At 46.6% G+C, this 57,671-nt stretch carries 50 protein-coding genes, 3 tRNA genes and 1 riboswitch (2 of these 54 running past the window's edge); of the genes, 31 read left to right on the top strand and 22 right to left on the bottom strand.

Annotated features, from left to right (window positions below):
• The 3 genes from BM367_RS12020 to BM367_RS12005 all read right to left on the bottom strand — a co-directional run.
• Positions 1 to 302, bottom strand: the beginning of a protein-coding gene (locus tag BM367_RS12020) for an N-6 DNA methylase (protein WP_143104025.1). Its footprint begins 2,140 nt before the window's first position; only the first 302 of its 2,442 coding nucleotides appear in the window; its start codon is at positions 300 to 302; its stop codon lies off the left edge, out of view.
• Positions 303 to 920: 618 nt separating this feature from the next.
• Entirely contained in the window at positions 921 to 3,278 is a 2,358-nt protein-coding gene (locus BM367_RS12010; protein WP_222842639.1) for a glycoside hydrolase family 3 N-terminal domain-containing protein, read from the bottom strand.
• A 12-nt stretch (positions 3,279 to 3,290) separates the two neighbouring features.
• Positions 3,291 to 4,484, bottom strand: coding sequence for a glycoside hydrolase family protein (locus tag BM367_RS12005; protein WP_092460801.1), 1,194 nt, complete (start codon positions 4,482 to 4,484; stop codon positions 3,291 to 3,293).
• 113 nt (positions 4,485 to 4,597) lie between these two features.
• Here BM367_RS12005 and BM367_RS12000 point away from each other — a divergent pair, with 113 nt between their 5' ends.
• The 3 genes from BM367_RS12000 (at position 4,598) to BM367_RS11990 (ending at position 10,096) form a co-directional block, all read left to right on the top strand.
• The gene (locus BM367_RS12000) at positions 4,598 to 5,662 is read left to right on the top strand and encodes a LacI family DNA-binding transcriptional regulator (protein ID WP_092460799.1); all 1,065 of its coding nucleotides are present in this window, start codon (positions 4,598 to 4,600) and stop codon (positions 5,660 to 5,662) included.
• A gap of 315 nt (positions 5,663 to 5,977) precedes the next feature.
• Complete coding sequence (gene mgtA, locus BM367_RS11995) at positions 5,978 to 8,698, top strand: magnesium-translocating P-type ATPase (RefSeq protein ID WP_092460796.1); 2,721 nt, start codon at positions 5,978 to 5,980, stop codon at positions 8,696 to 8,698.
• 75 nt (positions 8,699 to 8,773) lie between these two features.
• Positions 8,774 to 10,096 carry a carbohydrate porin gene (locus tag BM367_RS11990; protein ID WP_177224227.1) on the top strand — a complete coding sequence of 441 codons (1,323 nt, stop codon included), beginning with the start codon at positions 8,774 to 8,776 and terminating at the stop codon, positions 10,094 to 10,096.
• Between the two features lie 51 nt (positions 10,097 to 10,147).
• Here BM367_RS11990 and BM367_RS11985 read toward each other — a convergent pair whose 3' ends face one another.
• Both BM367_RS11985 and BM367_RS11980 read right to left on the bottom strand, forming a co-directional pair.
• Positions 10,148 to 11,656 (bottom strand): Gfo/Idh/MocA family protein, encoded by a 1,509-nt coding sequence (locus BM367_RS11985; RefSeq protein ID WP_092460792.1) that lies wholly within the window; start codon positions 11,654 to 11,656, stop codon positions 10,148 to 10,150.
• A gap of 24 nt (positions 11,657 to 11,680) precedes the next feature.
• On the bottom strand, positions 11,681 to 12,412 hold the full coding sequence (locus BM367_RS11980) for a 3-keto-disaccharide hydrolase (protein WP_092460790.1): 732 nt from the start codon (positions 12,410 to 12,412) through the stop codon (positions 11,681 to 11,683).
• Positions 12,413 to 12,515: 103 nt separating this feature from the next.
• On the opposite strand from BM367_RS11980, the gene BM367_RS11975 reads away from it, so the two are divergent.
• The 15 genes from BM367_RS11975 (at position 12,516) to BM367_RS11905 (ending at position 26,374) form a co-directional block, all read left to right on the top strand.
• Positions 12,516 to 12,590: transfer RNA gene (locus BM367_RS11975), tRNA-Val, on the top strand.
• 14 nt (positions 12,591 to 12,604) lie between these two features.
• Positions 12,605 to 12,678: transfer RNA gene (locus BM367_RS11970), tRNA-Val, on the top strand.
• A 28-nt stretch (positions 12,679 to 12,706) separates the two neighbouring features.
• Positions 12,707 to 12,773, top strand: a riboswitch (Fluoride riboswitch).
• A gap of 22 nt (positions 12,774 to 12,795) precedes the next feature.
• Positions 12,796 to 13,173 (top strand): fluoride efflux transporter CrcB, encoded by a 378-nt coding sequence (crcB, locus tag BM367_RS11965; protein ID WP_092460788.1) that lies wholly within the window; start codon positions 12,796 to 12,798, stop codon positions 13,171 to 13,173.
• 12 nt (positions 13,174 to 13,185) lie between these two features.
• A complete protein-coding gene (locus tag BM367_RS11960; RefSeq protein WP_092460785.1) occupies positions 13,186 to 13,530 on the top strand; it encodes a DUF190 domain-containing protein in 345 nt (114 codons plus the stop codon).
• A gap of 7 nt (positions 13,531 to 13,537) precedes the next feature.
• Entirely contained in the window at positions 13,538 to 14,038 is a 501-nt protein-coding gene (locus BM367_RS11955) for a CYTH domain-containing protein (RefSeq protein ID WP_092460783.1), read from the top strand.
• Positions 14,022 to 14,477: a hypothetical protein gene (locus BM367_RS11950; protein ID WP_092460781.1), complete on the top strand. Its 456-nt coding sequence runs from the start codon at positions 14,022 to 14,024 to the stop codon at positions 14,475 to 14,477. Before BM367_RS11955 ends, BM367_RS11950 begins: the two co-directional genes overlap by 17 nt.
• Before the next feature lie 3 nt (positions 14,478 to 14,480).
• Positions 14,481 to 15,761 (top strand): phosphopyruvate hydratase, encoded by a 1,281-nt coding sequence (eno, locus tag BM367_RS11945; protein ID WP_092460779.1) that lies wholly within the window; start codon positions 14,481 to 14,483, stop codon positions 15,759 to 15,761.
• Between the two features lie 12 nt (positions 15,762 to 15,773).
• Positions 15,774 to 16,319 carry an inorganic diphosphatase gene (locus tag BM367_RS11940; RefSeq protein ID WP_092460777.1) on the top strand — a complete coding sequence of 182 codons (546 nt, stop codon included), beginning with the start codon at positions 15,774 to 15,776 and terminating at the stop codon, positions 16,317 to 16,319.
• A gap of 75 nt (positions 16,320 to 16,394) precedes the next feature.
• Complete coding sequence (locus BM367_RS11935) at positions 16,395 to 17,159, top strand: metallophosphoesterase family protein (RefSeq protein ID WP_092460775.1); 765 nt, start codon at positions 16,395 to 16,397, stop codon at positions 17,157 to 17,159.
• A gap of 14 nt (positions 17,160 to 17,173) precedes the next feature.
• The gene (locus BM367_RS11930; RefSeq protein ID WP_222842638.1) at positions 17,174 to 18,418 is read left to right on the top strand and encodes an MFS transporter; all 1,245 of its coding nucleotides are present in this window, start codon (positions 17,174 to 17,176) and stop codon (positions 18,416 to 18,418) included.
• Positions 18,397 to 20,133, top strand: coding sequence for a dynamin family protein (locus BM367_RS11925; protein WP_092460770.1), 1,737 nt, complete (start codon positions 18,397 to 18,399; stop codon positions 20,131 to 20,133). The genes BM367_RS11930 and BM367_RS11925 overlap by 22 nt, the downstream gene beginning before the upstream one ends.
• A 2-nt stretch (positions 20,134 to 20,135) precedes the next feature.
• Positions 20,136 to 21,461, top strand: a complete 1,326-nt coding sequence (locus BM367_RS11920) for a MutS-related protein (protein WP_177224226.1) — start codon at positions 20,136 to 20,138, stop codon at positions 21,459 to 21,461.
• A 113-nt stretch (positions 21,462 to 21,574) separates the two neighbouring features.
• A complete protein-coding gene (locus tag BM367_RS11915; protein WP_222842637.1) occupies positions 21,575 to 23,707 on the top strand; it encodes a bifunctional rhamnulose-1-phosphate aldolase/short-chain dehydrogenase in 2,133 nt (710 codons plus the stop codon).
• Between the two features lie 17 nt (positions 23,708 to 23,724).
• On the top strand, positions 23,725 to 25,008 hold the full coding sequence (locus tag BM367_RS11910; RefSeq protein ID WP_092460766.1) for a sugar isomerase: 1,284 nt from the start codon (positions 23,725 to 23,727) through the stop codon (positions 25,006 to 25,008).
• A 22-nt stretch (positions 25,009 to 25,030) separates the two neighbouring features.
• Positions 25,031 to 26,374: an FGGY-family carbohydrate kinase gene (locus tag BM367_RS11905; RefSeq protein WP_177224225.1), complete on the top strand. Its 1,344-nt coding sequence runs from the start codon at positions 25,031 to 25,033 to the stop codon at positions 26,372 to 26,374.
• Here BM367_RS11905 and BM367_RS11900 read toward each other — a convergent pair.
• Positions 26,351 to 27,370 carry a GntR family transcriptional regulator gene (locus tag BM367_RS11900; protein ID WP_092461055.1) on the bottom strand — a complete coding sequence of 340 codons (1,020 nt, stop codon included), beginning with the start codon at positions 27,368 to 27,370 and terminating at the stop codon, positions 26,351 to 26,353. The genes BM367_RS11905 and BM367_RS11900 overlap by 24 nt on opposite strands.
• 238 nt (positions 27,371 to 27,608) lie before the next feature.
• On the opposite strand from BM367_RS11900, the gene BM367_RS11895 reads away from it, so the two are divergent.
• Positions 27,609 to 30,272: a glycoside hydrolase family 2 protein gene (locus BM367_RS11895; RefSeq protein ID WP_177224224.1), complete on the top strand. Its 2,664-nt coding sequence runs from the start codon at positions 27,609 to 27,611 to the stop codon at positions 30,270 to 30,272.
• Positions 30,273 to 30,365: 93 nt separating this feature from the next.
• On the top strand, positions 30,366 to 31,613 hold the full coding sequence (locus tag BM367_RS11890; RefSeq protein WP_092460761.1) for an MFS transporter: 1,248 nt from the start codon (positions 30,366 to 30,368) through the stop codon (positions 31,611 to 31,613).
• A gap of 3 nt (positions 31,614 to 31,616) precedes the next feature.
• On the opposite strand, the gene ispE is transcribed toward BM367_RS11890, so the two are convergent.
• The 5 genes from ispE to BM367_RS11865 all read right to left on the bottom strand — a co-directional run bounded on the left by ispE (position 31,617) and on the right by BM367_RS11865 (position 35,424).
• Entirely contained in the window at positions 31,617 to 32,444 is an 828-nt protein-coding gene (gene ispE, locus BM367_RS11885) for a 4-(cytidine 5'-diphospho)-2-C-methyl-D-erythritol kinase (RefSeq protein ID WP_092460760.1), read from the bottom strand.
• Complete coding sequence (locus BM367_RS11880) at positions 32,441 to 33,055, bottom strand: bifunctional nuclease family protein (protein WP_092460758.1); 615 nt, start codon at positions 33,053 to 33,055, stop codon at positions 32,441 to 32,443. Before BM367_RS11880 ends, ispE begins: the two co-directional genes overlap by 4 nt.
• Before the next feature lie 164 nt (positions 33,056 to 33,219).
• Positions 33,220 to 34,194, bottom strand: coding sequence for an electron transfer flavoprotein subunit alpha/FixB family protein (locus BM367_RS11875; protein ID WP_092460756.1), 975 nt, complete (start codon positions 34,192 to 34,194; stop codon positions 33,220 to 33,222).
• A gap of 43 nt (positions 34,195 to 34,237) precedes the next feature.
• Positions 34,238 to 34,987 carry an electron transfer flavoprotein subunit beta/FixA family protein gene (locus tag BM367_RS11870; RefSeq protein ID WP_092460755.1) on the bottom strand — a complete coding sequence of 250 codons (750 nt, stop codon included), beginning with the start codon at positions 34,985 to 34,987 and terminating at the stop codon, positions 34,238 to 34,240.
• A gap of 68 nt (positions 34,988 to 35,055) precedes the next feature.
• Positions 35,056 to 35,424 carry a DUF488 domain-containing protein gene (locus tag BM367_RS11865; RefSeq protein ID WP_222842636.1) on the bottom strand — a complete coding sequence of 123 codons (369 nt, stop codon included), beginning with the start codon at positions 35,422 to 35,424 and terminating at the stop codon, positions 35,056 to 35,058.
• Between the two features lie 158 nt (positions 35,425 to 35,582).
• Between BM367_RS11865 and BM367_RS11860 the strand changes: the two genes are divergently transcribed.
• The gene (locus tag BM367_RS11860; protein ID WP_092460751.1) at positions 35,583 to 35,903 is read left to right on the top strand and encodes a tetratricopeptide repeat protein; all 321 of its coding nucleotides are present in this window, start codon (positions 35,583 to 35,585) and stop codon (positions 35,901 to 35,903) included.
• A gap of 19 nt (positions 35,904 to 35,922) precedes the next feature.
• Complete coding sequence (tilS, locus tag BM367_RS11855) at positions 35,923 to 37,275, top strand: tRNA lysidine(34) synthetase TilS (RefSeq protein ID WP_177224223.1); 1,353 nt, start codon at positions 35,923 to 35,925, stop codon at positions 37,273 to 37,275.
• Here tilS and BM367_RS11850 read toward each other — a convergent pair.
• Positions 37,237 to 37,839: a rhomboid family intramembrane serine protease gene (locus tag BM367_RS11850; RefSeq protein WP_092460747.1), complete on the bottom strand. Its 603-nt coding sequence runs from the start codon at positions 37,837 to 37,839 to the stop codon at positions 37,237 to 37,239. The two genes, tilS and BM367_RS11850, sit on opposite strands and share 39 nt — an antisense overlap.
• 5 nt (positions 37,840 to 37,844) lie before the next feature.
• The gene (locus BM367_RS11845; protein ID WP_092460745.1) at positions 37,845 to 38,315 is read right to left on the bottom strand and encodes a 23S rRNA (pseudouridine(1915)-N(3))-methyltransferase RlmH; all 471 of its coding nucleotides are present in this window, start codon (positions 38,313 to 38,315) and stop codon (positions 37,845 to 37,847) included.
• Between the two features lie 79 nt (positions 38,316 to 38,394).
• On the opposite strand from BM367_RS11845, the gene BM367_RS11840 reads away from it, so the two are divergent.
• Positions 38,395 to 38,468 (top strand) — tRNA-Arg (locus BM367_RS11840).
• A 135-nt stretch (positions 38,469 to 38,603) separates the two neighbouring features.
• Positions 38,604 to 39,335 carry a ThuA domain-containing protein gene (locus tag BM367_RS11835; RefSeq protein ID WP_092460744.1) on the top strand — a complete coding sequence of 244 codons (732 nt, stop codon included), beginning with the start codon at positions 38,604 to 38,606 and terminating at the stop codon, positions 39,333 to 39,335.
• 3 nt (positions 39,336 to 39,338) lie between these two features.
• Here the strand turns inward: BM367_RS11835 and BM367_RS11830 are convergent, their stop codons facing one another.
• From BM367_RS11830 to BM367_RS11820, 3 genes are all read right to left on the bottom strand, one after another.
• A complete protein-coding gene (locus tag BM367_RS11830) occupies positions 39,339 to 39,851 on the bottom strand; it encodes a hypothetical protein (protein WP_092460742.1) in 513 nt (170 codons plus the stop codon).
• A 94-nt stretch (positions 39,852 to 39,945) separates the two neighbouring features.
• The gene (locus BM367_RS11825; protein WP_092460740.1) at positions 39,946 to 40,746 is read right to left on the bottom strand and encodes a (Fe-S)-binding protein; all 801 of its coding nucleotides are present in this window, start codon (positions 40,744 to 40,746) and stop codon (positions 39,946 to 39,948) included.
• Between the two features lie 12 nt (positions 40,747 to 40,758).
• Positions 40,759 to 42,075 carry a 4Fe-4S dicluster domain-containing protein gene (locus BM367_RS11820; protein WP_092460738.1) on the bottom strand — a complete coding sequence of 439 codons (1,317 nt, stop codon included), beginning with the start codon at positions 42,073 to 42,075 and terminating at the stop codon, positions 40,759 to 40,761.
• 178 nt (positions 42,076 to 42,253) lie between these two features.
• Between BM367_RS11820 and BM367_RS11815 the strand changes: the two genes are divergently transcribed.
• Together BM367_RS11815 and BM367_RS11810 are read left to right on the top strand one after the other, a co-directional pair.
• Entirely contained in the window at positions 42,254 to 42,754 is a 501-nt protein-coding gene (locus BM367_RS11815) for a phosphoribosyltransferase family protein (RefSeq protein WP_245759979.1), read from the top strand.
• Positions 42,755 to 42,766: 12 nt separating this feature from the next.
• The gene (locus tag BM367_RS11810) at positions 42,767 to 43,381 is read left to right on the top strand and encodes a class I SAM-dependent methyltransferase (RefSeq protein ID WP_222842635.1); all 615 of its coding nucleotides are present in this window, start codon (positions 42,767 to 42,769) and stop codon (positions 43,379 to 43,381) included.
• Here the strand turns inward: BM367_RS11810 and lon are convergent.
• On the bottom strand, positions 43,376 to 45,835 hold the full coding sequence (gene lon, locus BM367_RS11805; RefSeq protein WP_092460734.1) for an endopeptidase La: 2,460 nt from the start codon (positions 45,833 to 45,835) through the stop codon (positions 43,376 to 43,378). The genes BM367_RS11810 and lon overlap by 6 nt on opposite strands.
• A gap of 154 nt (positions 45,836 to 45,989) precedes the next feature.
• Positions 45,990 to 46,595 (bottom strand): porin family protein, encoded by a 606-nt coding sequence (locus BM367_RS11800; protein ID WP_092460732.1) that lies wholly within the window; start codon positions 46,593 to 46,595, stop codon positions 45,990 to 45,992.
• A 367-nt stretch (positions 46,596 to 46,962) separates the two neighbouring features.
• Between BM367_RS11800 and BM367_RS11795 the strand changes: the two genes are divergently transcribed.
• The 3 genes from BM367_RS11795 to BM367_RS11785 are packed head-to-tail and all read left to right on the top strand — an operon-like array spanning position 46,963 to position 52,407.
• On the top strand, positions 46,963 to 48,126 hold the full coding sequence (locus BM367_RS11795) for a TolC family protein (protein WP_177224222.1): 1,164 nt from the start codon (positions 46,963 to 46,965) through the stop codon (positions 48,124 to 48,126).
• 11 nt (positions 48,127 to 48,137) lie between these two features.
• Complete coding sequence (locus BM367_RS11790; protein WP_177224221.1) at positions 48,138 to 49,244, top strand: efflux RND transporter periplasmic adaptor subunit; 1,107 nt, start codon at positions 48,138 to 48,140, stop codon at positions 49,242 to 49,244.
• Between the two features lie 7 nt (positions 49,245 to 49,251).
• Positions 49,252 to 52,407 carry an efflux RND transporter permease subunit gene (locus BM367_RS11785; RefSeq protein ID WP_092460728.1) on the top strand — a complete coding sequence of 1,052 codons (3,156 nt, stop codon included), beginning with the start codon at positions 49,252 to 49,254 and terminating at the stop codon, positions 52,405 to 52,407.
• Between the two features lie 3 nt (positions 52,408 to 52,410).
• On the opposite strand, the gene BM367_RS11780 is transcribed toward BM367_RS11785, so the two are convergent.
• Both BM367_RS11780 and BM367_RS11775 read right to left on the bottom strand, forming a co-directional pair.
• A complete protein-coding gene (locus BM367_RS11780) occupies positions 52,411 to 52,929 on the bottom strand; it encodes a DinB family protein (RefSeq protein ID WP_177224220.1) in 519 nt (172 codons plus the stop codon).
• 49 nt (positions 52,930 to 52,978) lie between these two features.
• Positions 52,979 to 53,620, bottom strand: coding sequence for an NUDIX hydrolase (locus BM367_RS11775; protein WP_092460725.1), 642 nt, complete (start codon positions 53,618 to 53,620; stop codon positions 52,979 to 52,981).
• A gap of 101 nt (positions 53,621 to 53,721) precedes the next feature.
• Here BM367_RS11775 and pyrE point away from each other — a divergent pair, with 101 nt between their 5' ends.
• Positions 53,722 to 54,354 carry an orotate phosphoribosyltransferase gene (gene pyrE, locus BM367_RS11770; protein ID WP_092460723.1) on the top strand — a complete coding sequence of 211 codons (633 nt, stop codon included), beginning with the start codon at positions 53,722 to 53,724 and terminating at the stop codon, positions 54,352 to 54,354.
• 7 nt (positions 54,355 to 54,361) lie between these two features.
• Here the strand turns inward: pyrE and BM367_RS11765 are convergent, their stop codons facing one another.
• Positions 54,362 to 55,399 carry a LacI family DNA-binding transcriptional regulator gene (locus BM367_RS11765; RefSeq protein WP_092460721.1) on the bottom strand — a complete coding sequence of 346 codons (1,038 nt, stop codon included), beginning with the start codon at positions 55,397 to 55,399 and terminating at the stop codon, positions 54,362 to 54,364.
• 346 nt (positions 55,400 to 55,745) lie between these two features.
• Here BM367_RS11765 and BM367_RS11760 point away from each other — a divergent pair, with 346 nt between their 5' ends.
• Positions 55,746 to 55,982: a hypothetical protein gene (locus BM367_RS11760; RefSeq protein WP_143104023.1), complete on the top strand. Its 237-nt coding sequence runs from the start codon at positions 55,746 to 55,748 to the stop codon at positions 55,980 to 55,982.
• Between the two features lie 11 nt (positions 55,983 to 55,993).
• Here BM367_RS11760 and BM367_RS11755 read toward each other — a convergent pair whose 3' ends face one another.
• Positions 55,994 to 57,671 carry the 3' portion of an alpha-L-rhamnosidase-related protein gene (locus BM367_RS11755; protein ID WP_092460718.1) on the bottom strand. The gene runs 719 nt beyond the window's last position, so the window shows 1,678 of its 2,397 coding nt (coding positions 720-2,397); the start codon falls outside the window, past its right edge; its stop codon occupies positions 55,994 to 55,996.

Here is a 57,671-nt window from a genome sequence, read left to right as displayed (position 1 = left end):
GAATCTCTTGAGCCAAAATAAACCACTCTTTCAACATCTATTCTTTCTTTTGGATAGTTATATTCATTCAATAATCTATAAACCCAAAGTTGCCTCACGATTTCTTCAGGTTTGGCGACTTTGTATTTATCTTTGATCTGGCATTTGATATAAAATTTTCCATCCCGTTCTATAATCAAGCCTTCCACTGTTCTAATCTCTCTATCCATGAAAAGAGAAAGACCGTGTTTCACATCTGAAGCCGAAAAAATCTGTGTTGTTTTGGGACGACTATTATTTGTCATATCAATTACCTCTTTCAATTGGTATGCTTAATTCTTTATTAAGTTTATTTTTTTTAAAAGCCTCCGTAAAAGCCCTTGCTCTCAAAAATAAGATAAAATTTTGTTTAAGTTTCGTTAGATGAAAGTTGCGTAACAATCTCATTATCGCTTTTCTCCTTATGAAGTTAAATGATGGCAACAACATAGTCATGATTTACGATCTCCTTTCCGTGAAAGGCAGGTTTTCGAATTACACCTAACGCTCAAATATACGTAACATATTTCTTTTTTGTATATTTATGGCGGGAAATATTCTAAAATTATTGGATACTACAAAGTTAGGTTTGAAACAGAAAACTTTGGATGATTTTACGAAATTTCTGGAAAGTAAAAGGTATGCTCCCTCTTCTATCTGTTCCTACAAAAATGCATTGATTTAAAAATAGCATAAGATACCATATACTGATGCTGAGTGGGGTGGCTCCCGTGCTCCACAGGTAGCTGGTATAACCCTCCTGAGCACGCAGCGTGGTTGAACTCCCGCACAAATAGTGGTATCGCCGGGGTGAACCTGCGGTGAACGCAGCACCAGCAAAGGCACCATATTGGAGGGTGAATTGCAGGTGGAATATCCAATCAGTCCTTGTCTGGCAGCCGTTATTTCAGCCAGATCCTCCCCCTGAGCCGGATATCGGCCGACGATGCCCCTATCCAGATATCAAACCAGCCCGGTTCCAGTTCCCATTTCCCGGAAGCATTCAAGAGCTTTAAATCCTCCCGGTGCAGGGTAAAGGTGATGGTTCGACTTTCGCCCGGCTGCAGGGAAACCCGGGCGAAGCTCCTCAGTTTTTCTACATAGGTTGTCACCGAGCTCAGCTCGTCATGGATGTACAATTGTGCGATTTCCGTGCCTGCGCGTGTACCGGTATTGGTGAGGGTACAGCTCACCAGCAATTGTCCCTTCGACTGCCAGAGGCTGGAGTCGATTTTCAGGTTGCTGTATGCAAAGGTGGTATAGCTCAGGCCATAGCCAAACGGATAAAGCCAGCCGGTAACGCTGGCATTGCCGCCCGCATCGGCAGCGGGTTTCAAGGGGAAGGAAAGCGGGATCTGCCCCACGAATTTGGGAAAAGGTATGCACAGCTTTCCGCTGGGGTTGTATTTTCCAAAAAGCACATCGGCTACAGCTGTGCCCATTTTCTCGCCCAGATACCAGCATTCCACGATAGCGGGAATATGTTGTTGGGCAAAGTTGATCGTGAAAGGTTTCCCTCCCACCAGCAAAAGAATCGTGGGTTTGTGCAAAGCGGCGATCCGGCGCACGAGCTCATCTTGCAGGCCGGGCAGCTTCAGGTTTACCCTCGAGCGCGATTCACCTACGGTCTGGTTGTTATCGCCCATAGCCATGATTACTACGTCGGCCTGGCGGGCTATGGCTACAGCCGAGTCCATCATGGCTTCCTCTGCGGGTGTGGGCGGGAAATATTCGATATCGCTTTCAGGGAAATGGGCATCCACATGGTGGCATCCTTCTGTGTAGAGGACCTGAACCGCAGGGGGCAATGCCGCGGTGATGCCTTCATACAGGGTGGTGACATGGGTGTGAACGGGGCCGTAGCGCGATAACAAGCTCCGTTCTTCCTTCATGTTGGGACCAATCAAGGCCACTGTATGAATCGAATGGGCGTCGAGAGGCAATAGATTTCCTTCATTTTTCAGCAGCACAATGCCTTCATGGGCTGCCTTTAAAGCCAATTCCTGGCTGGAGGCACTGTGTACGATGGTATCGGCGGCAGCGGGATTGGCAACATAAGGATGATCGAACAAACCCAACCAGAACTTCACATACAGCACCTCTCGCACTCGTGCATCAATCACCGACATGGGAATTTTACCTTCCCGAACTCCTTTCCTGACGGCCAAAATAAAATCGGATGGAGAGCTGAAATCGGTACGCACATTCAGTCCGGCTCCCAGCGCCTGCCGGGCTGCATCTATTTCATCGGAAGCCACATGGTATTTCGTAACCAGGTCTTCCACCGCCCGGCTGTCGCTCACCACATAACCTTTAAAACCAAATTGCTTGCGCAGGATATCGGTGAGGAAATGTTTGTTGGCCACGATAGGCACGCCATCGTAGTCGTTATAGGAAGCCATGGTGCCCAGTGCACCTGCTTTTTGAAAAGCTTCGCGGAAGGCATGCAGGTAAATTTCTTCCATTTCGTGGGGCGGCACTTGTGGGTCGGTACGCACGCGGCCATCCCGTCCGCCGATGGGGATGCTGTACACCGCAAAGTGCTTGCAGGTGGAAACCACCCGTTCATCCTGCAATCCCCTGACGGCCTGCTTGCCTAATTCTCCGATCAGAAAAGGATCGCAGCCATAGGTTTCTTCCGTACGTCCCCAGCGTGGATCAGAAGCCACGTCCAAGATGGGAGAATACACATTGGTGTAGCCCAAGGCCCGGGCTTCCCGGCCCGTAACCCGGCCAATCTGGTACACCAGTGCAGTATCGAACGCACAGGCCTGGGCAATCTGGGCCGGGAAATAGGTGGCTTTCATGTGATTGAGTCCGCGTATGCCTTCGGTGGTAAAATCCACCGGAATCCCCAGCCGGGTTTGCTCCACAAAAAAACGCTGGATTTCGTTCAAGGCTTTTGCATGAGCGGAGTAAGGATAAGCATATACGGTATCTTTTCGCAGGCCGGTCAGTTGTTCGTCGATATTGGCTATTCCATCTTTCCAGATGCTGTCTTTCCAGGCTGGCGTAGGCAGGCGGTCCTGCAGCACGGCACCATAGCCGTAGAGCGTGGCCAGCTGACAGGTTTTTTCGTTCAGATTCATCTGGCGAAGCAAATCATCCACTCGTTTTTCAATGGGCTGACGGGGATCTTCATACACATCTTTTTTCCCGTTTTTATTGAAATCAATCCAGCCCTGGTGATAAATGGACTGGGCCATGGAAGAAAGCTGGCCTATGAGCAGGAAGATGAATACTGAACTGGTTGTTTTCATGATGACAAACATTTAAAACAAAAAATCGGCTGTATGCATGTGGCTATATCTCCACAATGCCTGCAACAAATAATAGTCTGCGTAAATCAATGGCACATCCATTTCCCGGTGGTGATGCGCATCGCCGGTAGCATGTTTGACCAAGAGAAAGCCTGACGAATCCGTGTTCAGATAGGTCGGCATACACAGGCTTTGCAGCATTTGCACGGCCCAGTGTTCGTAAGCATGCGTCTTTCCCGGAACATAGTTGCTCAGCTCCAGCAGGGCCGAAGCCGCGATGGTTGCGGCAGAAGCATCTTTCAGCTGTTGCAGGCTATCGGGCGCGTTGAAATCCCAGGGCGGGATATGATCTGAAATTGTTTTGATGTGGTTGATGAAATAATCGGCAGCCTGACGGGCATAGAACAGATATTCCGGATTCCGGGTATAGCGATAAGCCACGGTAAGTCCATATATAGCCCAGGCCTGTCCGCGCGACCAGCAGCTGCTGTCCGCATATCCCTGCCAGGTTTTCCGGGCCAACAGTTTGCCCGTTTCCGGATCGTAGTCCAGCACATGGTAGGTACTGAAGTCGTTTCGGAAGCGATATCGCAAATCGTGGTTGATGTGGGAGACGGCGATCCGGTAAAAGCTGCTGTCGTCCGTAAGCTTCGTTGCAAGGAAGAGCAGCTCTAAGTTCATCAGGTTATCTACAATCACCGGGTAATGCCAGGGGCCGCCGTCCCAGGATTTGATTTCGCCCACCTGCGGGTGAAAACGTTGGGTGAGGGAGCGGGCTGCGCGGATCAATACCTCGCGGAACGGGGTGTGGTGAGTAGCTTTATAAGCTTTTTCAAACGGAATACCCACCATAAAACCCAGATCGTGGGTCGTGGTAAGGGTATCGTCGGCTTCCAAAGGTTGGGTATAGGCCAGGGCTTCCTGCTTCCAGAACGGATTTTGGGTGAAAGCATACAGATACCAGAGCTTGCCCGGGAAAAAACCGGCTGTCCAGCCATGGAGATTGGCTTCCACGGGTTCGCCATTTGCATGTTCGCTGTGTAGAAACTGCAGGGTATCGCGATGTGCGGATAGGTAATGCTTGGTTTGTTGTGCAGCCAGTTGCACAACTCGATGGATGGGCAAGGTATCCGATGCGAATGGGTGATGGGTAAATCTGGCTTGTGTGTGGCTGAAGATCCAACAAAATATAATAAGCAACCGCATGTTGTTGTGTTTGGACAAAGATGTTTGAAATGGGTAAAAACTGCAAGTGTTTTTTGTGCAATCGTTTCCGTAAATAGCGTTAAACTGAATGATATTTTTTGTATTTTTCGCTTATGGCAGAGAAAATAGATCTGAAACGCATTGCCCGTGAATTAAATCTGGCTGTATCTACCGTATCCCGTGCATTGCGCGACAGTTATGAGATCAGCGAGGAAACCAAACAGAAAGTTTTTGCACTGGCGCGTCAACTGAATTATGAACCCAATCCCTATGCCAGCAGCCTCAGGCGGCAGAGAAGCAAAACCATTGGAGTGGTATTACCTGAACTGCCTAATAATTTTTTCACGCATGTAGTAAATGGCATTGAATGGGTAGCCCGGCAAAAAGGGTATCATGTATTGATTTACATCACGCATGAGCAAATGGAGCAGGAGATTTCGCTGATTCGCCATTTGCAGAGTGGGCGAGTGGATGGGGTGTTGGCTTCTGTATGTGCCGGTACACAGGATATTGCGCATTTTCGCAGTTTGCACCAGCATGGGATTCCGCTGGTATTCTTTGACAGGGTATGTGAGGATAGCGGTTTCCCAACGGTTACGACCAACGACTATGAAGCCAGTTACCATGCCACCGTGCATTTGATTCAGCAAGGCTGCAGGCATTTGTATCATTTAACCCTGCCACTGCATTTATCCATCACCCGAAAAAGATTGCAGGGCTTTCTGGATGCCTTGCAGCAATATCAGTTGCCCGTAAATGAATCTACAGTATTGATTGCCAAGGATATGGATCTGTTTTACGACCAGCTTGATCAGTTGCTTTGCAGTACCCAGCCACCTGATGGCATCTTTGCGGCTGTGGAAAAGCTGGTATTGCTGGTCTATCATATTTGCCAGAAACGGCACATCCGCATTCCGAGTCAGCTAAAAGTGCTTGCTTTTTCAAACTTAGAAACCGCTCCCTTATTGGCTCCACCGCTCACCACCATTACGCAGCCCGCATTTGAAATCGGGAAAAAAGCCGCCGAACTGTTGTTCAGAAAAATTGAAAAGAAACGAGACATATTGGAACAAATGCATTATGTGATTCCTTCCGCTCTTGTGATCCGGGATTCGACACGGAGTTTGGGGCAGGCTTTATCCAATCAGTCTGCTGCTGAATGGATTCATTCGGCATAAGAATTTTTTTTATTTACACGGGTGTACTTACCTTTGCGCCGCCAAATCCATTTCACATGGAAGCTGACAGTCGATTACGTTTGTTTATCCGAATGGTTTAACCTGCCCGCTGCATAGCCGCTTTATTGCCTGCAGCGGGTAATAAAGCGTGAGCTATGCGTTTCTTCTTCATTCGTTCGTTTATTCCGGCACGCTTGCAATTGTTTTATCAGTTTTATTTTCCTTCGCCGTACAGGAGTTAAGGATCTGCATGCATGGCCATTTGCTGGTTCATGCAAAAAGAAACTCAGTTGTTTCATCCTTAAATCCTGAATTATGATATCCATCGCACAGGTATTTCATCGCAAAGTTGCTGTTACAGGAAATAAGAACCATAACGGGAATCAGGTCAACCCTGAATTTCCCGGAGCACACAGATTGCAGCAGATAGCAGCACTATCTGGTGAGGAAGTGTATTCGGCCCTGCAAAGTGATGAAACAGGCTTGTGGCAGGAAGAAGCCGAAGAAAGGCTTGAACAATATGGGTTGAATGAAATCACCCATGACCGGGCACCTGCCTGGTATATGCAGCTGATGGAAGCATTTATGAATCCTTTTGTAGGCGTGCTGGCCATTATTGCCATCATTTCTTTTTTTACAGATGTGTGGTTTTCTCCGCCCGGACAGCGCGATTACAGCACGCTGGCCGTGATCCTGGTGATGATTCTGGTGAGTTCATTTCTCCGTTTCTGGCAGGAATATCGGAGCAACCGGGCGGCGGAAGCATTAAAAAGCATGGTGAAAACCACGGCCACCGTCTTACGGAAAGGGCTCGGCAGAAAGGAAATTCCCATTCAGCAATTGGTACCCGGCGACATCATCTGGCTGGCTGCGGGCGACATGTTACCGGCCGACTGTCGGATTCTCACCAGCAAAGATCTGTTTATCACGCAAGCCATGCTGACCGGCGAATCGGTGCCAGTGGAAAAGCATGCAGCCCCTGTGGCCGATCCACAAGCTGTTTCCGTTTTTGAGCTGAGCAATATTGCCTTTATGGGTACCAATGTGGTGAGCGGCTCGGCACTGGCTATCGTGGTAGTAACCGGCAATCAGACCTATCTGGGTTCATTGAGTCGCACACTAAGCCGCAAAAGAGCAGAAACCAGCTTTGATCGGGGCGTAAACAACGTAAGCTGGCTGTTGATCCGGGCCATGATGATCATGGTGCCGCTGGTGTTTTTGATCAATGGTTTCACAAAAGGCGACTGGGTCAATGCATTTTTGTTTGCCCTGGCCATGGCGGTAGGATTGACACCCGAAATGCTGCCCATGATCGTAACCACCAATCTGGCCAAGGGTGCCATCAACATGAGCCGCCGCAAGGTAATTGTGAAACGGCTGAACGCCATCCAGAATATTGGTGCTATGGATGTGTTGTGTACCGATAAAACCGGTACCCTTACGCTCGACAAGGTAGTGCTGGAACGGCATTTAAACGTGCATGGTGTGGACGATGATGAGGTATTGAAATGGGCTTATTTGAACAGTTATCACCAGACCGGCCTGAAAAACTTGCTGGACCTGGCTGTGCTGGAGCATGCCCAGGAACATGCATTGTTCAGGGAAGAAGAACAATACGAAAAGGTGGATGAAATTCCCTTCGATTTCCAGCGCCGCCGCATGTCGGTCATCGTGAAACTGCCCAATCAAAAACACCTGCTGGTGTGCAAGGGAGCTGTGGAAGAAATGATTGATTTGTGCAGCTATACCTTTCAACCCGATGAAAACCGCTCCCTGCACATTTATCGCGATCCGGTGATTCCGCTTACAAAGGAAATGAAAGAAAATATTCTGCGTATTTCCTGTGAATTGAATGAAGACGGCCTGCGGGTGTTGCTGGTAGCTATCAGGGAATATGAGCCCCGTCCGCTGAATTATACGGTGGAAGATGAACGCGATATGGTGTTTACGGGATTCATTGGATTTCTGGATCCGGCCAAACCTTCGGCTCGCCCCGCTATTGAGGCTCTTCAAAAACTCGGTGTGCAAATCAAGGTGCTCACCGGCGATAATGATGTGGTAGCTCGCAAAATATGCAGAGATGTAGGCATTTCAACCCAGCACATTCTGCTGGGTGCGGATGTGGAGAAGATGGATGATGACACCCTGAAAAACCATTTGAAGCAGGCCAGCATTCTGGCCAAGCTCAGCCCCATGCAAAAGGCGCGTGTGGTGAAACTGCTGCAGTCGATGGGACATACCGTGGGTTTTCTGGGTGATGGTATCAACGATGCAGCTGCATTGAAACAGGCCGATGTGGGAATTTCGGTGGATACGGCTGTGGACATTGCTAAAGAAAGTGCCGATATCATTTTGCTGGAAAAAGATCTGATGGTATTGCGCAAAGGTGTGATTTACGGCCGTCGTACGTTTGGCAATATCATCAAATACATCAAGATGGCGGTGAGCAGCAATTTCGGGAATATGTTCAGCATGCTGGGTGCCAGTGCTATTTTTCCGTTTTTGCCCATGATGCCTGTTCAACTGCTGGTGCAGAATCTACTGTATGATTTGTCGCAGATTTCCATTCCATGGGACAAGATGGATGCTGAATACATTTCCATTCCACGCAAATGGGAAGCTGAAGGCATTGCCCGGTTTATGGTATTTATCGGCCCCATCAGTTCCATATTCGATTATGTGACTTTCTTTGTGATGTATCATATTTTTCATGCCAGCACGCCTGCTCATCAAAGCCTGTTTCAATCGGGCTGGTTTGTGGAAGGCTTGCTTTCGCAGACGTTGATCGTACACATGATCCGCACAAAGAAAATTCCTTTCATCGAAAGCTGGGCCACCTGGCCTGTTATTGCGCTTACGATTTTCATTATAGCAATAGGTATCTGGATTCCGTTTTCACCCTTTGCTTCGGCTTTGGGCCTACAACCCTTGCCTGGCGTGTATTTCATTTACCTGATTCTGATCCTTGCCAGCTATTGTGTGCTCACGCAGGTGGTGAAAACCTGGTATATCCGGAAGTTTGGACAATGGTTATAATCTTTTTAAAAAACTATTTAAACACAAAAAATGCCGACAAAATACAAGTATGCACGTGTTGTTTTTGCAGGAATCATGGTTACATGCATCGCTCGTGTGGCCCGGGCTCAGCAGGTTGATTCGATTGTAAACCAGACATGGAATATACATGGTCAGTTTACTTTTATTACCCAGTATCATCCGGCGTTTCATGCGGCTTATTCAGGCAAAAACAGTTTATCCGATTCTTCAGATCATAAATCATCACTTACCTTTACTTTGTTTTGTGGCAGAAGGCTTTGGCGCAACGCAGCCGTTTATTTCAGCCCGGAGATTTCAGGAGGATTGGGTTTTAATGATGCGCGTGGGATAGCCGGTTTCACCAATGGAGATATTTATCGCGTGGATAACCCAACACCTCAGGGATATGTGGCTCGATTGTACCTAATACAATATATTCCGTTGGGTGCTTCATCCGATGTTCAGGCGGATGAGCCCTTGCAGCTTGGCGGATATGTTTCCTCCAGACGTCTGGAAATGATTGCCGGGAAGCTTTCGATGACGGATTTATTTGACAATAATCCGGTGAGCCACGATCCGCGTACGCAATTTCTCAATTGGTCAATCATGGACGACGGAGCGTGGGATTTTCCGGCTGATACGCGGGGATATGATGCTATTGTTTCGCTGGGCTATGTGACACCGCATTGGACTATCCGCATGGCAGAAGCCCTGGAGCCTACTTATGCCAATGGCAGTACATTAAACTGGAATCTTCATCGCAGTCATTCGGAGACCATTGAATGCACTTATACCGGAACATGGCGTCAGCATCCGTTGTTCGCAGGCATACATGTATATAACAATTTTACTCCAGCACCTGAATATGCAGCCGTTGTTCATGCCAAAAAGCTGGGCACAGATACCACAATGGATGTGATTGATCCTTCTCCTGTGAGCCATTCAAAATATGGAGTGGGAGTGAGTATGAGTTATACCGCTAATGCCCGGGTACAAACTTTTTTGCGTGCCGGATGGAATGACGGACATACTGCCACCTGGGCATTTACGGAAATTGATCGTTCCATAAGCGCGGGAGGTATGTATCAGATTCCTCTTCCGTCAAGGCAGAAGTATTGGCAGCGTTCAGATCGGTTCCTGCAGATCGGGTGTGCATTTGTGGTGAATGGCCTTTCGGCTCCGCATCGGGAATTTCTGGAAGCTGGTGGTTATGGCTTTGTGATTGGCGACGGAAAACTGCGCTATGCCACTGAAAATATTGCCGAATTATATGCGCTGTTCCCATTGCATCAGCTGATTACGCTGACCGGTGATTTCCAATGGATTGTTCATCCGGCATACAACCGTGATCGCGGTCCGGTGGCTGTGGGGAGCATTCGCCTGCATGTAGCTTTTTGAAGCAAATAAAACATGCATGCTTGCGCCGAATGAAGCTGGCAGCCTAGGCATTTAAAGCTCCAAGTCGCCCCAGCCTTTGCGGTAAGTACGTCGCAGAAACTGATTTGCTGGTTCAAAGTTGGTGATTCGCATTTGCCGGGCATCCCATTGGTAGGTGATATAACGACCGGGAGAAGTAAGCACGGTTTGATTACCTCGTTTTTCCTGCATCTGCAGGGTAAAGCAGCGCAACAGCAGGTTGCCCATCAGCACGGTTTCCGTGAGGGGGCCGGCATAGCCTTCAAAAGGAGAATCTACTTCGGCGTTTCCGTAACCGGCCAGGCATGCATCAATCCATTGCCACCAATGGCCGTCCATGCCACCCGGCACACGGGGATATTTTTCCGGAATCCGGATATCCTCGTTCAGCGACAGGGGCAGTAACCGGGGATTATTTCCTCCCCAGCCACAGGCAATTTTGCCGTGTGTACCGATAAACAGCGAACCTCCTTCGTAGTCATCGCCGGGAGGAATGGCCGCCAGAGCTTCATTTTCATTGACACTGGGATCCAGTTCATCGGGCCGGTCGGGAATCAGTCCGCCGTCCATCCAATACAGACGCAGGTTACGTCCATTTTTCAGCGGAAAGATGTAGCGCAGGATACTGGCAGGCGGAATGCTTTCCTGATAGAAGGCTTCCTGAAAAATGCCGGAATACAGGGTTACGGCGCTGCAGGTGATTTCGGTGGGATAGCCCAAATCGAACAATTTGAATGCAGGGCCGATGATATGGCAGCCCATGTCGCCCAGGGCGCCAGTGCCAAAGCGCCACCAGCCGCGCCAGTTGAAGGGTACCAGGTTGTCAATATAGTCCACATATTCCGCTGTTCCCAGCCACAAATCCCAGTTAAGTTCCTTCGGTACAGGAGGGTGATCTTTCGGCCAGGGGATGCCCTGGGGCCAGACGGGCCGGTTGGTCCAGTTATAGACAGTATGCACGTCCCCAATTAAACCAGCTTCCAGCCATTCGCGCAACGTACGCATACCATCACACGATGCACCTTGGTCGCCCATCTGCGTAACCACTTTATATTTTTTAGCAGCCTCCGTAAGAATGCGTGCTTCGTAAATATCGTGTGTCAGCGGTTTTTGCAGATAAACATGTTTGCCCATTTGCATGGCCCTGAGCGCGACGATGGCGTGGTTATGATCCGGAATAGCAATGGTTACGGCATCGAAATGCGCATGCTCTTTCTCATACAGTTCCCGCCAGTCTTCATAAAAACCGGCTTTGGGAAATTCTTTTCTGCGCGGAGCGGCCATGCGTTGATCCACATCGCAGAGATAGGCAATGACGGCATTTTTCTTCGGGGCATTGGCAAAATGATGGATATCGTTTTCCCCCTCGCCGCCACATCCTATGGCAGCGATATACAACGTATCGCTGGGAGCCACATAACCCTTTCCGCCAAGTACATGGCGCGGTACGATGTAAAATCCAGCTGTGGCCATGGCAGCCGTTTTCAGAAATTCGGCCCGCGAAAGCCGGCGTGGTTCATGTACAGGATTGTCGTTTGACATAGATATTAGTTGAGGTGGAAAGTATTACCAGGTACGAATCTTGATATTGCGAAACCACAGTTTCCCGTTTTCCGTACCCTGCAGCGCAATATGTCCTTTCTGAAAACTGCCAAAATCAGGCATGGTAGCAAATTTGCTATGGGCAATCAGCTGTTTCCATGCGGGTGTCCACAAATGGGTATCTATGATCCGGTGTCCGTTTTCAAACAGTTGAAGATGGCCGTGGTCGCAGATGATTTCATAGGTATTCCACTCACCTCCCGGAGTTACCCATTCGGTATCGGCTGCTATCAGATCGTATAAATCGCCAGCGCGGCATTTCAAGATGCGGCTGTCGGGACTGCAGCACAGATCCACAATCTGCATTTCTGGGCCTGTGTTCCAGGTTTCATGATAGGCAGGAGATTCATGTACATAAAACATGACGCCGCTGTTGCCACAGGGCTCAACTTTCCATTCTATTTTCAGATCAAAATTGGCAAACTCTTCATCGCTGGTCAGGTCGGCATAATCCGCATATGGGCTATGGGCGTTTTTATCCAGTACAATACAACCGTTTTCCACTTTCCAGGCTTTACCCGGATGTTTCTCCAGATACGAATGCCAGCCACTCAGGTCTTTGCCATTGAACAGCAGGCGCCAGCCAGCGGCTTTTTCCCGGGCTGTCAGGGTATTGGCAGGCTGGTTCTGGGCAATGCAGAATAATGAAAACGTCAGGCATACAAAAACAAAACAGCCAAAGGGAAGGCGCGGCATGCAGCAAAAGTTTATGGGTAAAGGAATAGCTCACAAGGTATGGACTCAAATAGAAAAAAGCAATGCAGGAAAAGAAAAAATTGGACGTAAATTTGCAGCTGTTGGGTTGTTAGCTCAGTTGGTTCAGAGCATCGTCTTGACAGGGCGGGGGTCACCGGTTCGAATCCGGTACAACCCACAGCTCTTTTGAATGGGTTGTTAGCTCAGGGGTTCAGAGCACTGTCTTCACACGGCAGGGGTCACTGGTTCAAATCCAGTACAACCCACAGTTTGGGGTTCATGTCTTTGATATTCATGAACACAGGTGATGGAGTTCACCTTTAACCGCCTGTTTTCCAAGGCTAATAACTCCTGTACATTTGCCATTCATGAAATGATTACATATGTACAGGAATTTGTTGATCGTCGGCATGGGTAGTTTTATAGGCGGTGCATTGCGCTACCTCTTGCAAACACTTATCCAACGTTATTATCCTGCTCCCATTCCACTGGGTACCTTATGGGTAAATGTAAGTGGTTGCTTTCTAATTGGCGTGATTTATGGCCTGTCAGTAAAAGGCGGACTTTTATCTCCCGAAATGCGCTTGTTTCTTGCAGTAGGTGTTTGCGGGGGCTACACTACTTTTTCTTCATTTGCCTATGAAAATGTATCCCTGCTGATGGATGCCGAATGGTTTTATTTCGGTTTATACACTTCTCTAAGCTTTTTCTTCGGCATGTTTGCTGCTTATCTGGGAGCCTATCTGGTTAAAATCTTTTAAATCATTTTACACATGGAAACATTAAACGGAGAATCCAAATTATTGCGCATTTTCATCGGTGAAATCGATAAACTGGGTAAACAGCCTTTGTACCAGGCGATCTTGTTTGCTGCACGCAAACAGGGCATGGCTGGCTGCACGGTGTTAAGAGGCATCATGTCGTTTGGCGCTGGTTCGAAGGTGCATACAGCCAAATGGATTGATGTTTCGGAAGACCTGCCCATTGTGGTGGAAATAGTGGATAAAGAAGAAAAAATCAATGCTTTTCTTCCGGCATTGCATGAAATGATGGAAAAGGCTGGCTGTGGCGGGTTGATTACCATTGAAAAAGCGCAGGTATTGTATTATCGCCATTGAACGAAATATGGCTATTGAAATTGAACGGCGTTTTCTGGTGAAGCCTGATGCCTGGCATCAGCTGGTATCGCAGCAAAAACTCAAAGGCAAACGATATGTGCAGGGTTATCTGTGCATGGGTGAAAAAGCTGTGATACGCGTTCGCATAGCAGATACGCAGGCATGGATTACAATAAAAGGGAAAACTTCGCATGCTACGCGCACTGAGTTTGAATATCCCATACCTGTTGCTGATGCACAACAAATGCTCAGGCTGTTGACTGCAAACACACTGATTCAGAAAACGCGCTATCATCTGGCAACTGATGAGGATGGCTATTGGGAAGTAGATGTATTCCACGATGAAAATGAAGGGTTGATCATAGCCGAACGTGAACTCATGCTTCCTGGTCAGTTTCTGATATTACCAGAATGGATAGATCGGGAAATCACGGAAGACCCGCGATTTTACAATATGAATCTGGCACTTCATCCATTTAAAAATTGGTCGCATGAACTCAAATCCTGAACTACCTGAAAATTATTTTCGTGTGTTTCGTTCGCTGGCACAGCTCATTGAAGAAAAACTTGTGGAAATGGAGATGAGTTTTGTGCGATTCCAACAGCCCACACGAGTTCATCTGGAATACCAGTATGATCTCGATGAAGCAGATTGCAACCGCATCAAACAAGTCATTGGCCGGATGTATCAGGAACTTGAAGTTTTTGTCAATCGTTATCAGATACCGCCTAGATCTTTTAGTCTGCGCAAGCAGTTGTTGGTACAGAATTCATTTCTCTGGGAAGATCTGGAAAACTCGCGCAGCAAACGCATCCGGGGATATGGAGCAGTAAACGATGTTTTGATGCAGGAACTCGATACATTTTTAGATCATCTGATTATGTTTTCCAATCAGATTTCCGACATCTGCCAGGGGAATTTAAAAGAAAATATACAAAATGGATAGTTTATGAAAATTACATCTTTGCATGCACGCGAAGTGCTTGATTCGCGTGGCAATCCCACAGTGGAAGCCGAAATCACCATTGACAGCCGGTTTCAGGCCTCAGCCATAGTGCCTTCCGGAGCAAGCACGGGTGAAAAAGAAGCGGTGGAGTTGCGCGATGGCGATTTGCAACGGTACAAAGGCAAAGGCGTATTACAGGCCGTTGGACATGTCAATGGAGAAATCAGTTATGCCCTGCTAAATAAGGAAATTCCAGACCAGGCCGCACTCGATCGGATCCTGATTGAACTGGACGGAACACCTAACAAGTCCAGACTGGGAGCCAATGCCATTCTTGCTGTTTCTATAGCATTTGCCAAAGCCATGGCGCTGGCGCGCGGCATACCTCTCTATGCACAGCTGGAAACGCATGACACCTATGTAATGCCTGTGCCTTGCATGAATGTGATCAATGGTGGACGTCATGCCGACAACAGCATCGATTTTCAGGAATTCATGATTGCCCCGCATCGGGCGCATTCTTTCCGCGAAGCTATTCGCATGGGTATAGAAACATTTCAGACGTTAAAAGAAATCCTCCGCAAGAAAGGTTATGTAACGGCTGTAGGCGATGAAGGAGGCTTTGCACCAAATCTTTCATCCAATGAAGAAGCTATCGAAATCATTCTCGAAGCCATCGTGAAAGCAGGTTATGCACCGGGTGATGATATCTCAATCTGCATAGATCCCGCAACCAGTGAGCTCTGGGAGGCTGGCCGCTATGTATTGTTTAAATCCATGAAAGGCTCACTGAGCCGCGATGAACTGCTCGACCTGTGGGTCAACTGGGTGAGACAATATCCTATTGTGCTGCTTGAAGACGGAATGGCCGAGAACGACTGGGATGGCTGGAAAATGCTTACACAAACACTAGGCAACGAGGTAGAATTGGTGGGTGACGATATCTTTTGTACCAACCCATCCATCTTTCAAAAAGGCATCGAACAAGGTATTGCCAATAGCATCCTGATCAAGCTGAATCAAATCGGCACGGTGACGGAAACGCTGCAAACCATTCAACTGGCACGCCAGCATCATTATAAGTATTTCATTTCCCATCGCAGCGGAGAAACCGAAGATACCACCATTGCTGATCTGGCTGTGGCTACCTGTGCTGGGCATATCAAAACTGGCAGTGGATGCCGCGGCGAACGCATTGCAAAATTCAACCGCTTGCTCCGTATCGAAGAAGAGCTGGGCCATCGGAGTCGTTTTGCAGGAAAACAAGCATTTATTTTTTCATAAAAATAAACAGATATGATTGGCGTAAAACATCCCTGGCACGATCTTTCACCAGGCCCACAGTGTCCGAAGATCGTGCATGCTGTTATTGAAATCCCGCAGGGCAGCAAAAGCAAATATGAATTAGATAAGCCTACCGGCCTGCTTAAATTGGACAGGGTGTTGTTTTCAGCAGTTCATTATCCGGCCAATTACGGTTTGATACCACAGACTTATTTTACTGATCAAGATCCACTGGATATCCTGGTGTTTGCTTCCATGCCTCTCACGCCGCTGTGTTTGCTGGAAGCCCGTGTCATTGGTCTTATGCACATGACTGACGGCAATGATGTGGATGATAAAATTATTGCTGTGGCACATCATGATGCAGCCTTTTTTCACATACAGGATATGGACGAACTGCCAGCATATACGATAGCCGAATTGAAAAATTTTTTTGAAGATTATAAAAAACTCGAAAATAAGATTGTAAAGGTGGGTGATTTTATGAACAAGGAAGCGGCTTATACCTGTATTCAGGAAAGCGTTGAAAGATACGCACAGAAGTTCAAAAAAGAGTAATATTCAAAGTATGCAAATATGCATACCTGTGCGGATGTTGCTTAGATTATTTTTTGCAAAATAAAAAACTGATCCATGCGATGGGCTATATTCAGTGATGTCCATGCCAATTTACCAGCACTGGAAGCTGTATGGAAAAGCCTGCAGCGGCAATCTCCTGATATGATCTTTTGTCTGGGTGATCTGGTCAATCAGCATGTTTGGAATAATGAGGTGGTGGAATTTATTCGTGGTCATCATATTGCAACGGTGAAAGGAAATCACGATCAGGGAATCGGAGAGGGGAAAACTGATTTTCCGTTTTCTTATTCTTCACCGGATGTGTACAAATGGGGCAAGCAAGCTATTACCTACACTTTATCCCAGATTCGAGCGGAACATCAGGCCTATTTGCGCCAATTGCCCATGCATATGGATTTCAGTTTTACTGATCATGTCAGATCCATTCATTGCATGCTTGCGCATGGCAGTGCCACATCGATTGAGCAATATCTTTTTGAAAACCTGCCGCAGGAAGAACTTATAGCCGCACTGGATGCTGCTCATGCGGATGTATTGATTGTGGGGCACACGCATAGGCCCTATCATAAAATATTTTATCAGGGAAACCAGGTCAAACATCTCATCAATGTAGGTTCAGCTGGCCGGCCCAAGGATGGCAACTGGCGGCCGGTATATGTAGTGGTGGACTGGAACTTCAATTCCTCATCAAACAACAATAATGATTATTTATCTGTACAGTTTTATCGGGTTGAATATGATCTCGAGAAAAGCATCAAAGCTATTCAGGCAAGTCCGCTTTCATTGTATTTTGCTTCCTGCCTCATGCAGGGTGAATAATCAAATCTGAAGCCATGACAAAACCAAATTCAGGATTCAGTTCAAAAGCGACCTCTCCGGTTGGAAAGCAGTCTTATACCATGCAGCGACAGCGGGCAGTGCGTTTTATTTTATTTCTGGGTGTGATCAGCCTGTTTGCCGACATGACCTATGAAGCGGCACGTGGTATCAATGGTCCTTATCTGAACATGCTGGGTGCGAGTGCAACGGTGGTGGGTGTGTTCTCAGGCCTGGGAGAGCTCATCGGATATGGGCTGCGGCTCTTCTCGGGTTATATCAGCGATCGTTCACATCGCTACTGGCTGATGATGTATCTGGGATATGGAGTCAATTTAATCTCTGTGCCGCTTTTGGCTTGGGCAGGGCATTGGCAGTGGGCTGTGGTGCTGATCCTGGCTGAGCGCGCCGGCAAAGCCATCCGCAATCCCACGCGTGATGCCATGTTATCGTATGGAGCCTCAGCTACGGGCCATGGATGGGGATTCGGATTGCATGAACTGATGGATCAGCTGGGAGCTACGATAGGTCCTTTATTGATGAGCTTTGTGCTCTGGTGGAAAGCAGGCGATTACCATGATGCCTATTTGATATTGTTCATTCCTACGGGCATAGCCCTGCTGGTGCTGTTGATGGCACATCTCACCTTTCCCCATCCACATGAACTGGAAGTAAAACGGGTAAACCTGGATGCCAGACAGCATTTTGCTCCGGGCTTTGCATTATATACCCTGGCTGCCATGTGCCTGGCTGCAGGTTATGCTGATTTTCCCCTGATAGCTTATCATTTTAAACAACATCAATTACTTGCCGATGCCTGGATTCCTGTGTTGTACGCAATGGCCATGCTCACGGAGGGGTTAACAAGTTTGTGGTTAGGACGTTTGTTTGATCGTTGGGGAATAACGGTATTGATCGGTATCACGTTTGCAACCCTTTTGTTTCCTGCATTGGTGTTTTTGTTGCCCATGCCCTGGATATTGCTGGGTGTTTTTTGCTGGGGATTGGGAATGGGTGCGCAAAACTCGGTATTAAAAGCGGCCGTGGCTCAACTGATACCCCAACAGAAACGTGCTACAGCATTTGGATTGTTCGATACTTTATTCGGCATAGCCTGGTTCGCGGGTAGTGGCTTGATGGGTTATCTGTATGATCGTTCCATTGTCCTGCTGGTAGGCTTTTCCATGATTCTGCAAATAGCAACCATCCTATTGTGGGTGTTTTATTTAAGAAAATATGTATGGAACAAAAGCCAATCCTGAATGCGGCTCACCACAATCCTGCATCTGCGGCAGGGGAAGTTGCTTGGGTTTCAGCTGTTGAGCAAGTTTACCGGTTGTCAGAAGGCTGGGTAGATGAAGCTTTGCTTCGGGAACTACATGCATTCAGGCAAAAAGCCCTTGAACAGCGCTTTTACCTGGTGATGGTAGGCTCATTCAAGCGTGGCAAATCATCCCTAATCAATGCCATGCTGGGTGTGGACCTGGCGCCGGTAGCCGTTGTGCCGCTTACCGCAATCATTACCTTATTTGAGTATGCAGATGAAGCTTTTGCTGAAGTGCATTTTAACCATGAATCACCGCAGCGTATTACATTGAATGAAATTGCCGAATATGTTACGGAAGAAAAAAATCCCCAAAACATCAAACGGGTATCTTACGTGCGGATTGGATATCCGGCAGGGTTGCTGCGGGACGTGAGCATTGTGGATACACCTGGCGTAGGTTCTGCATTTGAACACAATACCCAAACCGCGCTTTCTTTTGTACCCAAAATTGATGCAGCCCTGTTTGTATGCAGTGCTGATACACCTGTTTCCAGAGCCGATCTGGAATTCCTGCAAACCCTGCGTGCACATGTGCCCCGTATTTTGTTTGTATTAAACAAGGCTGATCTGTTGAATGAAAAAGAACTCATCGATATATTGCAATATAACAGACAACAGGTGAACGCAGCCATCGGTGCAGAAGATCATTTTAGCTGGCATGTGGTCTCATGTAAATCGCCGACAGGAAAATATGCCGTACAACACCTCGTTACTTCTCTGCAGCAGCTGATCCGTACTGAGAAAAAACAGATACTGAATCAGTCGCTCCGACATCAGTATCGTTTGCTGTATAATCAGATAAGCATGCAATTGCGGCTTCAGCAGGAAACTTTGCTGATTCCTTTGCATGAACTGGAACAAAAACAACAGCAATTGCAACAATCCATGTCTTTGATGCAAAGCCGGCAGGAAGAATTTGAAAGCCTGGTGAACAGCCGTGTTCGATATATTCGCCAGCAGGTAGATGAAACCATTCAATCGCTTACCCAACAGCTGCGTCGGCAATTGCAGGAAAAATATCTGCTACAATCATCACGCGTATGGGAAGCCATGCAGCATCAAGGTTTTCAATCGTTTCAGGAACAACAAACCCACCAACTAATTGAAGCTTTCCAACAGGTGAAATCACAATTGGAACAAACTACCCGCCAACAATTCAGCGAATTACTGGAAACCTATGCATCGCGCTCACAGACATTTCTGCATGAACTTACACAACATCTGAAATCCTTGCTGGGAGTGGATTTTCATCTTATTGCGGACCAATTTGATCTAAATGTATATACTGCATTCTATTTTGATTATGGCAAAGGATTGTCTGCCGCATATATTCCACCTCCATTCTGGATAAGATGGATGCCTGCATCATGTGGCATCAAACAATACATGAGAAAGCTATACAATCATTATCAACAGCTGCTTACGACCAATGCATCAAGTATTATTTATGACCTGCAATACAAGATTCAGGAATCTTTCCGGAAATTTCAATATGACCTGCATACACATCTTGAGTTGCTGCTGAACCGTATTCAGCAAATTATTGATGATACATTGATGCATCGCAGGGAACACAGCAGCCAGGTGCAACAACGCTTCAGCGCTATTGAAAAGTGTTTGCATGAATTGTCAGCCTGGGAAATCGGGTAATGATGGATTTCCAAATATTATATGATCTGGATATTTTCACACATGAAGCAGATAGCAGCAGTGTATATGAACGCATCCATCGCTTTACGCTGACCACTGGCGGCAAGGAGGCCCTGCAGCGACGCATGCGGCATCCTTTTTTTGATTATGAATATGTGTGTCGTGCACAACAAACCATTTTGTTTTGTATGCAAAGACTGGATGAATGGAAAACATCTTTTCATCCGCAGGAAATCAAATACATTGAAGAATATTTTCACAGCAACATCACACCGCTTGATCCGCAGGCCGGCTGGTGGGCGAGAGTCTGGTATATCATGCGCTATGGTGCGGATTATGCATTTATTGAAGGCAGCATTCGGCGGCTGGGAGCATTTATCGGGAAACTATTACATTTCGTTCGGATGCATGCACATCATCATGCGGCGGAAACATTAGATGATCTGCATCGTGTATGCTCAACCTTGTATGCCGATGAATCCAAAGGATGGCTGGCAAGGGCCGGAAATAGCGATTTGAACAGTAATCAATTGTTTTATCTGGATTATTTTATCAGATCTGTCCATCGCAAAGAATTTCAATTTATTCTGGATGGTTTTTATGAATTGGATGCATGGTTTGCCATGGCGCAGGCTACGGTGGAATACAGGCTGGTGATGCCACACATAAGCAGTCCCGGCGAGCCGCTGGAGATAAAAGGCTTGTATCATCTGTTTCTTCCCCATGCGGTGCGCAATGATCTGTATATGAGTAACCGGCATCATCTGATTTTTCTTACGGGCCCCAATATGGCCGGCAAATCTACATTTCTGAAAGCCGCAGGCATTTGTGTGTATCTGGCCCATCTGGGCATGGGCGTACCGGCTGAAAGCGCTTCTGTTCCGGTGTTTGATGATTTGTTTACCGACATCTACATAACTGACAAGATAGAGGAGGGGTATAGTTATTTTTTTAATGAAGTACGCCGTATTCGTCAGCTGGCTGAACAAATGCGGGCGGGAAAACGAATGTTTGTGCTGATAGATGAAATGTTTCGGGGCACAAATGTGCAGGATGCTTTTGATTGTTCGCTGGCTGTGATTGAGCGTTTGGGGGCTTTTCGGAATACTTATATTCTATTCGCTTCCCATCTCGTGGAACTGGCACATGCCCTTGAAAAAAAATCGGATATCCGGTTTTATTATTTTGATGCAACGGTGGAAAACCAGCAGCCTCGCTTCAGCTATCAGAAAAAAGAAGGTATTTCCGAATTGCGCCTGGGAAAACTGATTCTGGAACAGCAGCAGGTGCTGAAACTGCTCAGCCTCGGGCAGGATACTACAGGATAGTTGAATGTGTGAATCTCTCTAACTTACACCCCGCAAATGCAGATGCCGGCGACGGTAGTATTTGCTGCACGTTGTCAAACCTTATTTTATTGCGTTTAAATACAGAAATGGTGATGGAACCCGTAATGAAAGACACATTCAGGCATGTGAGCTATCTGTGGGATGAAAATTATGCGGCCAAACTGGCGGGTGATGAAGTGGCTTTGTTGATTTACCGTTCTAACCTTTTGGGTGCCGATCTCAGGCTCACAAATTATGCCGGGGGCAATACCAGTTGCAAAACCCTGGAGTCCGATCTGGTTACAGGTGAACAGGTACCCGTGCTCTGGGTCAAAGGCTCGGGCGGTGATCTGGGCACGCTCACGCGGAAAGGGCTGGCAGCGCTGTATCTGCAGCGCCTGGAGGCTTTGAAGAAAAAATATCGCGGCCTAGCATACGAAGATGAAATGGTACCTCTGTTTACCCATTGCCTGTACGATCCGCATTCACAGGCACCATCCATTGACACACCTCTGCACGCTTTCCTGCCGCATAAGCACGTGGATCACCTGCATCCCGATGCTGTGATTGCCATTGCCGCTTCCAAAGACGGTCGGGCTATTATGCAGGAAATTTATGGCAATGAACTGGCCTGGATCGACTGGCAAAGGCCGGGTTTTGATCTGGGGCTGAAAATGGAACAGGTGTATCGTGAAAATCCCCATATCAAAGGTATTATGCTGGGCGGCCATGGTTTGTTCAGCTGGGGCGAGACGGCCTACGAAAGCTATGTGAATACCCTCACTATCATTGAAAAAGCAGCTGATTTCCTGGAAAAACATTATGGCAAAAATCGGCCGGTATTTGGTGGTGTGAAGGTGGCTGAAATGCCTGCCCAGCAGCGCCGAGCCATGGCGGTTCGCATCATGCCTTTTCTGCGGGCGCAGGCTTCTTCCCATCAGCGCATGATTGGCCATTTTACCGATGCCCCCGATGTGCTGGAATTTGTGAACAGTGCCGATCTGGAACGGCTGGCACCCATGGGCACCAGCTGCCCCGATCATTTTCTGCGCACCAAAATCCGCCCGTTGGTGCTGCAGCTGAAAGGCGATGTGCTCGGCCAGAGCGACGAAGAGCTGCGCCAGCAGTTAATTCCACAGTTTGAATCTTATCGCAAAGACTATACAGCTTATTATGAAAACCACAAACAGCCGGATAGTCCGCCCATGCGCGATCCCAATCCCGTCATCATCCTGTGGCCGGGTGTAGGCCTGTTTGCTTTTGCCAAAGACAAGCCCACAGCCCGTGTCTCGGCCGAATTTTACATCAATGCCATCCATGTCATGAAGGGTGCGGAAGCCATTTCCGAGTATGTGTCGCTGCCCGAATCCGAGGCTTTCCGAATTGAATACTGGCAACTGGAAGAAGCCAAGCTGAAACGGCTGCCGCCGGAAAAACCATTATCCCGCAAAATTGCCCTGATTACGGGTGGTTCGGGCGGTATTGGCCGGGCGATTGCCGAGAAGCTGGCCGGAGCCGGCGCCTGTGTGGTCATCAGCGATATCGACGAGCAGGCGCTGAAGACGACTCTCGAGGAGATGAAACAACGGTATGGCCGGGATATGTGCGCTGCTTTCCGGGCCGATGTGCGCGACGAGGCTCAGGTACGTGAAGCTTTTGTGCATACTGTTTTGCAATTTGGCGGAATAGATATTCTGGTAAATTGTGCCGGGCTTTCTATTTCAAAAAGCCTGACCGATACCACGCTCGACGATTGGAATATTTTACAGGATGTGCTGGTAAAAGGCCAGTTCCTGATGAGCAAAGAAGCCGTTACCTGGATGCGGCGGCAGCTGCCTGAAATTGCGGGATGTGATATCGTGAATATTGTGAGCAAAAACGCGCTGGTGGCCGGACCCGACAATGTGGCTTATGGTTCGGCCAAGGCAGCCCAGCTCCACATGTCGCGTTTGCTGGCGGCGGAGTTGGGTAAGGATAAGATCCGGGTAAATGTGGTGAATCCCGACGCTGTGATACGCGGCAGCAAGATCTGGGAAAGCGGATGGGCCGAAGGCCGGGCAAAGGCCTATGGAGTCAGGGTGGAAGATCTCCCTGCTTTTTATGCCCGCCGCACGTTGCTGAATGAAGAAATCCATGCCGAAGATATTGCCAATGCGGTGTTTGCTTTTGTGGGTGGACTGCTTTCGAAGAGTACCGGCAATGTGTTGAATGTGGACGGAGGCGTAGCCGCTGCATTTGTACGTTAACCTTTTAACTGCAAACCATGAGACTTTCATCAGACCAGATTCAGGCATGCAATGAGCCCCTGCTGCGCAGGCATCAGCAGGCATTTGCCCGATTGTCGGAATACCTGGAGGCAGAAGGTTTTCAGCCCGATGCCCTGATTGCTCAGATCCAGCAATTGCAGATCGCCATTCCCAGCTGGGCGTTGGGCACGGGCGGCACGCGCTTTGGCCGTTTTCCCATTGGCGGTGAGCCGCGCAATCTGGAAGAAAAAATCGAAGATGTGGGCCTGCTGCATGCATTAAACCGGGCAAGTGGAGCTATATCCCTGCATATCCCCTGGGATATTCCGCGGGATGCAGCGCATATCCGCAGCCTGGCGGCTGCTCTGGGCCTGAAGTTCGATGCCGTGAATTCCAACACCTTTCAGGATCAGCCCGACCAACCCTTGTCGTATAAGTTTGGCTCTCTTTGCCACACCGATCCGGCTGTCCGTCGTCAGGCCATTGACCACAACATCGAAGTCATTCAATACGGAAAAGACCTGGGCAGCCATTGTCTTTCCATCTGGTTGGCCGATGGTAGTAATTTCCCCGGCCAGCGAAGCTTTGTTCAGGCTTTTCAACATACCCTTTCCTCCCTGCAGGAGATTTATGCAGCCTTGCCCGACGATTGGATCATGCTGGTGGAATACAAACCCTACGAACCCAATTTCTATGCTACAGTGATTCAGGACTGGGGAACCGCTTTTCTGCTTTCTCAGAAACTGGGGACCAAAGCCAGGGTGCTGGTGGATCTGGGGCATCATTTACCCAATACCAACATCGAACAAATCGTCGCTACCTTGATGATGGAAGACCGGCTCGGTGGATTTCATTTCAACGATTCCAAATATGGTGACGATGATCTCACGGTGGGTAGTATCAAGCCTTATCAATTGTTTCTGATTTTCCATGAACTCGTGCAGGGGCTGCAAAGCCGCAACAGGTCGGTGGATTCCCTGGCATGGATGATTGATGCCAGTCACAACACCAAAGATCCGCTCGAAGATTTGTTGCAATCTGTTGAAGCCATTCAGCTGGCTTTTGCACAGGCATTGATCGTCAACCGAAAAGCACTGGCAGAAGCCCAACAACAAAACGATGTAGCCTGGTGCCAGGAGTTGATGCAGGGCGCTTTCCGGACCGATCTTCGTCCGCTGATTGCCGAGGCCAGGTTGCAGGCGGGTGGTGCCATATCTCCGCTGCACACCTACCGCCAGTTGCAGGTACGACAGCAGCTCATTGCACAACGTGGTAAAAAAGCAGTGGCTACAGGCTTGTGATCCCTTTGCCATGTTTTTCACTATGGGAAAAATACCTTGCATAGCCGTATTCGATATTGGCCGGACCAACAAAAAATTTCTGCTCTTCAATACCCAATATCAGCCGGTATTCCAGGCCAGTGAAGCCATTCCCGATATTGAGGATGAAGAGGGAGAACCCTGTGAAGATATTCACGCTATTACCCGCTGGATGCAAACTGTCTGGCAACAGGCAGAGCAGCTGCAGGATGTCCGGATTCTCGCTTTGAATTTTTCAGCCCATGGTGCCGGATTGGTGCATCTGGATGAAGCCGGCAGAATAGTGGGACACCTGTATTCGTATATCAAACCCTTTCCAGACAGGCTCAGGCAGCAGTTTTTTGACACCTATGGCCCGGAAGCAGAGCTTTGCTTGAGCACGGCCTCACCTTATCTGGGCATGCTCAACAGCGGCTTGCAGCTTTATTGGCTGAAATATGCCAGACCGCAATTATTTCATCAGGTTGCCTATAGCTTGCATCTGCCGCAATACTGTTCGTATGTATTTACAGGACGCATGTGCAGCGAATATACCAGCATTGGCTGCCATACTATGATGTGGGACTATGAACGAAAGGATTATCATCATTGGTTGAAGGCCGAAGGATTGGAGCGTTTACTGGCACCGGTGGTTACCTCAAAATGGTTTGGCTACACGCGCTATCAGGATGGCATGATTCCGGTAGGCACGGGCTTGCACGACAGCTCAGCGGCCCTGTTGGCTTACATGAATCTGGATAAAGAACCTTTTATCCTGCTATCTACCGGCACATGGGGCATTACCCTGAATCCATTTAGTGAAAACCTGCTCACGCCCGAAGAACTTGCACAAGATTGTTTGCTTTACATGTTACCTTCCGGACAGCCAGTGAAAGCCTCGCGTTATTTTCTTGGGCATTTTCACGATGAACAGTTGAAACGCATCACCGCACATTTTCATCTTCAAACCCAGGAAATTTTTCAACGCACAGCAAGCTATATTTCTTTGCATAACGATTGGATACATAATCAGGCGGAAGCGGATTTTGTGAGGAATCCTGACATGCTCGCCCAGTACGAAACGGCTGAACAGGCTTATCTGGCTTGCCTGCGGCCTTTGGTAGCGGCTCAGGTAAAAGCCATCAAACTGGCAGCGGAACAGAAGCCACTGCAAGGCAAACTTTATGTAGATGGCGGATTTACACGCAATGAAGCTTTCAAGCAATTGCTGCAGCATTTGCTGCCGGAGGCGCGTATTTCCACTTCACAACTTTCAGAGGGCAGCCTGTTAGGTGTTGCCCTTTATCTTGATGTATTTGCTGAATATCAAGAGCCTTTACCGGGCTTAAAGGGAATTTCGGCGAATTAGATGAAAGGTATTCTTGATTCTTTGTTCTCTTTTTTCCAGAATAATCTGTGCGGCCAATCTGCCCATCTGTTCGTGATCAGTGGTAATGACCGTGATGCCGTCTAACAGAATTTCTTTCAAAGGCGTTTCGTTATACGAAATGATACCGATATCTTTTCCGATTTGCAAACCTTGAGAACGACATAGTTTAATCAGATTCACCAGATCGGTTTCTTCAATTACCACATAAGCTTCCCCTTTTTGTACCGGTGTGTGGGATGAAATTTCGCGGATAATATCAAAATCGAAATTGGTTTCCAGACAAAACCGCTTGAAGCCGCGCATAATTTCCGGAGGATAGGGGATGATTTCCGGGAACACCAATATCAATTCCTGATAACGCCGCAACATATCTTCTGCCTCATACAGGGCATGACAGATGTCCATTTCAAAGTCCTGATAAACGGCACCAAATACGGATTTAAGCTGGGGTAAATTTCGGTCAAGCAGAATCAGTTTTTCCGGAGGAATTTGTTGCAATACTTGCAATGCCAGTTCGGTATCTTCATAAAAATGCGGCATCACCACGTAATAATCGTATAAACCCAAAGCATTTTGCACCAGCGATTCAAAAATGTGTGCGTTGAAATGATGAATGTACAAATCTACTTTGGCCGATTCACCCAGGGTACGCACAAAGCTGTTATAAATCTGCTTTTTATAATTGCTGATTTTGTTAAACAGCAGCATCACACGCAATTGCGACTGGATGTCGGTGCGGTTGATAAAATATCCTTTGCCTTTAACCGATGTGATGATGCCACGCCGGCGCAGCTCCCGATAGGCTTTTTCAACTGTATCGCGGGATAGCAGAAATTCTTCGCTCAGTTCGTTGATTGAGGGAACCCTTTGTCCGCGGTGCAGCTTGCGAGTTCGGATGGCATCAATCACTGCATCCACAATCTGCAGGTATTTGGGATTGGCATCCTCAAATTCAATCATGAAAGGAGTTTCCATGTGCATCGGTATTAAACCTTCTTTCACTGGAAAAATGCCAGTGATGAGTTTTTTACGTCAGCCATAATATTACAAAATATTTTCATTCTGGTAACCAAAATTTACGCAATCGTTCCCGGAAACAACCCATATTCGTGCAGTAAGCATCATGTTTCGGCAACTTACGTCGATCAGATCAGTTTCCCGACAGAAAAGAAAAATTGTATCTTTCTCACCGGAAGCCAAATTAACCGCTACCATGAAACGCATGTATTTCTCAGCATGTCTGGGTATCTTATGCAGTGTGTCAGGGATTCGTTTTGCTTTTGCCCAGACTCCCGTCAGAAAGATGTTACAGGCATCCTGGTATATTCAGTCATCCGCGATTATAGGTCATGATGGTGAAAAGTTATCCAGCGCAGGATATCCTTTTCGTCCTGCACAATGGTATGCTACTACGGTGCCGCATACCGTGCTGGCAACCCTGGTGAGAGATGGAGTGTATCACGATATTTTCAAAGGCCGCAACCTATCTCGGATTCCCGATTCTTTGTTTCAAGTGCCCTGGTGGTATTGCACCCAATTTGAATTGCCGGAGCTAAAACCCGATCAGCAGGTGGAGTTGTGTTTTGAGGGGATCAACTACCGGGCAGATATATGGTTGAATGGCCATCAGATTGCATCGGCCGATACCCTGAAAGGAAGTTTCCGGATGCATCATTTCAACATTACGCCTTACGTACAAAAAGGAACAAATGGGCTCGCTGTTCAGGTATTTCGGCCAGGGCCAGGTGATCTGGCCGTGGGGTTTGTGGACTGGAATCCGGAGCCACCTGATCAGGATATGGGCATCTGGAGGCCGGTGTGGCTGAAAATTACCGGCCCACTTAGCATTTCTGAGCCTTTTGTATCTACCCGTCTCGACACGGCAACGCTCGATCAGGCCTGGGTAAATGTGAGCATGAGGCTCAGCAATCAAACTGATAAATTGCAAAAGGGAGTGGTGCACGTGCAGATTCGTCCGGCCAATTTTTCCGAGGCTTCACTCATCCGGCTTTCCAGAGAAATTGAACTGCAGCCATATGAGCAAAAGGTAATCACATTTACTCCTGATGCCTATCCTGCTTTGCATATCCTGCATCCACACTTGTGGTGGACGCACGACTGGGGCAGGCCGCAGTTGTACAACCTTCATGCTGAAGTGCGTACTGAGCCTGCAGCGGCGTTATCGGATAGCCTCGGCCTGCATTTTGGCATCCGCAGCATCAGTGCCTATCGTACATCACAAGGGTATTGGGGTTACCGCCTCAATGGCAAACCTATCCTGATCAAAGGTGGGGGATGGACAGACCCTATGCTGCTGGATGCTACACCGGAATATGAAGAAGCACAGATCAACTACGCCGTACATCTGGGTTTGAATGCCATTCGCATGGAAGGTTTCTGGGGGCATGATCAGCATATCTATGATTTGTGTGATGAAAAAGGCATCTTGATCATGGCTGGATTTAGCTGCCAATGGGAATGGAAAAACCTCATGCATAGCCCCGACGATTCATACAGCGCCATCATTACACCTGAGCAAAATGATATTGCTGCTGATTCATGGCACGACCAGATCGTGTGGTTGCGAAATCATCCCAGTATCTTTTTGTGGTTATACGGCAGCGATAAATGGCCTCGTCCTTCGCTGGAACAACGATATCTGGATGTGTTACATCAATATGATACCACACGTCCCTACACCTGCTCGGCTGCTGAACACACCAGTGTGCTTACAGGATTTTCGGGCATGAAAATGCGCGGTCCTTATGATTATGTGCCGCCTGATTACTGGTATGTGGATACGCTGCATGGGGGCGCATTTGGATTTAACACCGAAACCAGTCCAGGACCGGAGATACCGGTGCTCTCCAGCCTGCAAAGAATGATTCCTGCAGATTCGCTGTGGCCAATAGGTTCGGCGTGGTTATATCATTCGGCACGCGGACAATTTTATAATCTCACCTATTACAACCAGGCCATGGCAGGGCGTTTGGGCGAGCCTGTTGACCTGCAGGATTATGTGCGCAAAGCACAATTTCTGAACTATGAAGGTGAACGCGCCATGTTTGAAGCTTTTGAAGCCAATCGTTTCCGGGCTACTGGCATCATTCAATGGATGTACAATGCTTCCTGGCCCAAACTATGGTGGCAACTGTTTGATTACTATTTGATGCCTACCGGTGCATTTTACGGCGTGAAAAAAGCATGCGAGCCCATCCACATTGCCTATAACTATGGCAGAAAAGATGTGGATCTCATCAATAATACTCTTCATCCAATATCACAGCTCCACGCAGAAGCGAAGATCGTGGATATAAACGGAAAAATTTTGTTTCAGCAATCAACTGATATTCCCAGGCTGGATGATCAGCAAACCCTGCATCTGAGCCTGTTACAGCAGATCCATGATTTGCCCGTAACTTATTTGCTGATACTCACACTTCACAACCATCAACATCAAGAAATCAGTCACAATGTGTATGTGCTTTCATCAAAGCCAGATTTGTTGGATGAAAAAAAATCAACCTGGTATGTAACTCCACAAAGTGAATATGCCGATTTTACAGCTCTGCAGCATTTGCCTTTGGTGCAGCTTCAGGTGGATAAGCATGTGGTTACACAAGGCGATACGACATGGACAACAGTTACATTCGTTAATTCAACTCCGCACATAGCTTTTATGGTGTACGCTGAGTTATATCGTGATGATCCGGCACATGCTTCGCAAACTCCTGTAGTGCCTGTGTTCTGGAATGATAATTATATCACATTGCTGCCTGGTGAAAAAAGAACCATCAAAGCATGGGTATTGACAAAAGATTTGCAGGGATCAAAACCCGATATTCAGATTACCGGATGGAATGTAGTTGCAAAATGAAATACATGCATCAGAAATATACATCATCAGGAATAGGGTGATGAATAGAGAGAAAATCCATCAGATTTTTTGTTGAACAGAAAACGTTTATCCATGCAACGCAATCCGCTTCTGGTTTTTATCATCATGCTTACTTTCTTTGTGATTTCCTTTCTGACCAACATTATGGGTCCGCTGATTCCGGATATCATTCACAGCTTTCAGCTTAGCCTCACCCTGGTAGCCATTTTGCCGTTTGCATTTTTCATTGCTTATGGCATCATGTCCATTCCATCGGGCATGCTCATTGAAACGTATGGAGAAAAGAAAGTTATGCTTGCAGCATTTGTAGTAGCTTTTGTTGGTTCATGGCTGCTGGCATTATGGCCCGGATATGCTACAGCTATTGTTTCTGTGTTTTTGATCGGATGCGGGATGGCTATGCTGCAGGTGGTAATCAATCCATTGCTGCGAACAGCAGGTGGTGCTGAACATTATGCATTTTTTTCCGTGCTGGCACAATTGGTTTTTGGATCAGCATCTTTTGTAAGTCCATTGGTTTATGAATGGATTGTAACACATTTTCAGGATGCACATCCGGATCTGATGATCCGTATATTGCATAAGCTTGTAAGGGCTGATCTGTCGTGGATTTCTCTGTATGGATTGTTTGGATTGATTTGTTTGCTGATGTGGATCATCATCTTTGCTGTTCGCTTTCCGCGTGTGGAACGCACGGCGGAAGAAGCTGCCGAGCCCCTGCATATTTATGGCAAGCTTTTCAGAAAAAAAATTGTGTTGTTGTTTTTCCTGGGAATTTTTTGTTATGTCGGTACCGAACAGGGATTGTCGAGCTGGATGTCTCAGTTTCTGATGTTATATCATCATGTGGATCCGCATGTCACGGGAGCTGCAGCCGTATCACGTTTCTGGGGTTTAATGACGATTGGTGGGTTGGTGGGTTTGCCGTTAATGAAAATATGGGATAGCCGGAAGATATTAATTATATTTACTTTTCTGGCATTGGTATGTCTTTCTTTTTCCTTGTATGGTTCTGATCGTTTATCCCTTGTATGTTTCCCGTTAATGGGATTTTTTGCTTCCATCATGTATCCCGTTATTATCTCATTGGCATTAAATTCTGTTTCGGAGCATCACGGTTCATTTGCAGGTATTTTGATGACAGCTATCATTGGTGGAGCTGTGGTTCCCTTATTGATCGGAACGATTGGCGATCATATCGGATTGCGTGCCGGAATGTGGTTGTTGTACGCTACATTGCTGTATATCTTCAGCATAGGATTCTGGTCAAAACCGCTGATTGCCAACAAAACGATTCAATGGAAAAAAAAGGATGCCTGACGGTCAAAGTCTTAAGACTTTTGTAATCGCATTGGGAAATGACAAGGATGCAGGAATCATTTCTTGTGCAAACAAGCCAAACACCGCCGAGCCGCTCCCACTCATCGAAGCATAACAGGCTCCGGCTGCATATAGCTGTTGTTTGATTTCCCGTAACACAGGAAAATGTGCAAACACAGGATCTTCAAAATCATTGACCAGATTATTTTTCCAGGCTTCTACAGGAAGCTGTATCCGTTCTTTCAGGGATGTGCGCGAAGCCTGTGGCTGCACATGCTGATAGGCCCAGGCAGTGGAAACATGTACGCCTGGACAAACAACGAGTAAGGTGTAACCTTTCAGGCTTACAGCTATAGGTTCCAACAGATCGCCTCTTCCGGTTGCGTAACAAGGCTGATGTTGTAGAAAAAAAGCACAATCGCTTCCCAATTGACGGGCGTAAGAGAGGAGTTTTTCATCGGAAAGCTGCAATGCAAATTTTTTGTTTAGCAGCTGCAGCATGGTAGCAGCATTTGCAGATCCGCCACCAAGGCCTGTTCCAGCAGGTATGGTTTTATGCAGATAGATCTCAACAGCTGGCAAATGAGGTAAATCCTGTTTCACCAGCTGATATGCTTTCATGCATAGATTATCGTCGGGATGACCTGGTACAGCGATACCCGATATATGAAGCGACGGGCTGGAGGAGGCATCATTGACCGATGAAATAATCTCTATGGCATCAAACCAGGGAATGGGATAAAAGATGGTTTCAATATCATGATAACCGTCATCTCGTTTGGAAAGAATATGCAAACCAAGATTGATTTTTGCAGGCGAAAACGCAATCATGATTTCTTTTTGCGGCGGTTGATTTCATCCCGGATGGCAATAGCCTGCATATAATCCTCTCGCTCCAGCACTTCCTCTAACAGCTTTTGCAATTGATCTATCGACAGATTTCGCAGTTCTTCCTCTGTAAGTGATTTTTCTTTTTTCTGTTCCAATTTTTCTTCTACCAAAAACGACTTTTTGAGTTTTCTTTCTTGAGGGTCTTCCAGCAAAATGCCGGCAGCATCCAGCACTTTTTCATAGGTGTAGATCGGGCAGCCAAAACGCACAGCCAACGCAATGGCATCGGAGGTGCGCGAATCTATTTCGATTGTTTCATCGCCATGCTGGCAAATCAGTTTGGCATAAAACACACCTTCAATTAAATCGCTGATGATAACTTCTTGAAGTTCCACACCGAAAGCATGAAACATGTTTTTGATCAAGTCATGCGTCAGCGGGCGGCTGGGACGCAATCCCTCAAGTACCGCTGCAATTGACTGAGCTTCATGCTGACCGATTAAAATAGGTAGTCGTCTTAGCCCGTTAACCTCTCCCAATACGATAGCATGGGTAGGTTGCTGGACCATATTTTGAGAGATGGCGAGAATTTCGAGTTCTATTTTTTCCATATACAACCAATAACTTACTCCACCACAAATGAATACCTGCCTGCTGGCAGAGGAAATACATACACAGTTGTCTGTTATGCAAAAATAACAAACAGGGCTCAAATTTTCATGCAGGGAGCCGGTTAATTGGCCTCAGTCTAATTCACACGGAGGCGCGAAGGGGTTCAGGAGATCCCCTTGTATTTTTTGATCGCTTCAATAAGCCGGGGAACTACTTCAAAAGCATCACCCACAATCCCGTAGTCGGCAGCCTGAAAGAAAGGAGCTTCTGGATCTTTGTTGATCACTACGATGTATTTGCTGCCGTTCACACCGGCCAGATGCTGGATAGCGCCTGAGATGCCGATAGCTATGTATAGATTCGGGCGCACGGTAAGTCCGGTTTGGCCCACATGCTCATGATGCGGTCTCCAGCCGGCATCGGCTACGGGTCGGGAGCATGCGGTAGCAGCCCCCAACACTTCTGCCAGTTGTTCGATCATGCCCCAGTTTTCCGGGCCTTTCAGTCCTCGTCCTCCACTTACGATGATGCTGGCCTCAGTCAGCGGTACACGTCCCTGGGTGGTTTGCACTTCTTTTAGCTGGATGCGTTTTTGCTGTGCACTTACCTGTGTGGGTTGCCAGCGTTCCACCTGTGCCTGGGAATCGCCTGGCTGGGGCGTGAAAGTATTGGGCAAAAGGGTAAGCACCTGACGTTCCGTTTGCAATTTTATCCAGGCTGTGGCCTTGCCCGAAAATACTTGTTTCTGATAACAGTCCTTGTCATCAGGCAGGGACACGATACCGGTGAGCAGACCAGCCTGCCATTGTGCAGCCAGGTATGGTGCCAGCGCGCGGCCATTGAAATCGTGCGGCATCAGGCACCTATCAGCCGCGTATTGGTTGAGCATTTCTTTCAAAACAAGCGCATACAGCCGGGCATCAAAATCATTCAGCCATGCCGCATCCACGTGCAAAACCCGCCGGGCACCATATTTTCCCAGATCGGCAAGCGCCCGGGGCTGGTTGATTTCACCCATCACTACTGCTACCACTTCCTGTTGCCGGCTGGAAGCTAATTGGGAAGCATAAAATAATGTTTCAAGAGCGGCTTTTTTGAACGTACCTTGATGTTGATCAGCAAATACAAAAATGGCCATGACATTAAGTTTTAAAAGATTTTGTAGGACTATGAAACGAGGATTAAATCACTTTTGCTTCTTCGTGAAGCAGGCGAACCAATTCCTCTTCATTACCTGGTTCAATGAGATGCACGCCCGATTTTTTCGGGGGCAGGGCAAAATGATCTATGCTGATGGCAGGTTGCTGAGCTTCTGGAGGAGCTGCCAGCACCTGGAGGGGCTTGGTCCGGGCCGCCATAATGCCCCGCATGTTGGGAATCCGTTGTTCGGCCATACCTTTCTGGCAGGATACGACCAGCGGCAGTGAGGCTTCGCAGATTTCCCGACCACCTTCTATTTCCCGTTCCACGGTTGCCGTTTGACCGTTGTAATCAAAACGCGTGGCCAGGGAAACAAAAGGCCAGTCGAGCAACCCAGCCAGATATCCTCCCACACCAGAACCGTTGTAATCGATCGTTTCTTTGCCGGTGAAAATCAGATCATACCCTTCCTGCTTCACGTGTGCTGCAATAGATAAGGCAACCTGTTCTATGCTGATGGGTTGCAAATCAACCCGAAAAGCTGCATCGCCTCCAATAGCCAGGGCCTTGCGCAGGATGGGCTCTGCATCGGCACCACCCACCGTGATCAGATGCAATACGGTGTCCGGATATTGTTCTTTTAATTCCACTGCTCGCACCAATGCATACCATTCATCATAAGGATTGATGATAAACTGAACACCTGTTTCCAAAAAAGATTTTTGATCGGGTGTGAAGGCAATTTTCGCTGTAGTGTCGGCTGTTTTACTGATGCAAACTAAAATTTTCATAGGTCTATGTTTAATGTGTTTGATGCATAATGCTCATTGCACAGCTCTGTTTATGTATTTGCCGGCGTTTAAGGATGGCTGGTAAAAATGAATTTTTGCATGACCTCCTGCAATACCACGGCTTGATTGTGTTTTTCATCCTTCGCACCAAAAAGCAGGGTTAGCTTGCCATAGGGTTGAGCCTTTTTCAACAGGTCTTTCAGCTGCGACTCATGCGCACTCAGTTCGGCTTCATATTTTTCCTTAAAAGCTTTCCACTTCTTTGGATCGTGTCCAAACCATTTACGCAAGGCGTCGGACGGTGCAATATCTTTCAGCCACTCATGCACATGTGCTTCTTCTTTCTTCATGCCACGTGGCCAGATCCTGTCGACCAGTACCCGGTAACCATCTGAAGCATCCGGTTTTTCATACACACGTTTAATGGCAATTTGCATGATAAATGCTGATTTTCACAGGCCCACAAACAATATTAGCGAAAAAAACGCATACAAACCTCAAAAAAACATATTATTGCGTAAAACACGCAGAGTTCGTTTCAACATGTTTTCAGCATAGTTAGCATGAAATACACTGATGCAAATGTTATGAGCCTATGGACAGGGTGCAACAGCTAAAGGAGTTGCTTGACAGACATCCGGATGATAGTTTTTTGAAATATGCGCTGGCCCTGGAATACCTGAAGAGGGGCGAAGAAGAAAGCGCTGAACAACATTTCAGAAACATCGTGGAGCAGGATCCTGCCTATCTGGGTGTGTACTATCAATACGGAAAATGGCTGGAAACAAAAGGGCGCCATGCCGAAGCCATCGACATGTATTCCAGAGGCATTCAGCAGGCCATGATGCAGGGGGATAGCCGCACGTTGCAGGAACTGAGGAATGCTTTTGCTGCGCTGGCCGATACTGATTCATGATGATGAATTGCTGATTTCCATGTTGGCTGCATTTTTAAAATTTGTGGAAACACATCAGCTGGTGCAGGTCGGCAAACCTGTTTTGCTGGCCGTCAGCGGAGGTGTGGACTCGGTGGTGATGACGCATTTATTTTATGAAGCAGGTTTTTCATTTGGAATAGCTCATGCCAACTTTCAGCTGCGTGGTGAAGAATCAGAACGCGATGCCCGTTTTGTGGAAGACCTGGCCCGCAAATACAAAGTGCCTTTTTTTATCCAGGCATTTGAGACAGCAGATTATGCAAAGCAACACGGATGTTCTATTCAGGTTGCAGCGCGTGAACTGAGATACACATGGTTAGAAGAGATTCGTCGTCAGCAGGGCTTTATTGCTATTGCCACGGCGCACCATCGCAACGATCAGGCCGAAACAATGCTGATCAACTTCTGCAGAGGTACGGGTATTGCCGGCCTGCATGGAATCCGGTACAGGCAACAGCATGTGATCCGGCCTATGCTCTTTGCAACCCGCCAGGAGATTGAATCTTACGCCCGCAGCCACGAACTTGCGTTTGTAACCGATAGCTCCAATCTCGAAGATCATTACCTGCGAAATGCTTTGCGCCATCGCATTCTGCCAGCTCTGCAAGAAATTTTTCCCGGCTTGGTCAATACCCTTTCTGAAAATGCTGAACGTTTCGGTGAAGTGGAAATGCTTTACCAGGAAGCACTGGAACGGCACCGCAGGCGTTTGTTGCATGCCAAAGGCGAGGAATGGTGGATTCCAGTTCAGGCATTGCTGCTTTCCAAACCCCTGAGAACACTGGTATTTGAATTGTTCAAACCATTTGGATTTGGTGAACCGCAGATACCAGATATCATCCAGTTGCTGAAAACTCAGCCGGGTAAACAGATTTTTTCTACAACCCATCGCGTCATCCGCGATCGCAAATGGCTGATCATAGCTCCGCTCCAGGCTTCGCAGATCAGCTTTCAGCTCATTGAAAATCCCGGTATCCACAAGGTTGTGGTACCCGGACTTAAACTTGAGATCAAACAATTGCCCATAGAAAAGGCTGTTTGCTCAGATCAACCTTACATCGCTTGCCTGGATGCAGACGAAGTTCATTTTCCGCTTATGTTGCGCAGGTGGAAGCAAGGCGATTATTTTTATCCACTGGGCTTAGGCAAGAAGAAAAAACTAAGCCGGTTTTTTGTGGATCAAAAACTTTCTTTGCTCGAGAAGGAACGCGTATGGGTTGTAGAAGACGCCGATCACAAAATCATATGGGTTGTGGGTCTGCGCATAGACGATCGCTGCCGGATTACAGACAAAACACGCAGCGTGCTTCGCTTAGAAGCCCGGATGGAACAGCCTTTCGAAAAACATTAATCCTACCGCAGGCTGGACGATAATAGTGTAGGCAATACCAAATACACCTCCCCAGAAATGGGCATCATGGCCAATGTTATCATATCCTTTACGGCTCATGTAGGCAGAATAAATCAGGTACAACACGCCGTAGACAATGGCTGGTACGGGAATGAAAAATACCAGAATGGTTTGCCAGGGAGCAAATACGATGAATGAAAATACGACAGCCGATACAGCACCAGATGCTCCCAATGCCCGATAATCGAAGTTATCACGATGCCTGAAATAACTGTACAGGTTTGAACCTACCAATGATAATAAATAAAACGTGAGAAAACCCGATCCTCTTCCTTCAAAAATGTAAAACTCCACAATCTGACCAAAGAAATAAAGCGTAAACATGTTAAATCCCAGATGGATGTAATCCAGATGGATAAAACCACAGGTGATGAACCGCCAGTATTCGTGCCGGCGCTTGATGTAAAAGGGCCAGAATAAGAACTGTTCGAGCAACTGCGGATTATAAAAAGCAGAAATGGAAATCACACAGGTAATGATGATGATAATGAGAGTAAGACTCATAATGGTTACGATTCGTGATGATAAGGTTGATGATGCAAGATAGTAAATACACGATATAATTGCTCGGTAAGGATCAGTCGCGCCAGCTGATGTGGAAAAGTAAGCCTGGAGAGCGAAATCATCAAACGGGCTTTTTGTTTTAGCTGTTTATCCACACCATAGGCACCCCCTATTAAGAATATCAGGCGGGAAATATTTTCCATCTGCCTTTCGGTCATCCATGCAGCCCATTCTGAGGTAGAAAAGGCTTTGCCATGTTCATCCAGCAATACCAGATAATCTTTTTCTCGTAGTCTTTGCAAAACGCGATCAGCTTCGATTCTGCGGGCAGCCTGAAAATCGGTCGTTGGCTGGGCTGGTGGAATCAGTTCTGTATGCATGGGGATAAAGCGGTTGAGTCGCTCTTCATATTCTGATATAGCTTCTTCCAGCCCGGGGGCAGTCTTTTTGGCAATAGCCCAGATTACGATGCGCATCGGCCAGATAGCGTTGTTTGTTTAAAAACAAATTTACCTGTAATTTCGCACTCGTTATGACGGAAAACAAATTCCGGATGGCTCCGTAGCTCAACTGAATAGAGCACTTGACTACGGATCAAGAGGTTCCAGGTTTGAATCCTGGCGGAGTCACAAAATTTTGTTTTGAGCTGTTTTTCTCATCTTATTTGAGCTCCTTTCGGAGCTCGTTTTATTTTGCCACTTAGCTTTCTTCTGTTTGCATAAAAGCTGGCCCGGCACTACCTTTGTTTTATACAGGCTTTCGGCATGCGCTTTTTATGGATTTTCGGATGGCTTCTATGCCTGGTAGGGTATGCACAGGCGCAACAAATAGCGCCACGTAGGATTCTGGTTTTCACAAAAACTGCAGGCTATCATCATGCCTCCATCCCCGATGGCGTGAAAGCCATTCAGCAATTGGCCGCACAGCATCAGGTAGAAGTAGATACGACTGCTGATGCCGGTATGTTTCGCATGCCCGAGTTGAAGCGATATGCGGCTATCGTTTTTTTAAATACGACCGGCGATGTACTTGATTCCCTCCAGCAGCAAGCTTTTCAGCAATACATCCGGCAGGGTGGAGGTTATCTGGGCATTCATGCTGCGGCCGATTGTGAATATGATTGGCCCTGGTATGGGCGGCTGGTAGGAGCTTATTTTAAAAGTCATCCTGCCGTGCAGAAAGCCAGGTTATGGATACAACTCGATCCCCGTTTTCCGGAACTGGAAGCCTTACCGCATCCTTGGATCCGAAGGGATGAATGGTACAATTGGCGAATGCCTCCGGCTCAAAGCCAGGTGCATATACTGGTTACCCTTGATGAAAGCAGCTACACAGGTGGAGAAAATGGGGATTATCATCCGGTGGTATGGTATCACGATTTTGATGGCGGGAGGGCATTTTATATGGAATTTGGTCACACCTCGGAATCCTACACAGAACCGGCTTTCCTGCAATTGCTCTGGGCAGGCCTGCAATACGCAATGGGAGAAAAATAACCTTCAGATTACCTGCATCCTTAGTTTTTCACCCAACCAGCCTTCCTGCAGGGGCTGGATCCAGCTATTGCGCCATGCTGCCAGGGTTTGAACGGTATTGTCGAAATAACAGGTGTCGGCATCCAGTTGGCCGCTGGCCCACATTTCTTCTATTTTAGCCAATGGATGGATGCTGATTTTCCCGTTTTGCCACAATGCAATCTGCAGGCGATCAAACCAGTTCACCTGCAGCGCATGGCCCAGGCGTTGCACGAAGCGCATCAGATTATCCATGCTGCATCCGCTGACCGGCACCACCGTCGTGTCGGCCACAAAAATCATGAATTGCTGAAACAGCACCTCAGCCCATCCTTTTACAGGTTCAGCATGAGCCTTCCAGGCTGCAACCCATGGTTTCAGCTGTGCACGCAACCATTCGGTCTCATTTTCAGTTAACGGGCGATGAGCCTGAAAAATCCAGATTCTTGAATCAGAAGAAAAGTCGCTGGGTGCCAAAGAGGCGATATCGGGTCTCATATTCGCAAAGGTAAATCAGTTTAAAGCATTTGCCTGGAAGCATAGAAAGATTTGACAGGTTTCTGAAAGCTCTGTTTGCGGCTTTGTTGGGAATCTACCCACTGGTAGGCGGGTCGGATGCGAGGTGTTCGGCTACCAGCTCGGCTATATCTTTAACCTGTACTTCCTCTTCCTTGCCGGCGTGCTTGAGGCCATCGTACAGCATGGTATTGCAAAAGGGGCAGGCTGCAGCAATGGTGTGGCTGCCGGTTGCCAGTGCTTCCTGCGTACGGGCAATGTTGACGCGTGTTGTTCCCTTTTCTTCTTCTTTCCACATTTGAGCACCGCCGGCCCCGCAGCACATGCCCCGGCTACGATGGTGGGCCATTTCCACAATTTTCATTTGCAAGGCCTGCAAAATATCGCGTGGAGCATCGTAGATACCATTTCCCCGGCCCAGGTAGCAGGAATCGTGATAGGTGACCAATTGCAGAGCCTCTTTAGTTACGGGTTTCAGTCTGATGCGTTTTTCCCGAATAAGGTTGTAGATGAACTGGGTATGATGCCATACTTCATAATGGCCGCCCAGTGCGGGATATTCATTCTTCAAGGTATTGAAACAATGGGGGCAGGAAGTAACGATTGTTTGGATGCCGTACTGGTTCAACGTTTGGATGTTTTTCAATGCCATCATCTGGAATAAAAACTCATTACCAGCTCTGCGAGCCGGATCGCCCGTACAGCTTTCTTCCTGTCCGAGGATGGCGAAGCGGATGGCGGCATGGGTAAAAATGGTAGCCAATGCGCGGGCTGTACGTTGTGCCCGCTGATCAAAGCTGGCCGCACATCCCACCCAGTAAAGCAATTCGGGCTTTTCGCCTTTAGCATGAAGTTCAGCTACAGTAGGGATTTGCATATGGTTCTTCTTTTAAGCAAGCTTAGAGGCCCACTGGCCACGTTCGTCGGGCGGAAAGGTCCAGGGAGCCCCATTGTTTTCTATGCTGGTAAACATGGCATTCCATTCCTGTGGTGTGCTGGAAGCTTCCATCACCAGATATCGCCGCAATTCAAGAATGATAGCCAGCGGACTGATGCTTACAGGGCATTCTTCCACACAGGCCTGACAGGTGGTGCATGCCCGCAATTCTTCTTCGCTGATATAATTCATCAGGCTTTTGCCGTCGTCAACAAACTGGCCATGCTGGTCAATGTTTCGACCCACCTCTTCCAGCCGGTCGCGTGTATCCATCATGATCTTGCGAGGGGAAAGTTTTTTACCCGTCTGGTTGGCCGGGCAGGCTGCTGTGCATCGTCCACATTCTGTACAGCTGTAGGCTGCCAGCAGATGCCGCCAGCTCAGGTCAAACACGTCCCTGGCACCGAAATGAACAGGTGGAGATGTGGGTACAGACTGGCTGTCATTAGCTTCTAATCCCATCATGCTGCGTACTTCGGGTAGAATATCGGCCATCAGAGGCATCTGGCTTTTGGGTTCCAACGAAGCATAATAAGTATTGGGAAATGCCAGCAGGATATGGAAATGTTTGGAATAGGGCAGGTAATTCAGGAAAAACAATACCCCGGCAATATGCAGCCACCAGGCTCCCCGTTCCAGTCCCACCAGCACACCAGGAGAAATTTGCTGCAGCTGCAAGGCTATGGGGTGGGTAATGAGAAATGATCCGGTTGGCTGATAATGCCCGTAATGTTTGAACTGCAAAGCCTGGTCGCTGGCGTTCATGGTTAAAAACAACAACATGAGGATGATTTCAAAGATCAGGATGTTATTGGCGTCCTGGCGGGGCCAGTGCGTCATTTCAGGATTCTCAAAACGTCGAACATGCAACACATTGCGCCGAATCAGAAAAGTGCTACAGGCCAGGATCACCAATACAGCCAGCACTTCAAATGCACTGATCAATACCGGATAAATTGTTTTGATATACGGTAAAAACAAACGATGGGTGCCCAAAATCCCATCCAGAATGATTTCCAGTATTTCCAGGTTGATGATAATAAAACCGAGATATACAAACAAATGCAAGATGGCCGGTATCCAATTGCGAAACATTTTCTTCTGGCCAAAAGCAAGCAATAACACATTTTTCCATCGCTGCCAGCGGTTCCCGCATATCTGTTCATCGCGGCCCAGCAAAATATTCCGCCTGACTTTACTTACCTGATGGGAAAAACGAGTGATGGCAAAGACCAGCAACGCAATGAATACAATTTGTGCGATGAGCATGGAAAATATCAAATTTTTATACCGTATAATCAAATGTTTTAAAAAACTCGTCCTTCGTTTTCATAAAGATTTTATGTCTGTGATTTTCTTTATTTTCGAATGCATAAGCAAATCCTTACAAGGCTCATTCGAATATACAACAATATTTTCTGGATTATTCAATCTGAAAATACATTACATGCAAGTGGCTTCACACATTATTCTTTCAAAGGAAATCATTGAACGTAAGCTGCAACGAATGGCTTATGAAATCTATGAACGCAATGAACAGGCTTCCAAATTAATTCTGGCCGGCATAGCCGACAGGGGAACGGTAGTGGCTAGAAAAATTGAAAGCTTGTTGAAGCAGGTGGCCCCTTTCGAAGTGATTTTTACGGAAATACAAATCGATAAGGCACATCCTCTCACCAGCTCGTGGCAGCCCAGGGTGCCATTTGAAAACGAAGTGGTGATTGTGGTGGATGATGTGGCCAATACCGGGCGAACCCTGTTCTATGCTATGAAACCTTTTATGGAAGCCATTCCGGCTACTTTACAGACACTCGTGCTCATTGACCGGCAGCATAAAATATATCCCGTGCATATTGATTACACGGGCTATTCGCTGGCTACTACGCTGCAGGAACAAATCTTCGTGAAAACGGAAGGGGAGGAAATTCTTTACGCTTACATCAGCTAAAGCTTGATGAAAATGCATGCAAGAGCTGAACATTGGAATACGATTTACCAGCAGAAGTCGCCAGAACAGATGAGTTGGTATGAGCCAAAAATTTCTGCTTCACTTTACTGGTTTGAAAAGAACAAAATTCCGGTTAATGCCAGCATCATAGATGTAGGAGGTGGTGATAGCATGCTGGTAGATGATTTGCTGAGGATGGGGTTCCAGGATGTAACCGTGCTGGATATTTCAGATGCAGCTATCGAGCGGGCAAAAATGCGTTTGGGACCATGGGCCAGCCGGGTAACATGGATAGTATCGGATATTCTGGATTTTGAGCCACAGCGACATTATAGGGTTTGGCACGATAGGGCAACTTTTCATTTTCTGTTAAATCCGGAAGAAATCCAAACCTATACAGGGCTGGCATGTCGATCAGTGGAGCAGGGAGGATGGCTCATCATAAGCACTTTTTCCGAGCAAGGTCCGCTAAAATGCAGTGGGTTACCGGTGAAACGGTATGCGGCAGATGAACTGACCTCTACATTTTCTGTTTGTTTTCATCAACCCGAGTGCATACCCGTGAATCATTACACGCCCTGGGGAAGCCTGCAGCCATTTACATACTGCTGTTTCAGACGTTTATGAGGATTTAGAAGATGCGGATAAAAGTCGGGTTTGCTTTTTCCGATCGACGGCTTTCTTTTCCAATGCCAGTTGCAAGGCTTCTTCCATGGATTCCACATAAATGATTTTTAATCCTTTCAAATACCGGGCGTCAATTTCTTCCACATCCTTTTTATTTTCCTTACAGAGGATCACCTGTTTGATGCCCGATCGTCGGGCGGCCAGGATTTTTTCTTTAATACCTCCTACGGGCAGCAATTCACCGCGCAAGGTAATTTCGCCGGTCATGGCCAAATAGGGTTTCACTTTTCGTTGGGTAAAAGCTGAGGTGAGTGCCGTAAGAATGGCGATGCCTGCACTGGGGCCATCTTTGGGTACGGCTCCTTCGGGCACGTGGATGTGGATATTTTTTTGATGGAACCACTGCGGATTGATCTGATACGCATCAGCATGGGATTGCAGGTAACTCAAGGCAGTCATGGCTGATTCTTTCATGATGTTGCCCAGATTGCCCGTCATCTTCAGCTCACCCTTGCCTTCGCTGAGGCTTACTTCAATAAACAAAATTTCACCACCCACGGGCGTCCATGCCAAGCCAATCGCCACACCGGGTGGATTATTAGCATGGTATATTTCATTGGTGAAACGAGGCTTACCCAATATTTTTTCCACCAGTTGCTGGTCAATGGTTTCAGGCAATTGACCGTTCAATACCTTTTCTTTAGCCAGAAAACGCATCACTGAAGCCAGCTGTCTGTCAAGCTCACGCACGCCACTTTCACGTGTGTAATGTTGAATGATGAAGGAAATGATTTTGGAAGATAAATGAATAGGAGCATCCTTCAGGCCATGCATTTCCTTTTGTTTGGGAATCAAATGTCGGCGGGCGATTTCTATTTTTTCTTCCAGCGAATAACCGCTTAGCTCAATAATTTCCAGCCGATCACGCAGGGCAGGATGAATGGTGCTGATGTCGTTGGCCGTGGCTATAAACATGACGCGCGACAAATCATATTCCAGTTCGAGATAGTTATCGTAAAAACTATGGTTTTGCTCGGGATCCAGCACTTCCAGCAGGGCTGAGCTGGGGTCTCCGCGAAAATCGCTCCCCACCTTATCGATCTCGTCCAGAATCATCACCGGGTTTGAGCTTTTAGCCTTGCGGATGGATTGCAAAATCCGGCCGGGCATAGCACCTATATAGGTTTTGCGATGGCCGCGAATTTCACTTTCATCGTGTAATCCGCCCAGGCTCAATCGCACATATTTTCTGCCAATTGCGCGTGCAATGGATTTTCCAAGAGAAGTTTTACCAATACCCGGAGGCCCTACAAAGCACAAAATGGGTGATTTCATATCACCTTTCAGCTTCAGCACAGCCAGGTATTCCAGAATGCGCTCCTTGATTTTGTCCATGTCATAATGATCCTCATCCAGGATCCTGCGCGCTTTTTTCAGATCATAGTGATCTTCGGTGTATTCCTGCCAGGGCAGATCGAGCATGAAATCCAGGTGATTATACAATACAGAATAATCGGGTGTGGAGGGGTGCATGCGCTCCAGCTTTTCGATTTCCTTCTGGAACAATTCCCTGGCCGCATCGGTCCATTTCTTTTCCGATGCTCGTTTCTGCATGTCCTTCAGTTCTTTTTCGTTGGCATCCCCCCCTAATTCTTCCTTGATTGATTTAAGCTGCTGCTGCAGGAAATATTCTCGCTGTTGCCGGTCAATATCGGCTTTGGTTCGGTTGGTGATTTTATTCTTTAATTCAGCCAGCTGCAGCTCGGTTTGCAACATTTTAATGAGCATTTCTGCACGCGCTTTCAGCTGATCGGTTTCCAGCAGTTGTTGTTTTTCCTTGATTTCACTGTTGAGGTTGGATGCTACAAAATGAATCAAGAACGATGGATGTTCTATATTGCGGAGGATAATGGTAGCTTCTGAAGGAATGTGGGGTGAAAGCTGAATAAGTTGAGCGGCCAGATCTTTAATGGTTGCAATATAAGCTTCAAATTCTTTTTCATTATCGGGTTGTATGTCCTGCAATAATTCATAATGGGCTTTGAAAAAAGGATCTTCACTGATTACTTCACGAATGCGGAACCGCAGCCTTCCCTGAATGATGATAGTAGTGCCTCCGTCGGGCATGCGAATCAGCTTCACAATACGGGCTATGGTGCCCACCTGTGTGAGATCTCCGGGTGTAGGATCTTCAATGGAAGGATCGGTCTGGGCTACTGCACCGATAAGTCTGTTGTGCCGGTATGCTTCCTGTACGGCCTTGATAGATTTATCCCGCCCCACCGTAATGGGCAATACCACGCCGGGAAACAAAACCGTGTTGCGCAAAGGCAATAAAGGTAACTCTTCCTCCAGATCACGTACATCCTGCTCGGTGTCACTGTCCTCATTCAAAGGGAACAAGGGCATATATTCCATTTCTTCTTCCGGATTATCTACATAAAATCTGTTCATACGACTTCAAAATGCAATCTGATCATCCCTTCCTTTCGGGTAATATTTGGCGATAAAGGTAAACCTTACCTGTTTATATCTACCTGCAAAAATAAAAAAAAGCTCATCCATCCCTTAGGGTGAATGAGCAGTTGAAGAGTTCTTTGGGCTTTACTCAGAAAGTGAAACCTAAACCCACCTGGATGGCCTGACTTTTCCAGTTATCACGGTTATCAATATCATTGATATTCGACAAGCCGATTACATAACGGGCATGCACATTCAGTCGTGCAGGCAGTTCAATCCACACACTGCCCACCATGGAAAAATCGCCGTTTTTGAAAGCATTTTTCCCATTCTGAATTAAATTTTCATGATCATTCATCAGAATTCCATACTGCGGACCAACCTGAATAAAGAAATGATTGGTTACTCCAATGCTTGCCAGCAGGGGAATGCTCAGATAATTCAGGCGAATATTTTTCCTATAATCAGGATTGGCAATATCGTTGTAGATATCTCCAAAGTTATTACTCACCGTAGCAGTTGATTGTACGAAATTCAATTCAGGCTGCAGGGCGAATAAGCGAGAAATCTGCAATTTGGCATAAGCCCCAAGAGAATAATTTAATTTGAATGCATCGGTATAAGATTGCCCATCGATTTTCGTGAGATTTGCATCGGCCTTGATGCCCAGATGTATGCCGGGTTTGGTGGCCTGCTGAGCAAATGTAGTGGCAAAAATTGCCATGCACGAAGCTGCTAACAGAATCCGTTTCATAATACAAATGTTTTGAGGTGAAAAAAGTTTCCTAACGTAATGCCAAAATTATACCAACTTACTTATTTTACAGTGATAAATAGTAAGCATGTCATCTGTATTTCCTTAACAAAAGGCTAACAACTCTTAACAACTTATTATTTCTTTATTGCTGGAATGCGCAGGAATTTTGAGGCCGAAACATGGATCTATGTACATCAGGCACGGTAGGTTTTGCTTTTTTCGGCATTCACCAGAATTTGCCAGGTTATGTTTCATCTTAAGTCTTTCATGGCTTGTTTTTACCCTACCTGTTTTTTCGCAATCCCTAACATCTGAATCTGCATACCAGGATACACTGAGGCTTAAACTGACACAAGCTGACTCGATGTTTTTGCAAAACAACCTGGGGCTGCTTGCCCAGCAATATCAAGTAGATGCAGCCAGGGCGGCCATTTTACAGGCAAAACTCTGGAATAATCCTAATTTGTCAATTTCTCAGGGAATGTATAATCCCACCAATAAAAAATGGTTTGATCTCAGTTCATCAGGAGAAACGGCCGTTCAGATTCAGCAGCTTATTTTGCTGGCGGGAAAGCGCAACAAACAAATTTTAATAGCTCGTGATCAGTATCAATGGAATGTGTATGCATTTTTTGATTTGATGCGCACCTTGCGTTATACCCTGCATACAGATATTTTTCAACTGTATTATGCGCAGCAATCTATCAATCTGTACACGTATGAGATACAATCATTCCAGCGCCTGGTTCGTGTTTTGAACGAGCAATATCAGAAAGGATTTGCCGCTAAAAAAGAAGTTTTGCGCTTACAAGCACAGCTGTTGGATTTGCAGAATCAGCTTGTATCCATCCAACAGCAAATTGCAGATTTGGAAGCTGAGGTGGGTGTACTTCTGCGGGTACCGCGCAGTTATGTGATTCCGGAATTAGAAACGGATAGCTTGTTGTCGCATTTAGATATGCAGCAATATGCTTTGGCATCACTGATTGATACTGCGCTGAATAACCGGGCTGATTTGCACATGGCTGAATTTAACCTGAAAATGAGTCAGCACAATGAACAATTGCAGAAAGCGCTGGCTGTGCCCGATCTGACGCTGGCAGTCGGGTATGATAAAAACGGAAGCTATGTACCCAATGCAAACCTCATTTCAGCCGGTTTTGATATTCCTCTTTTTAACCGCAATCAGGGAAATATTCAGGCTGCAAGAAGCCTGGTACAATATCAGCAAGCACAGTTCCAGCAGGCCAGGGATAATATCGTTTCAGAAGTAACAAACGCCTATCAGCAAGCATTGCAGGCACAACGCTTATATCAATCTGTGGACACATCTTTTTATCCATCATTTCAACATTTGCTGGAAGAAGTAAATCTGAATTATCAGCATCGCAACATCAGCATGTTAGAATTGCTTGACATGTATGATGCGTATAAACAGGCCGTACTGGATTATCAGAATGCACAGCTAAACAGGCTGCAAACATGGGAAAAATTAAATTATGTAATTGGTCGTCCGATATTTCATTAATCCGATGTGCTATGTTTGAAAAAAAATTTATTAGCCGGGTTGCTACAAGAATTTGCGTAGGACTTACCCTGCTTATATCGGTATCTTGTCAGCATCATACGTCCCAGCTACAAGCTGCTAATGATTTTCCGATTTCTGATTCACTGATGACTGCCATACCTCTGGATACGGTAACAATGAAACCTTTTATAGATGCAGTAACATTAAATGGGAAAGTAACTGCAGATGAAAACAAGGTGATTCACGTTTACCCGATGGTAAGCGGTAAGGTGTTAGATGTAAAGGCTTCATTAGGCGATTATGTGCATCGCGGACAGGAACTGGCTACCATTATGAGTGGTGATATTGCTTCGTATCAAGCGGATCTGATACAAGCCACCTCAGATGTAAATGTTGCAAAGAAAAATCTTGATGCTACAAAAGATTTATATGAAGGTGGACTGGCTTCAGCAAAAGATTATGCAACCGCACAGGCGCAATATGAATCTGCACTGGCAAATCTGAAAAGGATTCAGCAGTTGCTGCAGATTAATGGTGGTGGACATCAGTCAGTTTCTGTTATCCGATCACCCATTGATGGATTCATCATCAACAGGCAAATCAATCCTGACATGATGATCCGGCCCGATAACAGCAACGAATTGTTTACCATCTCTGATCTGAAAAATGTATGGGTAATTGCCAATGTATATGAATCCAATATTCCGGATGTACATGTGAAGGATAGCGTACAAATAACTACACTGGCTTATCCGGATAAAGTTTTCAGAGGACAAATCAGTCAGGTTATGCATGTACTCGATCCGGCGAATAAAGTGATGCAGGTACGCATCGTTTTACCCAATCCTGATTACCTGCTAAAACCTGAGATGTTTGCAAGTGTTACGGTTGTTCATCCGGATAAACAATTGATGATGTGCATACCCGACAAAGATTTGATTTTTGATCACAGTCGTTATTACGTACTTGTTTACCATGGGAAGCATCATGTGGAAATCCGCCCGGTAGAAGTACAAAAGGAAATAAACGGAAAGGCATTTATTTTATCAGGACTTAAACCGGGGGAGCTGATTCTGGGTGATCAGCAATTGTTGATTTATCAGGCTTTAAATCAATAAACCGCATATGTCAAAGTTTATTCGCGGAATTGTAGCATTTTCTCTGAAAAACAGGTTTTTTATTTTTTTCATTACGCTTATTCTTCTTGTTGCTGGCATCATCAGCTTCAAACAGATGCCTATTGAAGCATTTCCGGATGTAACCAATACACAGATTACCATTATCACGCAATGGCCGGGTCGCAGTGCAGAAGAGGTGGAGAAGTTTGTGACGATCCCCATTGAAATTGCCATGAATCCTGTACAGAAAAAAACAAGTTTACGTTCCACCAGCATATTTGGATTGTCAGTTGTTACCATTAACTTCCAGGATCATGTTACGGATCAGGAAGCCCGTATGCAGGTAAATTACTTGCTTCCCAATGCTGATTTGCCCGATGGGGTTACACCTGTAGTACAACCTCCTACCACACCCACTGGCGAAATTTATCGTTATACACTGGAAAGCAAATCTCGTGACCCGCGTGAGTTGAAGACCATTAACGATTGGGTGGTAGATCGGGAATTGCGATCAGTGCCAGGCGTGGCCGATATTGTAAGTTTTGGTGGAATGGTGAAAACCTATGAAGTGCAGGTTAACCCGCAAAAACTTCAAGACCTGGGAATTACGCCGCTGGATGTTTATTCAGCTATTGCACGAAGTAATATCAATATCGGTGGTGATATCATTGAAAAAAACAATCAGGCCTATGTGGTGCGTGGTATTGGCTTGCTGAACGATATTCATGAAATAGAAAATGTGATTGTCACACAAATCAATGGTGTACCCGTACTGGTAAAGGATGTGGCACATGTGGTCATTTCCAATTTGCCGCGATTAGGCGAGGTGGGCAGAACTGATGCCATCGATTCTGCAGGCAATCGAATTATAAAAGATAATCCTGATGCGGTGGAAGGTATTGTACTGATGCGGAGAGGAGAGAATCCGGATGAAGTCATTGCCGGACTTAAACAAAAAATTGCCCAGCTGAATGACCATATTTTACCAGCTGATGTAAAAATTGTGCCGTATTATGATCGGGAAGATCTCATTCATTATGCCACACACACGGTGTTGCATAATATGATTGAAGGCATTTTGCTGGTTACTCTTATTGTTTCCTTGTTCATGTTCAACTGGCGGACTACATTGATTGTAGCCATCATCATTCCGCTATCGTTGTTTTTTGCTTTCATGTGTCTGCGGTTGTTGGGAATGTCGGCCAACCTGTTATCATTGGGTGCTGTTGATTTCGGAATCATCATTGACGGTGCTGTGATTATGGTGGAAGGCATGTTTGTATTACTTGATCACAAAGCAAGTGATATCGGGATGGAAAGATTCAACAAGCTGGCCAAGATGGGAATGATCAAGCGAAGAGGTGGCCAGCTGGGAAAATCCATCTTTTTTGCCAAGCTAATCATTATCATGGCTTTGATACCCATCTTCTCCTTTCAAAAGGTAGAAGGAAAAATGTTTTCACCCTTAGCCTATACCCTTGGCTTTGCTTTATTGGGAGCTTTGTTTTACACACTTACACTTGTACCTGTATTGATTCATTTATTGCTATACAAAAATGTACATGAAAAACGCAACCCTTTTGTAGAACTCACCACACGCTGGGTGATGCGTGCATTCCGGTTTACGTTTCAGCACAGGCGGCCAACGCTTATTATTTCGGCCGTGGTAGTCATCATTGGATTATATGCTTTTCGGTTATTGGGAACAGAATTTTTACCTGAGCTCAACGAAGGCTCACTCTGGATACGGGCGCAGCTGCCCTATAGCGTTTCGTTGCAAAAAGCCGTGGAAGTAGCCAATCAGATGCGTGAAATATTAATTTCCTTTCCTGAAGTAACCAAGGTGGTATCGCAAACAGGAAGGCCAGATGATGGCACAGATGTAACTGGATTTTACAACGTTGAATTTGATGTGGCCCTTAAACCCAAATCCCAATGGCCTTCTCATCTCAGCGAAGATAAATTGATTGCAGACATGCAACAGAGATTGTCTGTTATTCCTGGTGCAGATTTAAACTTTTCCCAACCCATCATGGATAATGTAGAGGAGGCCGTATCGGGCGTAAAAGGATCCATTGTAGTGAAAGTATTTGGTGATTCTTTGGCCTATATGCAAAAAAAATGTGAGCAAATAGCTGATATTCTGAGAACGGTAAGAGGTATTCAGGACGTAGGAGTTATTAAAAATCTGGGACAACCCGAATTGCGCATAGATCTCAATCAACAAAAAATGGCGATGTATGGCGTTACTACACAGGATGCTCAAACAGTTACCGAAATGGCTATTGGCGGAAAAGCCGCATCACAACTTTATGAGGGTGTTGAGCATTTTGATATCCGGGTAAGGTTTCCTGAACAATTTCGCAAAAATGCCGATGATATCGGTAATCTGTTAGTGCCAACCATCAGGGGCACGCAGGTGCCTTTGAAAGAAATTGCCAACATCAGTACTGAAACGGGTCCTTGTCTGATTTTCAGAGATGATCATCAGCGTTATGCTGCAGTAAAGTTTTCCGTAAGAGGAAGGGATATGGGAAGCGCGGTGGCAGAAGCTCAGCAAAAGGTAAACGCAGCCATTCACCTGAAAAAAGGATATACCATGATGTGGCAGGGCGATTTTGAAAATGAACAACGTGCATCCAAACGGCTACGCCAGGTAGTGCCCATCAGTTTGCTGCTTATATTTATTTTGTTGTATTCCATGTTTGGCAATGTCAAAGATGCGGGGCTGGTATTTCTCAATATTCCATTTGCTATTGTGGGCGGAATTGCTGCATTGCTCATCACGCATACCAATTTCAGTATTTCTGCAGGGATTGGATTTATTGCGTTGTTTGGAATTTGTATTCTGACAGGTGTATTGCTGATTGGAGCATTTAAAGAGCGGCTTGACCGATGGGTTCATCAACCAGGTGCCTTGACCCGTTCCATTCGCGAAGGAGTAAGGGCTTATGTAAGGCCTGTGCTGATGACAGCTTTGATGGACATATTAGGACTGTTACCTGCGGCTGTTTCCACAGGTATCGGCTCGGAAAGCTCCCGGCCACTGGCCCGGGTTGTGATAGGCGGACTTATCTTTGCAACTGCATTTTCCCTGCTGGTATTTCCTCTAATCTTTCAGCTGGCCTATCGCAAGGTAGATTTAAGGGAAGAACAACCTTAAATCTTACTTTGTAAGCATCCAGGCAGGTGGCTCATCAGCCGAAGGTCCATATAAACCAGGCACGGAAACATTCAGCAAACGCAAATACACAATCAGTTCGGCCCGGTGATGAATGAGATGATGCAGGCTAAACCACCGGATTACCTGTATGCGCTTCCCTTTCAGAATGATGGTATCACCATTGCGCGTGGCCCAGTCTTGTAATAAATGCTTTTCATCCGTAGCTTGAATGGCTTGCAACACTTGTTGCTTCCATTCAGAAAATGTATGCAATAATGCCGCTTGCGATTCTGGGGGCTCTGGTCGGCGTGGGGGTGCCTGTGCAAAATCAATTTCTGGTTCCTGCAAGATAATCATGATGAATCTTGGCAGCGTGGCTATGTGCGAAGCAAGCTGGCCAAGAGACGCAGATTTTTCATGAGGTTTCCATGAAAAATGAGCTTCCGGTACACGTGCAAGTGCCGTGTGTGTAAGACTGAATTCTCTTTCGAGATCCTGCTGCAGAAGTGTTTTGATATCCATAAGAAAATGAAATAAAAACGTGTAAAAATAATACATTCATTCACGAATTTTATCTGATATACCCTGCACGAAAAAACACATATCGGATGGTTCCGTAGCTATATCGCAGGTATTTGTCGATATGTGCAGGTTTAATCCATTGCGCATCCAGGATATCTTCTTCAATTTGTGGAACCGTTAATTCCGTTCCCGTAAATTTCATCTTAAACCAATGTGTTTTTTTAAGGGTTTGTTCCCTGGTAAATCGGTCGTTGTAAACATGATAGGTGTGGCAAATGAGATGCTCTGTTTCTACATGATACAGGCCCGTTTCTTCACGCACTTCCCTTAAAGCCGTTTGCTGAGGATCATCGCCTTCTTCAATTTTTCCTTTGGGCAAATCCCATTTACCTAACCGAAAAATTAATAACACATCCTGTTGCTCGTTTGTGATCAATCCGCCGGCCGCTTCACGCATCACAAACTTCCGGCTAATATCTTCAAACATTGTTTGTATGTCCTGTGATTGAATGATACAGGCTTCTTTTTCACCTTGCTGCAGTTCCTGAATGGAAGTTTGGATGTTGAGGGATGCATTATTTATCAGATATTTTTCCCATGATGAAGCTGGCAATACAATTTCAGGTATATCAGACAGCTGTTCACATACAATCAAAGGTTTTTCCTGTATCCAGATGATATATGGTTCCATAAGCAATCAAATTCATTTCAAAAATAAAATTTATTCATGGCATGACAGCGTAACGAATGGATGCTTCGTTATTTTCATAAAAATTTAATTAGGTTTGTGGCATGGAGGTTGCACATCAAGTAGCCGAGAAGCTGCTTTTCATCAATGCTGTAAAATTGAGTCCTGATAAGCCTTTTACCTGGGCTTCCGGATGGAAATCGCCGATTTATTGTGACAATCGTCGTATTCTTTCTTTTCCTTACATCCGGGATTACATCAAATCCGAATTAAGCAATCTGATAGATCAGCGTTTCCCGGATGCGGAAATCATTGCAGGGGTGGCCACGGCTGGCATTGCCCATGGTGTGCTGGCAGCAGATTTGCTGAAGCTGAGTTTTGTGTATGTACGCTCTGGCCGGAAAGATCATGGCCTGGGTAATCAGATTGAAGGTTTTTTTCATCCCGGACAAAAAATTGTGGTGGTTGAAGATCTGATATCCACCGGTGGCAGCAGTTTGCAGGCCTGTGAAGTTTTAAAGGCTGCTGGAGGAGATGTAAAAGGTGTAGTTGCTGTATTTGATTACGGATTTGAACATGCACGAAAATCTTTTCAGCAGGCTGGTATTGCTGTGTATGCATTGAGTGATTATGAAGCATTGCTGGAGGTAGCTCTGCAGAAAGGTATGATTCAGCAGGAGCAGTTATCTGTTTTGCAGCAATGGCGGCAATCGCCCGATACCTGGGGACAGGGATGATGCATGTTTAAACAGTGTTTTTTTCCTGCACGTGAAGCACAAGTCGGGGGCTAACTGTAATTCTTCGGGTGGATGCAGGTTTTCCATGTTGTACTTTTTCTTCTATGGCCTGCATCATCAGTTCCATAGCCTTTTGTCCTTGTTCATAGGGAAATTGTTCAAGCGATGCTATGGGGGGATGGGCAACATATTTGTTGATGTGCAGATTGGCAAAACTTACAATGGCTATTTTGTCACTGATTTCAGGACGTTGTTGCCTGAGCTCATGCATGAGTTCGAGAGCGACATAATCATTAAATGCCAGAATAGCTGTGGGTTTTCGCTTGTAATCACACAATTCCCTGAGTGCCTGGGCAGTGCTTGAGGGGCTCAGATCGGTAAACAGGGTCAGATTGGGATCGTATTTCAGCCGGTTTTTTTCCATGGCCATGCGATAGCCCTGCAACCTTTGCAAACTTGCAGGTAGTGATTGAGGCCCGTTGATCAGGGCAATGATGCGATGTCCCTGGCGCAATAAAAAGCGTACGGCTTTCATGGCACCTTCTACCAGATCGGCCTCCACGGCCCATATTTGCGGCATATCGGGCACACAATCAAAAAACACCAGCGGTAACCGTTGTTCCAGCAACCGCTGATAATAATCATACTGTTTCACTTGCTTGGCAATAGACAATATCAAACCATCCACATGATGCCGCTTCATGGTTTCAATAAGCCTTCGTTCTTGCTGCTCATCATCGTGCGACTGACCTATAAGCACGGTATAATCATGCTGAAGAGCCATGTCTTCAATACCTGAAACGGCTTTTGAAAAAAATTCTTCAGCCAGATCGGCCACAATCACTCCCACCGTAAATGTTCTGCGCTTCTGAAAATATATTGCCAGCTGATTGGGTTCATAACCTAATTCGGCCGCTACCTGTTTTACCCGTTCACGTGTATCTTTCCCTATGCTGGGATGATCGTGCAATGCGCGTGATACAGCCGAAGGAGAAATACCTACAATTTTTGCAATTTCTTTGATGGTGGGCATGCGTGATGACATCTGCTTGCACTTTAGGCCTGGCCGAAATTACATATTATCGCCTGTTTCAGAAAAACTGCTCAACTAACCCCATAAAAAGAAAGAACCCGCGAAGGGTTCCTTCTCCCATAACCAATCACAAATGTGTACTCACCAAATAAATGGTACAATCACCAACAGGCAGTCAGTATTGCATAAGCAAATCTAACATAAAAACCTGTTGATGAACCCCTTGTTGTCAAACGTTTGCATACATACATTTTCTATGCGAGGAGGATATTCTCTGATTTTTGTCAAAAAAAACCGGTTTTACCTTGTATTATTTTTGGGTTGTAAATTTGGAGTATATCACCTACATGTTATGACCATGGACACACGTATTACAGTATCCGATGCAAAGCGCTTTCTGCCCATGCTGAAAGATTGTTTTGAAAAAAGATTGCCGGTATCCCTGATTGTGGATGACGGGGGATTATGCAGGGCGGAAGGCTATATTGATAGAATGGATGATACATGCCTCATTCTTGAAGATGGCCAATTGATCCGCATTGAGAAGCTGGCTGCAGTGAATGGCATATTCATTGACAGCTATGCGCAATGTTGATTTGGAATCCTTCAGGGTAGATTGATGGATTGCTGGCCTCCGTGCAGATTCATCCGTATTCCTTTCCATTCCAGATAACCGTTCAATTGCTGAGGCAGAGAAATACTGCCCGTGAGTTTTCCTTTTTTATCCTGGAAAAATTCAACTTGTATAATGCCCTGCGGATGGGGCATAGAAGCCACCAAATGGGTAAGGCTGCCCAGATGGGGTGTGATGGCCACTTTTGCAAATCCCGGGGCGGCGGGTCTTATGCCACATAGGGTTGCCAGAAAATCGTAGGCCGGGCAGGCCGACCAGGCGTGACAGTCCGAGCGAGTGGGCTCAGGCTTTTCGGCAAAGGTGGTAAGGCCAATTTTCAGCATATCCAGCCAGGGACTCAGCTGATTTAAGTAATTATCTGCCAGACCCGCTTTCACCAGGGCCTGTATGAGGTAAAACCGAAAGTAAAAAGTTACCTGATCCAGGGCAGTATCAGTAAGCACTTTTTGCATCACCTGTTTTTGCCATTGGGCAGGAATCACATCGGCCAACACGGCCAGGATGGATGCATGCTGGCTGAATTGTTCCTTTTCAGGTGTATTGGCCATTTCCATGCGTTGCATATCAAAGCAATGCGTGAAAACGCCCTGCGATAGGCGAAAAGCCAGCTGGCTATAATGGGCAGCCTGATGGGTGAAACCAAATGCATCCAACAGATCTGCAGCCTGATGCAGGGTATAAATAAACTGACAGGTGAGAATGGCCGAATGCCCATCGGTAGCGCCAGCAGGTACGCCACCCGGAAAAGTTGCAGCCCAATCCACAAAGCTCCACCAATCCATGGGCCCCAGCATATTGTAGGCCGGATCCACATGAGCTTCATACCAGCTCAAAATGGGTTGTAAACCGGAGAGATAAGATTTCACAAACTCGGTATCAGGCCGCAACATCCAGTAATCATGCAACATGGAAATCCAGAACAGCGAATAGGGGGGAATGATTTGCAGACGATGGCTCGGAAAGCGGCCCTGGGTAAGTCCGTTGGGTGTGCGCGAATCATAAAAATCATGAATAGCCTTGCGCATCAGCCGATCATCGCCCGTATTGTACAGAGAAATCAGCGCTTGTATGCGGGTATCGCCTTCGTATTGCAATTGTTCATAATAAGGGCAATCAAAATAAGTTTCTCCTGCACACAATCTTGCTGTATGCCAGCCTACACGCCAGATTGCCTGAAGGGAAGAATCATTGCTGGCAAAGGTTGCCAACCGATGAAAGGGATATCCAGTATAAATCCCATAAAAATCTTCCAGCGTGAGCGGGTTGCCGGCAGTGGTGATATCCAGCTGAATGTATCGGTAAGCGCGGATCCAGAGCGGGCTGAAACGACGTTCATTGCCTCCATCCGGGTAAAACTCGTCATACAAGCCGAGGATTTCTTTCCCTTTGATTTCATTGCGATTGCCTTTTTGCCCATTGCTATCCACAGCAGCTTCGGCATAGGTAATCCGAATGCTGGCTCCGGCTCCGCCACTCACAAGCAATACAGGATAGGCAACGGTTTCCTGGCCCTGATCCAGAATAATTTTTACTTGTTGATGTGCAGGAATCTGCAGGGGATGCGAAGGCTGGATAAAAGTATCCCGGATGGTGAACTCTTTGCCCTGAGTTGCAGAAAGTCGAATGGCCTGGAGCCGTTGGGGGCGATAT

Source organism: Thermoflavifilum thermophilum (genome assembly GCF_900116565.1).
In the GTDB taxonomy this organism is placed as follows: domain Bacteria; phylum Bacteroidota; class Bacteroidia; order Chitinophagales; family Chitinophagaceae; genus Thermoflavifilum; species Thermoflavifilum thermophilum.
This window is presented reverse-complemented; position numbering and strand designations above follow the sequence as displayed.

What these genes read in the sequence shown, in the direction of transcription:
- BM367_RS11825 (WP_092460740.1), bottom strand. Translation starts at nt 40,746, where the DNA reads ATGCAAATCCCTACTGTAGCTGAACTTCATGCTAAAGGCGAAAAGCCC.
- BM367_RS11835 (WP_092460744.1), top strand. Translation starts at nt 38,604, where the DNA reads ATGCGCTTTTTATGGATTTTCGGATGGCTTCTATGCCTGGTAGGGTAT.
- BM367_RS11820 (WP_092460738.1), bottom strand. Translation starts at nt 42,075, where the DNA reads ATGCTCATCGCACAAATTGTATTCATTGCGTTGCTGGTCTTTGCCATC.
- BM367_RS11900 (WP_092461055.1), bottom strand. Translation starts at nt 27,370, where the DNA reads ATGGAAACTCCTTTCATGATTGAATTTGAGGATGCCAATCCCAAATAC.
- BM367_RS11980 (WP_092460790.1), bottom strand. Translation starts at nt 12,412, where the DNA reads ATGCCGCGCCTTCCCTTTGGCTGTTTTGTTTTTGTATGCCTGACGTTT.
- BM367_RS11940 (WP_092460777.1), top strand. Translation starts at nt 15,774, where the DNA reads ATGATTGGCGTAAAACATCCCTGGCACGATCTTTCACCAGGCCCACAG.
- crcB (WP_092460788.1), top strand. Translation starts at nt 12,796, where the DNA reads ATGTACAGGAATTTGTTGATCGTCGGCATGGGTAGTTTTATAGGCGGT.
- BM367_RS11890 (WP_092460761.1), top strand. Translation starts at nt 30,366, where the DNA reads ATGCAACGCAATCCGCTTCTGGTTTTTATCATCATGCTTACTTTCTTT.
- BM367_RS11810 (WP_222842635.1), top strand. Translation starts at nt 42,767, where the DNA reads ATGCATGCAAGAGCTGAACATTGGAATACGATTTACCAGCAGAAGTCG.
- BM367_RS11785 (WP_092460728.1), top strand. Translation starts at nt 49,252, where the DNA reads ATGTCAAAGTTTATTCGCGGAATTGTAGCATTTTCTCTGAAAAACAGG.
- BM367_RS11895 (WP_177224224.1), top strand. Translation starts at nt 27,609, where the DNA reads ATGAAACGCATGTATTTCTCAGCATGTCTGGGTATCTTATGCAGTGTG.
- lon (WP_092460734.1), bottom strand. Translation starts at nt 45,835, where the DNA reads ATGAACAGATTTTATGTAGATAATCCGGAAGAAGAAATGGAATATATG.
- BM367_RS11870 (WP_092460755.1), bottom strand. Translation starts at nt 34,987, where the DNA reads ATGAAAATTTTAGTTTGCATCAGTAAAACAGCCGACACTACAGCGAAA.
- BM367_RS11845 (WP_092460745.1), bottom strand. Translation starts at nt 38,315, where the DNA reads ATGCGCATCGTAATCTGGGCTATTGCCAAAAAGACTGCCCCCGGGCTG.
- tilS (WP_177224223.1), top strand. Translation starts at nt 35,923, where the DNA reads ATGTTGGCTGCATTTTTAAAATTTGTGGAAACACATCAGCTGGTGCAG.
- BM367_RS11830 (WP_092460742.1), bottom strand. Translation starts at nt 39,851, where the DNA reads ATGAGACCCGATATCGCCTCTTTGGCACCCAGCGACTTTTCTTCTGAT.
- BM367_RS11925 (WP_092460770.1), top strand. Translation starts at nt 18,397, where the DNA reads ATGGAACAAAAGCCAATCCTGAATGCGGCTCACCACAATCCTGCATCT.
- BM367_RS11795 (WP_177224222.1), top strand. Translation starts at nt 46,963, where the DNA reads ATGTTTTTGCAAAACAACCTGGGGCTGCTTGCCCAGCAATATCAAGTA.
- BM367_RS11935 (WP_092460775.1), top strand. Translation starts at nt 16,395, where the DNA reads ATGCGATGGGCTATATTCAGTGATGTCCATGCCAATTTACCAGCACTG.
- BM367_RS11800 (WP_092460732.1), bottom strand. Translation starts at nt 46,595, where the DNA reads ATGAAACGGATTCTGTTAGCAGCTTCGTGCATGGCAATTTTTGCCACT.
- BM367_RS11815 (WP_245759979.1), top strand. Translation starts at nt 42,254, where the DNA reads ATGCAAGTGGCTTCACACATTATTCTTTCAAAGGAAATCATTGAACGT.
- BM367_RS11905 (WP_177224225.1), top strand. Translation starts at nt 25,031, where the DNA reads ATGGGAAAAATACCTTGCATAGCCGTATTCGATATTGGCCGGACCAAC.
- BM367_RS11915 (WP_222842637.1), top strand. Translation starts at nt 21,575, where the DNA reads ATGGAACCCGTAATGAAAGACACATTCAGGCATGTGAGCTATCTGTGG.
- BM367_RS11780 (WP_177224220.1), bottom strand. Translation starts at nt 52,929, where the DNA reads ATGGATATCAAAACACTTCTGCAGCAGGATCTCGAAAGAGAATTCAGT.
- BM367_RS11880 (WP_092460758.1), bottom strand. Translation starts at nt 33,055, where the DNA reads ATGGAAAAAATAGAACTCGAAATTCTCGCCATCTCTCAAAATATGGTC.
- BM367_RS11790 (WP_177224221.1), top strand. Translation starts at nt 48,138, where the DNA reads ATGTTTGAAAAAAAATTTATTAGCCGGGTTGCTACAAGAATTTGCGTA.
- pyrE (WP_092460723.1), top strand. Translation starts at nt 53,722, where the DNA reads ATGGAGGTTGCACATCAAGTAGCCGAGAAGCTGCTTTTCATCAATGCT.
- eno (WP_092460779.1), top strand. Translation starts at nt 14,481, where the DNA reads ATGAAAATTACATCTTTGCATGCACGCGAAGTGCTTGATTCGCGTGGC.
- BM367_RS11775 (WP_092460725.1), bottom strand. Translation starts at nt 53,620, where the DNA reads ATGGAACCATATATCATCTGGATACAGGAAAAACCTTTGATTGTATGT.
- BM367_RS12010 (WP_222842639.1), bottom strand. Translation starts at nt 3,278, where the DNA reads ATGAAAACAACCAGTTCAGTATTCATCTTCCTGCTCATAGGCCAGCTT.
- BM367_RS11985 (WP_092460792.1), bottom strand. Translation starts at nt 11,656, where the DNA reads ATGTCAAACGACAATCCTGTACATGAACCACGCCGGCTTTCGCGGGCC.
- mgtA (WP_092460796.1), top strand. Translation starts at nt 5,978, where the DNA reads ATGATATCCATCGCACAGGTATTTCATCGCAAAGTTGCTGTTACAGGA.
- BM367_RS11865 (WP_222842636.1), bottom strand. Translation starts at nt 35,424, where the DNA reads ATGCAAATTGCCATTAAACGTGTGTATGAAAAACCGGATGCTTCAGAT.
- BM367_RS12000 (WP_092460799.1), top strand. Translation starts at nt 4,598, where the DNA reads ATGGCAGAGAAAATAGATCTGAAACGCATTGCCCGTGAATTAAATCTG.
- BM367_RS11875 (WP_092460756.1), bottom strand. Translation starts at nt 34,194, where the DNA reads ATGGCCATTTTTGTATTTGCTGATCAACATCAAGGTACGTTCAAAAAA.
- BM367_RS12005 (WP_092460801.1), bottom strand. Translation starts at nt 4,484, where the DNA reads ATGCGGTTGCTTATTATATTTTGTTGGATCTTCAGCCACACACAAGCC.
- ispE (WP_092460760.1), bottom strand. Translation starts at nt 32,444, where the DNA reads ATGATTGCGTTTTCGCCTGCAAAAATCAATCTTGGTTTGCATATTCTT.
- BM367_RS11930 (WP_222842638.1), top strand. Translation starts at nt 17,174, where the DNA reads ATGACAAAACCAAATTCAGGATTCAGTTCAAAAGCGACCTCTCCGGTT.
- BM367_RS11920 (WP_177224226.1), top strand. Translation starts at nt 20,136, where the DNA reads ATGGATTTCCAAATATTATATGATCTGGATATTTTCACACATGAAGCA.
- BM367_RS11990 (WP_177224227.1), top strand. Translation starts at nt 8,774, where the DNA reads ATGGTTACATGCATCGCTCGTGTGGCCCGGGCTCAGCAGGTTGATTCG.
- BM367_RS11955 (WP_092460783.1), top strand. Translation starts at nt 13,538, where the DNA reads ATGGCTATTGAAATTGAACGGCGTTTTCTGGTGAAGCCTGATGCCTGG.
- BM367_RS11910 (WP_092460766.1), top strand. Translation starts at nt 23,725, where the DNA reads ATGAGACTTTCATCAGACCAGATTCAGGCATGCAATGAGCCCCTGCTG.
- BM367_RS11860 (WP_092460751.1), top strand. Translation starts at nt 35,583, where the DNA reads ATGGACAGGGTGCAACAGCTAAAGGAGTTGCTTGACAGACATCCGGAT.
- BM367_RS11760 (WP_143104023.1), top strand. Translation starts at nt 55,746, where the DNA reads ATGGACACACGTATTACAGTATCCGATGCAAAGCGCTTTCTGCCCATG.
- BM367_RS11850 (WP_092460747.1), bottom strand. Translation starts at nt 37,839, where the DNA reads ATGAGTCTTACTCTCATTATCATCATCATTACCTGTGTGATTTCCATT.
- BM367_RS11765 (WP_092460721.1), bottom strand. Translation starts at nt 55,399, where the DNA reads ATGTCATCACGCATGCCCACCATCAAAGAAATTGCAAAAATTGTAGGT.
- BM367_RS11960 (WP_092460785.1), top strand. Translation starts at nt 13,186, where the DNA reads ATGGAAACATTAAACGGAGAATCCAAATTATTGCGCATTTTCATCGGT.
- BM367_RS11950 (WP_092460781.1), top strand. Translation starts at nt 14,022, where the DNA reads ATGAACTCAAATCCTGAACTACCTGAAAATTATTTTCGTGTGTTTCGT.